Source organism: Reyranella soli (assembly GCF_007992495.1).
Lineage (GTDB): Bacteria > Pseudomonadota > Alphaproteobacteria > Reyranellales > Reyranellaceae > Reyranella > Reyranella soli.
This window is the reverse complement of record NZ_BKAJ01000115.1, coordinates 1-45,185: the sequence shown is the minus strand read 5'-3', so window position 1 is coordinate 45,185 and position 45,185 is coordinate 1. Positions and strand designations below refer to the sequence as shown.

At 64.7% G+C, this 45,185-nt stretch carries 45 protein-coding genes, 1 tRNA gene and 1 pseudogene; 18 read left to right on the top strand and 29 right to left on the bottom strand.

Annotated features, from left to right (window positions below; genetic code table 11):
* Window positions 1-82: 82 nt before the first annotated feature.
* Window positions 83-382, bottom strand: coding sequence for a hypothetical protein (locus tag RSO01_RS30725; protein WP_147154379.1), 300 nt, complete (start codon window positions 380-382; stop codon window positions 83-85).
* Between the two features lie 127 nt (window positions 383-509).
* Between RSO01_RS30725 and RSO01_RS30720 the strand changes: the two genes are divergently transcribed.
* Window positions 510-818, top strand: coding sequence for a helix-turn-helix transcriptional regulator (locus RSO01_RS30720; protein ID WP_246158935.1), 309 nt, complete (start codon window positions 510-512; stop codon window positions 816-818).
* Window positions 808-2,088, top strand: a complete 1,281-nt coding sequence (locus RSO01_RS30715; protein WP_147154378.1) for a type II toxin-antitoxin system HipA family toxin — start codon at window positions 808-810, stop codon at window positions 2,086-2,088. The genes RSO01_RS30720 and RSO01_RS30715 overlap by 11 nt, the downstream gene beginning before the upstream one ends.
* Here the strand turns inward: RSO01_RS30715 and RSO01_RS30710 are convergent.
* Together RSO01_RS30710 and RSO01_RS30705 are read right to left on the bottom strand one after the other, a co-directional pair.
* Complete coding sequence (locus RSO01_RS30710) at window positions 2,085-2,618, bottom strand: hypothetical protein (protein ID WP_147154377.1); 534 nt, start codon at window positions 2,616-2,618, stop codon at window positions 2,085-2,087. The two genes, RSO01_RS30715 and RSO01_RS30710, sit on opposite strands and share 4 nt — an antisense overlap.
* Window positions 2,619-2,990: 372 nt before the next feature.
* Window positions 2,991-3,392 (bottom strand): helix-turn-helix domain-containing protein, encoded by a 402-nt coding sequence (locus RSO01_RS30705; protein WP_147154376.1) that lies wholly within the window; start codon window positions 3,390-3,392, stop codon window positions 2,991-2,993.
* 171 nt (window positions 3,393-3,563) lie between these two features.
* Here RSO01_RS30705 and RSO01_RS30700 point away from each other — a divergent pair, with 171 nt between their 5' ends.
* From RSO01_RS30700 to RSO01_RS30685, 4 genes are read left to right on the top strand one after another with little or no spacing between them, the layout of a single operon-like run.
* A complete protein-coding gene (locus RSO01_RS30700; RefSeq protein ID WP_246158933.1) occupies window positions 3,564-4,331 on the top strand; it encodes a multiubiquitin domain-containing protein in 768 nt (255 codons plus the stop codon).
* Window positions 4,331-5,734 carry a ThiF family adenylyltransferase gene (locus RSO01_RS30695; protein ID WP_147154375.1) on the top strand — a complete coding sequence of 468 codons (1,404 nt, stop codon included), beginning with the start codon at window positions 4,331-4,333 and terminating at the stop codon, window positions 5,732-5,734. Before RSO01_RS30700 ends, RSO01_RS30695 begins: the two co-directional genes overlap by 1 nt.
* Window positions 5,731-6,126, top strand: a complete 396-nt coding sequence (locus RSO01_RS30690) for a ubiquitination-like system serine protease family protein (protein ID WP_147154374.1) — start codon at window positions 5,731-5,733, stop codon at window positions 6,124-6,126. The genes RSO01_RS30695 and RSO01_RS30690 overlap by 4 nt, the downstream gene beginning before the upstream one ends.
* Window positions 6,127-6,154: 28 nt before the next feature.
* Entirely contained in the window at window positions 6,155-6,364 is a 210-nt protein-coding gene (locus tag RSO01_RS30685) for a hypothetical protein (protein ID WP_147154373.1), read from the top strand.
* 7 nt (window positions 6,365-6,371) lie between these two features.
* Here RSO01_RS30685 and RSO01_RS30680 read toward each other — a convergent pair whose 3' ends face one another.
* From RSO01_RS30680 to RSO01_RS30675, 3 genes and pseudogenes are all read right to left on the bottom strand, one after another.
* Window positions 6,372-6,959, bottom strand: coding sequence for a hypothetical protein (locus RSO01_RS30680; RefSeq protein WP_170303486.1), 588 nt, complete (start codon window positions 6,957-6,959; stop codon window positions 6,372-6,374).
* Between the two features lie 178 nt (window positions 6,960-7,137).
* Window positions 7,138-7,455, bottom strand: a complete 318-nt coding sequence (locus RSO01_RS47665; protein ID WP_170303485.1) for a hypothetical protein — start codon at window positions 7,453-7,455, stop codon at window positions 7,138-7,140.
* A 419-nt stretch (window positions 7,456-7,874) separates the two neighbouring features.
* Window positions 7,875-8,463 (bottom strand): annotated as a pseudogene (locus RSO01_RS30675) (SOS response-associated peptidase family protein).
* Window positions 8,464-8,515: 52 nt separating this feature from the next.
* Here RSO01_RS30675 and RSO01_RS30670 point away from each other — a divergent pair.
* The 3 genes from RSO01_RS30670 (at window position 8,516) to RSO01_RS30665 (ending at window position 11,375) form a co-directional block, all read left to right on the top strand.
* The gene (locus tag RSO01_RS30670; RefSeq protein WP_147154383.1) at window positions 8,516-9,022 is read left to right on the top strand and encodes an SOS response-associated peptidase family protein; all 507 of its coding nucleotides are present in this window, start codon (window positions 8,516-8,518) and stop codon (window positions 9,020-9,022) included.
* A gap of 1,038 nt (window positions 9,023-10,060) precedes the next feature.
* Window positions 10,061-10,426, top strand: a complete 366-nt coding sequence (locus RSO01_RS47660) for a hypothetical protein (RefSeq protein WP_170303484.1) — start codon at window positions 10,061-10,063, stop codon at window positions 10,424-10,426.
* On the top strand, window positions 10,410-11,375 hold the full coding sequence (locus tag RSO01_RS30665; RefSeq protein ID WP_170303483.1) for a site-specific integrase: 966 nt from the start codon (window positions 10,410-10,412) through the stop codon (window positions 11,373-11,375). Before RSO01_RS47660 ends, RSO01_RS30665 begins: the two co-directional genes overlap by 17 nt.
* Window positions 11,376-11,501: 126 nt before the next feature.
* Here RSO01_RS30665 and RSO01_RS30660 read toward each other — a convergent pair.
* Window positions 11,502-11,578: transfer RNA gene (locus RSO01_RS30660), tRNA-Arg, on the bottom strand.
* Between the two features lie 218 nt (window positions 11,579-11,796).
* Between RSO01_RS30660 and RSO01_RS30655 the strand changes: the two genes are divergently transcribed.
* Window positions 11,797-12,255, top strand: a complete 459-nt coding sequence (locus RSO01_RS30655) for a DUF4864 domain-containing protein (protein ID WP_147154370.1) — start codon at window positions 11,797-11,799, stop codon at window positions 12,253-12,255.
* 9 nt (window positions 12,256-12,264) lie between these two features.
* Window positions 12,265-13,149 (top strand): DMT family transporter, encoded by an 885-nt coding sequence (locus tag RSO01_RS30650; RefSeq protein WP_147154369.1) that lies wholly within the window; start codon window positions 12,265-12,267, stop codon window positions 13,147-13,149.
* On the opposite strand, the gene RSO01_RS30645 is transcribed toward RSO01_RS30650, so the two are convergent.
* Window positions 13,141-14,595 carry an amidohydrolase family protein gene (locus RSO01_RS30645; protein ID WP_147154368.1) on the bottom strand — a complete coding sequence of 485 codons (1,455 nt, stop codon included), beginning with the start codon at window positions 14,593-14,595 and terminating at the stop codon, window positions 13,141-13,143. The two genes, RSO01_RS30650 and RSO01_RS30645, sit on opposite strands and share 9 nt — an antisense overlap.
* An 86-nt stretch (window positions 14,596-14,681) precedes the next feature.
* Here RSO01_RS30645 and RSO01_RS30640 point away from each other — a divergent pair, with 86 nt between their 5' ends.
* Entirely contained in the window at window positions 14,682-16,268 is a 1,587-nt protein-coding gene (locus RSO01_RS30640; RefSeq protein WP_147154367.1) for an ABC transporter substrate-binding protein, read from the top strand.
* A gap of 9 nt (window positions 16,269-16,277) precedes the next feature.
* On the opposite strand, the gene RSO01_RS30635 is transcribed toward RSO01_RS30640, so the two are convergent.
* Entirely contained in the window at window positions 16,278-17,120 is an 843-nt protein-coding gene (locus tag RSO01_RS30635; protein ID WP_147154366.1) for a GNAT family N-acetyltransferase, read from the bottom strand.
* A gap of 80 nt (window positions 17,121-17,200) precedes the next feature.
* On the opposite strand from RSO01_RS30635, the gene RSO01_RS30630 reads away from it, so the two are divergent.
* Window positions 17,201-18,514, top strand: coding sequence for a GDSL-type esterase/lipase family protein (locus tag RSO01_RS30630; RefSeq protein ID WP_147154365.1), 1,314 nt, complete (start codon window positions 17,201-17,203; stop codon window positions 18,512-18,514).
* Window positions 18,515-18,622: 108 nt separating this feature from the next.
* Here the strand turns inward: RSO01_RS30630 and RSO01_RS30625 are convergent, their stop codons facing one another.
* Together RSO01_RS30625 and RSO01_RS30620 are read right to left on the bottom strand one after the other, a co-directional pair.
* A complete protein-coding gene (locus tag RSO01_RS30625; RefSeq protein ID WP_147154364.1) occupies window positions 18,623-19,969 on the bottom strand; it encodes an LLM class flavin-dependent oxidoreductase in 1,347 nt (448 codons plus the stop codon).
* A gap of 76 nt (window positions 19,970-20,045) precedes the next feature.
* Window positions 20,046-20,822: an IclR family transcriptional regulator domain-containing protein gene (locus RSO01_RS30620; RefSeq protein WP_170303482.1), complete on the bottom strand. Its 777-nt coding sequence runs from the start codon at window positions 20,820-20,822 to the stop codon at window positions 20,046-20,048.
* Window positions 20,823-20,888: 66 nt separating this feature from the next.
* On the opposite strand from RSO01_RS30620, the gene RSO01_RS30615 reads away from it, so the two are divergent.
* Both RSO01_RS30615 and RSO01_RS30610 read left to right on the top strand, forming a co-directional pair.
* Window positions 20,889-22,523: an FAD-dependent oxidoreductase gene (locus tag RSO01_RS30615; RefSeq protein ID WP_147154362.1), complete on the top strand. Its 1,635-nt coding sequence runs from the start codon at window positions 20,889-20,891 to the stop codon at window positions 22,521-22,523.
* 23 nt (window positions 22,524-22,546) lie between these two features.
* Window positions 22,547-23,515 (top strand): tripartite tricarboxylate transporter substrate-binding protein, encoded by a 969-nt coding sequence (locus RSO01_RS30610; RefSeq protein WP_147154361.1) that lies wholly within the window; start codon window positions 22,547-22,549, stop codon window positions 23,513-23,515.
* Here the strand turns inward: RSO01_RS30610 and RSO01_RS30605 are convergent, their stop codons facing one another.
* Together RSO01_RS30605 and RSO01_RS47655 are read right to left on the bottom strand one after the other, a co-directional pair.
* Window positions 23,516-24,925: an amidase gene (locus RSO01_RS30605; RefSeq protein WP_170303481.1), complete on the bottom strand. Its 1,410-nt coding sequence runs from the start codon at window positions 24,923-24,925 to the stop codon at window positions 23,516-23,518.
* Window positions 24,922-25,104: a hypothetical protein gene (locus tag RSO01_RS47655; RefSeq protein ID WP_170303480.1), complete on the bottom strand. Its 183-nt coding sequence runs from the start codon at window positions 25,102-25,104 to the stop codon at window positions 24,922-24,924. The genes RSO01_RS30605 and RSO01_RS47655 overlap by 4 nt, the downstream gene beginning before the upstream one ends.
* A gap of 93 nt (window positions 25,105-25,197) precedes the next feature.
* Here RSO01_RS47655 and RSO01_RS30600 point away from each other — a divergent pair, with 93 nt between their 5' ends.
* Window positions 25,198-26,052, top strand: coding sequence for a sulfite exporter TauE/SafE family protein (locus RSO01_RS30600; protein WP_147154359.1), 855 nt, complete (start codon window positions 25,198-25,200; stop codon window positions 26,050-26,052).
* Between the two features lie 5 nt (window positions 26,053-26,057).
* Here RSO01_RS30600 and RSO01_RS30595 read toward each other — a convergent pair whose 3' ends face one another.
* The 15 genes from RSO01_RS30595 to phbB all read right to left on the bottom strand — a co-directional run bounded on the left by RSO01_RS30595 (window position 26,058) and on the right by phbB (window position 41,726).
* Window positions 26,058-27,254 carry a patatin-like phospholipase family protein gene (locus RSO01_RS30595; protein ID WP_147154358.1) on the bottom strand — a complete coding sequence of 399 codons (1,197 nt, stop codon included), beginning with the start codon at window positions 27,252-27,254 and terminating at the stop codon, window positions 26,058-26,060.
* Window positions 27,247-28,095 carry a 6-bladed beta-propeller gene (locus RSO01_RS30590; protein ID WP_170303479.1) on the bottom strand — a complete coding sequence of 283 codons (849 nt, stop codon included), beginning with the start codon at window positions 28,093-28,095 and terminating at the stop codon, window positions 27,247-27,249. The genes RSO01_RS30595 and RSO01_RS30590 overlap by 8 nt, the downstream gene beginning before the upstream one ends.
* A gap of 4 nt (window positions 28,096-28,099) precedes the next feature.
* Window positions 28,100-28,585 carry a YybH family protein gene (locus tag RSO01_RS30585; protein ID WP_170303478.1) on the bottom strand — a complete coding sequence of 162 codons (486 nt, stop codon included), beginning with the start codon at window positions 28,583-28,585 and terminating at the stop codon, window positions 28,100-28,102.
* A 42-nt stretch (window positions 28,586-28,627) separates the two neighbouring features.
* The gene (locus RSO01_RS30580) at window positions 28,628-29,470 is read right to left on the bottom strand and encodes an ABC transporter permease (protein ID WP_147154356.1); all 843 of its coding nucleotides are present in this window, start codon (window positions 29,468-29,470) and stop codon (window positions 28,628-28,630) included.
* Window positions 29,467-30,411: an ABC transporter permease gene (locus RSO01_RS30575; protein ID WP_147154355.1), complete on the bottom strand. Its 945-nt coding sequence runs from the start codon at window positions 30,409-30,411 to the stop codon at window positions 29,467-29,469. Before RSO01_RS30575 ends, RSO01_RS30580 begins: the two co-directional genes overlap by 4 nt.
* A 112-nt stretch (window positions 30,412-30,523) precedes the next feature.
* Window positions 30,524-32,053, bottom strand: coding sequence for an ABC transporter substrate-binding protein (locus tag RSO01_RS30570; protein WP_308933101.1), 1,530 nt, complete (start codon window positions 32,051-32,053; stop codon window positions 30,524-30,526).
* 32 nt (window positions 32,054-32,085) lie between these two features.
* Window positions 32,086-33,114, bottom strand: a complete 1,029-nt coding sequence (locus RSO01_RS30565) for a P1 family peptidase (RefSeq protein WP_147154354.1) — start codon at window positions 33,112-33,114, stop codon at window positions 32,086-32,088.
* Window positions 33,115-33,216: 102 nt separating this feature from the next.
* Window positions 33,217-34,404: a class I SAM-dependent rRNA methyltransferase gene (locus RSO01_RS30560; RefSeq protein WP_218037511.1), complete on the bottom strand. Its 1,188-nt coding sequence runs from the start codon at window positions 34,402-34,404 to the stop codon at window positions 33,217-33,219.
* A 4-nt stretch (window positions 34,405-34,408) separates the two neighbouring features.
* A complete protein-coding gene (gene ggt, locus RSO01_RS30555) occupies window positions 34,409-36,049 on the bottom strand; it encodes a gamma-glutamyltransferase (protein WP_170303477.1) in 1,641 nt (546 codons plus the stop codon).
* Between the two features lie 534 nt (window positions 36,050-36,583).
* Window positions 36,584-37,408 (bottom strand): methyltransferase domain-containing protein, encoded by an 825-nt coding sequence (locus RSO01_RS30550; RefSeq protein WP_218037510.1) that lies wholly within the window; start codon window positions 37,406-37,408, stop codon window positions 36,584-36,586.
* Between the two features lies 1 nt (window position 37,409).
* Window positions 37,410-37,808 carry a carboxymuconolactone decarboxylase family protein gene (locus RSO01_RS30545; protein ID WP_147154351.1) on the bottom strand — a complete coding sequence of 133 codons (399 nt, stop codon included), beginning with the start codon at window positions 37,806-37,808 and terminating at the stop codon, window positions 37,410-37,412.
* Window positions 37,809-37,969: 161 nt separating this feature from the next.
* Window positions 37,970-38,797: a pantoate--beta-alanine ligase gene (panC, locus tag RSO01_RS30540; protein ID WP_147154350.1), complete on the bottom strand. Its 828-nt coding sequence runs from the start codon at window positions 38,795-38,797 to the stop codon at window positions 37,970-37,972.
* 238 nt (window positions 38,798-39,035) lie between these two features.
* The gene (locus RSO01_RS30535; RefSeq protein ID WP_147154349.1) at window positions 39,036-39,755 is read right to left on the bottom strand and encodes a hypothetical protein; all 720 of its coding nucleotides are present in this window, start codon (window positions 39,753-39,755) and stop codon (window positions 39,036-39,038) included.
* A 341-nt stretch (window positions 39,756-40,096) separates the two neighbouring features.
* Window positions 40,097-40,951: a hypothetical protein gene (locus RSO01_RS30530; protein WP_147154348.1), complete on the bottom strand. Its 855-nt coding sequence runs from the start codon at window positions 40,949-40,951 to the stop codon at window positions 40,097-40,099.
* A 49-nt stretch (window positions 40,952-41,000) separates the two neighbouring features.
* Window positions 41,001-41,726, bottom strand: coding sequence for an acetoacetyl-CoA reductase (gene phbB, locus RSO01_RS30525; protein WP_147154347.1), 726 nt, complete (start codon window positions 41,724-41,726; stop codon window positions 41,001-41,003).
* 112 nt (window positions 41,727-41,838) lie between these two features.
* On the opposite strand from phbB, the gene RSO01_RS30520 reads away from it, so the two are divergent.
* A complete protein-coding gene (locus tag RSO01_RS30520) occupies window positions 41,839-43,044 on the top strand; it encodes an MFS transporter (protein ID WP_170303476.1) in 1,206 nt (401 codons plus the stop codon).
* 45 nt (window positions 43,045-43,089) lie between these two features.
* Here the strand turns inward: RSO01_RS30520 and RSO01_RS30515 are convergent, their stop codons facing one another.
* Window positions 43,090-43,788 (bottom strand): hypothetical protein, encoded by a 699-nt coding sequence (locus RSO01_RS30515; protein ID WP_147154345.1) that lies wholly within the window; start codon window positions 43,786-43,788, stop codon window positions 43,090-43,092.
* A gap of 183 nt (window positions 43,789-43,971) precedes the next feature.
* On the opposite strand from RSO01_RS30515, the gene RSO01_RS30510 reads away from it, so the two are divergent.
* Window positions 43,972-44,982, top strand: a complete 1,011-nt coding sequence (locus RSO01_RS30510) for a hypothetical protein (RefSeq protein ID WP_147154344.1) — start codon at window positions 43,972-43,974, stop codon at window positions 44,980-44,982.
* Window positions 44,983-45,185: the final 203 nt, after the last annotated feature.

The window sequence follows — 45,185 nt, the reverse complement described above, 5'->3', positions numbered from 1 at the left end:
GGCGTTATCTCACAACCGAGTAAGCTCCGAATCCGCTGATGGCTGAGGTCGAAGCAGCTTTTACGGTCCGCCGGTAGTGTTTTTACGAGGCGTGCTGACGCTCACGCGCGGCAATGCTCGTGGGGTGCGTGTAGAAGAGTTTCGCCATCTTTTCGAGGTCGATTCCCGCACGGATTTTTCGCTCGCAGTAGCCTTGGCGCATTACGTCCCCAGCCTGCAGACGATTCGGATGAAACGTGCGGCCGACATAGTCCCACTTCGCGGGATCTGCGTATTTCTCAAGCTCTCCCGGCCGCACATAGACTTGGTAGCGCTGAAGGTCCGGTGGCATGAATTCGGGCTTTACCCGATAGAGATCGAGAATGGTAAGGTGCATGGGCATGCTTATATCATATTTTGTCGATCTTTAGATATGTGGATCAATATGTTATCCAATCATGTAATCGAACGCTGACATTTCCGATTGTCAACGATCGTTTACATATGGTAACGTAAGCGAACGACGACATTTGGAAATCGCCATGCTCATACGTACCCCAGCCGATCTCGGCGCCGTCATTCGCGACAGACGCAGGCAGCTCAAGCTCGACCAGGCTGCTTTTGCCAAACGTATCGGCGTAAGCCGCCAATGGGTCATTGAGTTCGAGCGCGGCCACCCGCGGGCCGAACTCGGCCTTGTGCTTCGCGCGCTCGGCGCCTTGAACATCCGCGTCGACGTCGGCGTCGACGTCGAACTGACCACCCGCCGTCGGGCGCACGGCGCTGTCGACATCAACGCCATCGTCGACAAGGCCAAGAGGCTCGGCCATGACCAGTGAGCTGTTTGCGCTTCTTGGCGGGAAGGAGGTCGGCCGCGTCCAGAGAGATGGCCACGGCAGGCTATCGTTTTCCTACAGCGATGAATGGCGCGCAGATCCCGATGCCTATCCTTTGTCGCTGTCGATGCCTGTCGCCGCCAAGGAGCATCGCCGTTCCGCCATCGAGGCCTTTCTCTGGGGACTCCTGCCCGACAACGAGCGCGTTCTCGATCGCTGGGCCGCCAAGTTTCAAGTTTCAGCACGCAATGTCTTCGCTCTTCTCTCGCATGTGGGCGAAGACTGTGCCGGCGCCGTCCAGTTCGTGACGCCTGAGCGCCTCGACGCCATCCGCACTGGCGCCGAAGACAAGATCGAATGGCTTGAGGAAGCCGACCTTGCCGAACGCCTCAAGACGCTGCGCACGGATCACGCGGCGTGGCGGCTGCCAAGCGATACCGGCCAGTTCAGCCTCGCCGGTGCGCAGCCGAAGACCGCCTTGCTCCTCGAAGGCAAGCGCTGGGGAATCCCATCGGGGCGCCTTCCGACCACGCATATTCTCAAACCGCCAACCGGCCACTTCGATGGCCATGCGGAGAACGAGCATATCTGCCTCATGTTGGCGCGGAGCCTCGGCCTCCCGGCTGTGCAGTCGCAAGTTATGCGCTTCGGCGACGAAATCGCCATCGTCATTGAGCGCTATGACCGACTACGTCTGGGCAACGACATCGTCCGCATCCATCAGGAGGATATTTGTCAGGCGCTCGGCATAATGCCGACGAAGAAATACCAAAACGAGGGCGGGCCTAGTCCAGACACCATCGTCGAGTTGCTTCGCACTTATTCCACTGATCGCGACGCCGACGTTACGACCTTCGTCGCTGCTCTCGGCTTCAACTGGCTCATCGGCGGCACCGACGCTCACGCCAAGAACTACTCGGTGCTGCTGAGCGGTCCGCAGGTTCGCCTTGCGCCGCTTTACGATGTCGCTAGCATTTTGCCTTACGACAAATTCGACAAGCACAAGGTCAAGCTAGCCATGAAGATCGGTGGGGAATACAAGCTCGGTCAGATCGGCATGCGGCAATGGCAAAAGCTCGCAAGTGAACTGCGTCTCGACGCTGACGAATTCCTCGCCAAATTGGCCGCCATGGCCAAACAGCTTCCCGACGAAATAAGTACCGCGAAGGCGCTTGTCCGACAACAAGGCCTCGATGCGCCAATTATTGATCGCCTCTCTGAGGAGCTGATTGAGAGAAGCCGAGGAGGCCACGCGTTGCTCGGTGGCGCTTAGCTTCCGATGACAATGCGGCGGCGCAGTGTCGCCCTTGCATGAATGAGAACAAAGATGTTGTAGGGCGTCGCGAATCCCTCGCCGACGAATTCTTGAATCGACCCATTCAGGTCGGTCAGCGCGCAAGTATCCGGCCTCGCCATTCGTCTCCCGCCCAAAGGCACAAAGCGCATCATTTCGTCAACCGAGGTAAGCTCGAGCGGCAGCTTGAGATCGCCGAACTGCGCCTTGAACAGGGGCGAGAACTCAGTGCGCCTCACCGGCGCCACGTAGCCGATGTCGGGTCGAAACGTGCAGGGATTTAGAATGATGGCCGCGCATGCCTTGTCGCTGCGGCGCACATACTCGCGGATGCCAGCGTAGACAGACGCCCCGAACTTTTTGGCCGTGCGCATCGGCACCTTGATACTGAATTCGCTGTCCATCGCCATGCGCGCGAAGCCGTCGTCCTGGAATAGCACGATCGTCGCGAAGGTGTTCGCTTCGCGCTCGAAGAGCGCCGCGACTTCGGGGCAAGGCACTTCTGGCAATCTTGCACCCAGCGATAGAGGCCCTTTTGATGCGGGATTTGGTTGTGGCCGGTCTCGTGTAGCTTGAGGAAGGTTTGCTTCTCGCCACTCACCGTCGGATCGACATGCACAGTATTCGCGTGCACATCCAGCACGCCCAGGACCTTCTCCATGGCGCGCCGTAGGAGCTGCCCCGCCTGATGTCCCGCTTCCCGCAGGTAACGCAGCATCGAGCGCTCGTCGAAAGCGCTTACCGGTGCCAGCTTGAGCTCGGCCGCACTCAGCAGGTCATCAACTGGCGTCGGGAATCTGCCACGTGCTCCCGCACGGTCTAACAGCTTCGTCGCTGCTGCGAGGACCGTGCGGTACTGTTCATCGTCGAGCGAACTGTCGTCAGCCTTCACCGTCTTCCGCTTTCCGTGACCGCCGGAACTTCAGATATTCCAGCAGCTCCTTTTCTTCGGCTTCGGTGAGATTCAGCGCAGCGAACGTCGCCGCCCGCCCATGCACCGTGCCTGCGTCCTGCCGGGGTTTGATGTACCCCGCCATCTGCATCAACTGCTCGTAGCTGGTGCGATACACCTCGGCCAACGCGTGCAAGATGTTCGGCGACGGTTGGAGAATCTTTCCCGTCTCGATCTGGCTGAGATAAGCGTTCGACACCAGCTTGTCGGTCAGCTCCTCGACCCGGCGAAGGGACAACCTTCTGTCGGCCCTGACGGCAGCTAGGTGCTGCCCAAGTCCGCTTCGACTTTGCTCGATCTCTTTTTCTGCCTGCTCCGTTTCTGCGCCCATTGGATTTCTCCTATTGATTGATTCTAAACGATAATATGGCATCACCTGCTAGGTATTTCAAGCGCGCAAAGTATCTGCTTGACAAACTTAGCGCGCTAAGTAATACTTCATCTGAAGGTTGGGAGAGCCTTCCTGACCGGTCAACCCAAGCAGCAGAAAGTGTAGGTTGTGATGCACAACGAGAATGCCAAGTCCGGCCATCCGGCCGGTCCCGTGGAGAAGCTCCTCGAAGAGGTCGAAGAGATCATCGAGGAGGTCGTAGACCTCGAAGAGTGCGCCCGGGCGGGCCGTAAGCCGCCGCGCGCTCACCGTTACCGCTTCAAAGTCAACGACAAGCCCTACGAGTGGAAGGAGCCGACCATTCTCGGCCGGCAGATCCTCGAGGTGGCGGGTCTGGTGCCGCCCACGGACTACACCCTCCGCCAGAAGATGGCCCACGGCGAGCCCCGCCGCATCGGCCTCGAAGACCGCGTCGACCTCCGCGAGCCGGGGATCGAGAAGTTCCGCGCCATCAAGCGCGGCCAGCAGGAAGGTGAGGTTCAGGATCGGCGCGGTGCGCCGGTCCTCGACCAGGATCGCCTCTTCCTCGAAACCTACGGCCGGCGCTGGGAGATCATCGTCGACGGCTCCATCTGGGTCCTGTTTCACGACTTCCCGTTGCCGCCAGGCTACAGCCAGACGCACGTCCTCCTCGCCATCCGGCTCGAGAGCGGCTACCCGATGACCGCTCTCGACATGATGTACGTTTACCCCGCGATCACGCGGGCGGACGGCAAGCCGATCCCGCAGGTCGAGGTCATGCAGGCCATCGACGGCAAGCAGTTCCAGCGCTGGTCGCGCCATCGTACTGCGGCCAATCCCTGGGTGCCCGGCGAAGACAGCCTCGAAACCCACATCTACCTCGTCGAGGACTTCTTCCGCGCCGAGTTCACCCGCTAATGGACAACGTCTCCCTGACCCTCACCGAAGATCATCACGCCGCTCTCTACGCCCATCTTTTTCCGGGCGACGGGCTCGAAGCCGTCGCTTTCGTCGCCTGCGGACGGTCCGCGGGCGGCGACCGGCATCGGCTCGTCGCGCGTCAGATTTTCCCCGTGCCCCATGATCGGTGCCGACGGGAGGCGAACGGCGTCTGGTGGAACGCCGACGACATCGTGCCCCTCATCGAGCAGGCCGACTTCGAAGGCCTCAGTCTCGTCAAGGTTCACAGCCATCCGCAGGGCTATCAGCGCTTCTCGTCGATCGACGACACCAGCGACGCCGAATTGCTGCCCACCATCCGCTCCTGGGTCGAGGCCAAGGTGCCGCATGGCAGCGCCGTCATGCTGCCCGACGGACGCATGTTCGGACGCTATCTGTGGCGCGGTGACGAAATGCCGGCGCTTTCGCTCATCAATGTCGTTGGCCCGACGTTACGCTTTTGGTGGGCAGAGGATTCCGAGCCTGAAGAAGCGCCGCTTTCGTTCGGTGAAGCACAGGATCAGGCCTTTGGCGAAGGCACCACGCGCCAGATGCGGCGGCTCCGCATCGCCGTCATCGGCGGTTCCGGAACAGGCAGCCCTACCATCGAGCAGCTCATGCGCCTCGGTGCCGGCCACCTCGTCATCGCCGACGACCAGGGCATCGAAGAGCGCAACCTGAACCGCATCACCTACGCCACGAAGGACGATGCCGACAACGAACGCCTGAAGGTAGAGGCCGCCGCGGCTGACATCGAGCGCAAGGGGCTCGGCACCGTCGTGGAACCGATCCCCAAGGCCATCCAGACGCCCGAAGCCATCCGCGCCGTGTCTCAGTGCGACATCGTCTTCGGCTGCGTCGACTCGATCACCGGCCGCTTCATTACCAACCTTCTCGCAAGCCACTACCTGCTCGCCTATTTCGACACCGGCATCCTGCTCGACGCGCAGCAGGAGGGCCCGGACCGCGGCAGGATCAAGAATATTCTCGGCACCGTGCACTACCTCGTGCCGGGCCGCTCAAGCCTGCTCACGCGGGACCAGTTCACCTTGCAGGACGTGGCGGCTGAAGGCCTGCACCAGAATGATCCGGCTGCGGCGCGGCAACAGGTCGAAGACAAGTACATCAAGGGCATGCAGGTGCGCCGGCCAGCCGTCGTGAGCGTCAATATGTTTGCGTCATCGCTCGCCGTGAATGATTTCCTGGCGCGCCTTCATCCTTACCGGCACATCCCGAACAAGGACGTAGGATCGATCGAGTTCAGCCTGGCCGAGCTCCGCCTCACGGCCGACGAGGAAATGGAACGGTGCAAGGTCATGGGACGCCACCTCGGCTACGGCGATCGCCGCCCGCTTCTCGGTTTGCCGGAGTGCGGCGAATGATCGGCGCTGTCCGAAAGGCATGGCGCTGGTGCCGTGATGCCGCCCACGGCCTGGCTCGCCGCGTTGGCGACTGGCGCGACGCCGTCCGGCCTCGGCTCTATCGCCTTTCGTTGGTGGAAGGCGCGATGCCCGACCGGCTGCGTCTACGCACCCTGTACATCCTTACCGAAGACCGCCAGCCGTGGGTCGCCTCGATGATTTGTCCCTGCGGCTGTGGCCAAACCCTCGAGATGAACTTGCTGACCGACGAGCGCCCCTGCTGGCGCTATTCGGTCGATGCGAAAGGCCACCCATCTCTTGAGCCATCCGTATGGCGCAAGATCGGGTGTCGCTCGCACTTCTTCTTGCGTCATGGCCGGATCGAGTGGGCGCCCGATACCGGCAGGGCTTAACAGGCGTCCGTCGCGAAGGAGAATTGTTGTGGCAAAGCACTACCCCAAAGGCCTCGACGGCCGCATGCGCGATGGCGACGGCCAGATCAGGCAGAAGCGCAACGACACGCTCGTGCGTACGTTGCGTGACGAGTACGGCGATAGCTTCGCGCCTGGCTATCGCTCGGATACGAAGCTCAAGACGGTGCTCAAGGACGCAGGCGTCAACACCCTCGATCAGTACCGGAAGAAAGACTGACGCTTTTCTAGGTCGTCTTAAAGCGCTTCAGATCGCTCTCCCAAACACGCGGCACGCTGGGATTGCCGGTGCAGCGGAGGTTGAAGAGGGCGACCCAAGCCGCTTGGACTTCGGGAAGACGCTCGACGGTCTCGCAGACGAGCGCATCGTCAATGGCTTCCGAATTGCCGTGAACAAACTCGTTTCTCTTCGCCTGAACCTTGAGGAGGTGACCGTAGACCAGCCCGTGCCCGAGGTCGGCCAAGTCTTTCTCGAGCGTGGTGTCGAACGTCAATTTATATAGCCGGTCCATGCGACTGCCGATCGTCGCGTATCGGCGCAAAAGATCGGCCCGGATCAACGGCGGCAGAGCGCCGAGCGCCGCATCGAAGAATCGGTCCATGTGATGCTCGAACAGTGTCCAGAACAGGATAACGATGAGCATCCGCTGAGATGGCCGCGTTCCGGCAGCAAGCCCCTGATCCAATTCCAGAACAGGCCGATCCCACTCGCGCTTCATGAGGGCGAGCAGTGAATGCGTCGTCCAACTGAGCGCGCCCGGCAACACAATCCGTGGATACCGGCGCTCCTCGCCGTTGATAACACGGACGACCATTTCCGCACCGTCCGCGTAGTCGCGTCCGCACTTCGGGCACTTCGCTCCCGGGATAAGCGTGTGACAGCGGTCGCAGTGGACCAGCCCCGACCAGGGGCCAACCCAGGATTTTCCTTGTTCAGGATCGTCAGCCCACATTACCCCGCCTTTGTTCGTGTTGGGCTTTCCCAATCGAATGCTAGACCTTTTCCAGCCCGGCCCACGTCGACGTTGGCGCGTCCGAAGTGACTGCTGCGAAGGTCTTCCGCGCTGTCGTTGTCGGTGACCACACCGTGTAACCGATTGCCTGCGCGCTTTCTTTTGCCGCCTGGAGCACCCCGTCGCGAGAATAGTCGCCTTCTATGTAGTATTCGGCAGGGGGCAAATGGTAGGTCGCGTCAGACGATGAAATTGTCCGCTGAAAGCCTCGACTTTCCATTTGTTCGTGAAGCTTTTCGTAGTCAGCCCCATCATGGGGCGCGTAGTGCAGCTCTACCCTCGTCATGAATCTAGCCATTACCGCTCTCATGCCTCGCCTGTAGCGGCCTGATTGCCGCCCACCAAATAGGTAGTACCGAACAGGGTTTCTTCAATGTAGGGTTCGCCTGGCTTTGAACTAGCTGGGAGCACCTCTCGGAAGCTGCCCTTCGTCCGGAAGCCGGAGGCAAGGGCATCTTTGGCTTTGGCAACGATCCCCCGAAGGCCTAGAGAGTCGCTTGTCCCTTGGGCTGAGGCCCGGATGCGGCCTTTCTGCACTCCTTCTCTGTCCTAAAATGCTTAGTGCTGCCGGCGCCAACATTCAGCTCTCTCGCACAAATCGAATTGTAGTTTGCTGCCTACAGCACACCACTTTCCAAATCACTGACTTACGCGGCCGGTCAGCTGCACCCGAAACAGCGCTGAGCGCTAAAGCCGATGAGCAAATGGCGAACTATCTCAGCCCACCTGCTTCACTTCTAGGGTCCCGCCGGGGAGCAGCTTCAACAACGATTGAGCGCCTGCTGACGGGTCAAGCCAATCTGCCCAATGAGCACGCTCGAGGATCGCGATTTGTCGATCATGGTAGGGCGCGACGTCAGGGCCCGGCGGCATGGTCAACATGGTGAAGGCCTCGCCGACATCGGCGGTGCTCCGCCATATGCCGGCGATGCAGAACCAGGACTCCCCGCTTCGTGAACAGCCACTTGTCCTTGCGCTTCTTCTTCGGGTCCTTCGGATCGGTAAACTCGTAGAAGCCGTCGGCGATGATCAGGCAGCGACCGGACGCGAACTCACGGTTCTCCGAGCGAAAGTTGTAGACCGGTCGGCGGTTCTGACCAGGCCAACTCAACCGGCGCTGAACAAGCTCGCCCGCTTCACGATCGCCTTCGACAGTTCGGACGATCGGCGCGATGTCCGTAATCTTGATGTCGTCGAGCGGCTCGATGTTTGGCGTGCCCTCAGGAAAGCGAATCTTGATTTTGATGTTGGAGAAGTCGTCGGCGATCGTCCCGGCGCCAACGTGAAGGCGATAGTCGTTGCACATTTTCGTCTCCAACCCGTTGCGCTCAACCATTGTTCCTATTATGTTCTCATCAATGAAGGCGACCACGTTCGACACGGACGCCCCACCCGACGAATGCCGCATCATCGTAAGGTACGGCGACGAAGGCGTGGAGATGGTTGAGCTGCCTTGGGGCCTCCGTCCAAAGGAGCCGGGCAACCTGCCGTTCATGCTTGCGCGCGCCGAGGGCCGAAAGCTTCCCAGCCATCGCTGTCTCGTTCCTGCGTCGGAATTCCTCATCAGCCGTCATGGCAAACGCTACCGGTTTTCCCTCGCGGACGGTGACTGGTTCTACTTCGCCGGGATCTGGCGGCCCGCTTCAGGGGGTTGGCCTGAGGCCTATGCGATCTTGACCATTGAGGCGAACGCCGATGTGGCGCCGTACCAGGACCGGCAGATGGCTGTGTTGAGACGTCGACAGCGGATGGATTGGTTGGATCTCTCGCGCCCAGAACACGAGCTTCTTCAGCCATTGCCGGTTGGGGCGTTCCGAATTGAGCGCACGATCACGCGTGAGGCGCAGAGAGTACTGGCGCTCTAGATGCCGACGCATTGGCGAGTTGAGCAATGAGTGGCCACGGTGGCAGAGTTTGGCCAAGGCTTCGAACGCAGAGGATCAGTTTGCGCACTGATAGGCCAACCAGGGACGTGATCGAAGGGGATGCCCAGCTCCTAGGGCGCGCACCGACGCGTCCAAGGCCGTCGTTTGCCAAGGAGCCCGCCCGCTTTCGACGCGGTGCGTTGTGCTGACGGCTCGTGGCCTGACGAGGCTGCACATGCCGAAGCCAACCGAGAGCCCGCTGCTTTGCGCCTCAATCTGCTTCCCCCCTGCTTCCCCGGCCTTCGCATCAGAGGCGGGGAAGCAGAAAACGACCCCGAAGGACCGTTCTGACTCGCTGATTTGTCTGAAGAAAGTTGGAGCGGGCGAAGGGATTCGAACCCTCGACCCCGACCTTAGCAATTTCTGCGGCGCGGTGGCATTAGCCCGGTAATGACCGTTTCCTTGGAACCCGTGTGACGCGTGATCTGACCGAATTCTATCCCGCGGTATCCGTCTCTACCGCGTTCGTCGATTTCCCCTTCCCGTACGTTTCCTCCGAGCGCAAGTCGTGAGGCGAACGAGTATGAGCGACCGATCCCGTAATTCTTAAGTGTGCTGCGCGGGTAGTCGCCATTGGTCGATTGGGGAAACCGTGGCTGCATCTGCTTACATCGATCCAGAAGCCGATCCGTTGCGGCCTCTCACGGCGGCCGACATCGAGTCGGCTTTCCGCAAGCCCGCTGGTTGGTTCGGCCGCGACCGTGTCCGCAAGCGCCTCTACGCGCAGGGGTTCCCGCATCCTTTTGAACGTGGCCTCTGGTCTGCCAAGGCGGTGGCCGATTGGCTAGCGACCGCTGGTAGCAATCCCACTGGCGCCATGCCACGGCCACTGCGCAAAGCAAGCGAGCAACAAACTGATCCACGTCCTCGGCCGACGCGCCGCCAGCGCAGCAACGGCTATGCTCCTGTAGTGATGCGGTCGCATTGACCACGTGCTTGCAAATCGTGCAGGCTCCTCAACCAGGAGAAAAGGGCACGATGGGCAAGATCGACGCACCCTATCTGGTGACATACACCAACAAGGACGGCACGCTCCGGCACTGCTTCGCGCCGCGCCACGAGGACCGACAGGAGGGTTGGGCGACGGTGCGCCTGCACGACGGCCGGGGCAAGCCGATCCGCGATCCGATCGTTGCGGCCAGTGCGTGCCGAGCCGTGGCAGCCATCTACACGGCATGGCGACGGGGCGAAGCTGGGATGGGACCGCACTTGATCGACAAGCTTGGCAGACCGGTCACGCAGACACCTGTCCAGGCCGGGAAAACTGCTCGTGGACCAGAAACGTCAGAGAGCGCCCGAAACATACCGCCCCGGCCAAATCGGCGCCATGGTGGCCGACTATAAGGATCACGACGTCTACACCTCGCTGTCGGATAAGACGCAGCTCGAGTACCGGGTCTATCTCGACAAGTTCGTGGAGAAGTTCGGTGACACCTATTGGCGCAAGCTGGCGCCCGGAACACTACGGTCCTGGCTGCGCGAGCACGGCGAGGCCAACGGCTGGGCCGGCGCGCATTCGATGTACCGGACGATCCGCGCTTTCTTTGGCCGCGTCAGGCTCTGCTACGACAGGGTCGACCATCCCGGCTTCGTGCCACCGAAAGAGAATCCTGCGGCCGAGCTCGACCTTGGCCTGCCGAAGCCCAACCTGATCCTCTGGCCTCGCGCGGCGATCGACGCCTTCGTGACATTGGCCGACAATGCTGGTCACAAATCGATCGGCGACGCCGTTGTCATGATGGGCTGGCTGGGCGTGCGAAAGCAGGATTGGCTGTCGTGGCCAGCAGACGTCTTCGATCGCGACCTACTTGCCTTCCGCCAAGAGAAGACTAACAACCCGCTCGTTCTACCATGGCGGACGGTGCCAGCGCTGGTGATGCGCGTCGAGGCAGCACGGGCCCGGCGGCGGGACGATGGCGTCACTGCGCGGACGTTCTTCCACGATGGCGCTGGCCGACCCTGGAAGGATGCCGATGCATTCCGCGACGTGTTCAATGAACTGCGCGATCGGCTGACCAAGCAGCATCCGTACTTCGAGACCCGGTACTATGTTGGCGCCGATCCCGAGGATCCACTGCGCCTGCCGACGAAGAAGCTCACCATGCGGACGATGCGCCACACATGCATCACGCTGAACCATGACGCCGGGGTGCCGCGAGAACTGATCCGGGCGATCACCGGCCACGAACTCGACACGATCGACCAAGTGCTGAAATGCTATGCAGCCGTGACAGCCGACCAAGCGGCTGCGGCGCTCAACATCAGGCTGGCATACGAAGGGCAGTCCGGCTGATTTGTCTTACGTCTCACGACGTAAGACTCGGACGTAAGACAAACACCCCTGTTCCGTTCCCCCTGTGGAATATCGACCAAGGTCACTAAAACGCTGGCCAGCCTGAAACGGATGATCTCGGATAAATGGCGCGCCCGAAGAGATTCGAACTCCTAACCTTCTGATCCGTAGTCAGATGCTCTATCCAGTTGAGCTACGGGCGCGTAGCCGGACGGCCTCGTCGAGGGGGCCGGCGAAGAGGGGCGCACCCTAGTGAAAGCGGCCTGCGGATGCAAGCCGCGTGACAGCCATGCGACGCTGCCGCCGGGGCCCGGCCAAACGGGCCGCAAACCCTTCTCGCGACACGGAAATCGCCGGTCTTGGACCTCTTCCGAGCTTTCCAGTAGCATGCCCGGCCTCTGAATTTTCGGGATGCACGGCGATGTTCGCCCCCAGGCCGGCGACGGCCTTTTCCCTTCTCGCCCCAGTTGGGCTGGTCGTCGGGCTGGTCCTCGGCCTCGCCGCGCCGGCGTTCGCGCAGGACCTGTCAGCGGCCGACCGGTCGGCCATCCGCGACGTCATCCAGTCCCAGGTCGACGCCTTCCGCCGCGACGACGGCGAGGGCGCGTTCGGCTACGCCTCGCCCTCGATCCGCGGCATGTTCGGCACGTCCGACGTGTTCATGGACATGGTTCGGCAGGGCTACCAGCCGGTCTATCGCCCGCGCGTGTTCGACTTCCGCGAGATCGTGACCCTGCACGGCCAAGTCACGCAGAAGGTCCATGTCGTCGGGCCCGACGGCCGGCCGGTGACCGCCTTCTATCCGATGGTGCAGCTGCCCGACGGCACGTGGCGCATCAACGGCTGCTACCTGCAGGCGCCGGAAGAACACCAGGCCTGATCCCAAGCCGTGCACCGCGTTTCGCCCAAGGTGCTGGCGCTGCTGGCCCTGCTCACCCTCGTTTGGGGCACCAACTGGCCCCTGTTCAGGATCGCGCTCGAAGAGCTGCCGGTGCTGACCTTTCGCGCCATCACGATGATCGTCGGCGTCGCCATGCTGACGGCGATCCTGCTGGCGCGCGGCGAAAGCTTCGCCGTGCCCAAGGGCAAGTGGCCTGCCCTGATCGCGGCCTCGGCGACCAACATCCTCATCTGGAACATCACGACGGCGCTCGCCGTTCTCTACATCCCGTCGGGCCATGCCTCGGTGCTGGCCTACACCATGCCGCTCTGGGTGGCATTGATCGGGTTCGTCGTCTTCAAGCAGCGCCTGACCGGACGCCTGCTCGCCGCCATCGTGATCGGCGCGCTGGCCGTGCTGGCGCTGATGCTGCCCAACTTCGCGAGCTACGAGCGCGCGCCGGCCGGCCTGTTCTGGGGCCTGTTCGCGGGTTTCTGCTGGGCCATCGGCACCTTCATCGTCAAGCGCACGGCGTGGTCCGGCATGGGCCTGTCGCTCACCTTCTGGCAGGTCGTCATCAGCCTGCCGCCGATCCTGCTGGGCGCGCTGCTGATCGACGGCCTTCCCGACCATTGGCCGTCGGCGAAGGCGCTCGCCGCCACGATCTACACCGGCGCCATCCCCATGGCGCTGGGCACCGCGACCTGGTTCGCCCTGGTGAAGCTTCTGCCCGCGCAGGTCGCTGCGCTTTCCTCCATCGCCATCCCGATCGTCGCCATCGTGAGCGGCGTGCTGCTGCTGCATGAGCCGCTGTCGCCGCTGCAGATGGTGGCCATCGCCTCGAGCGTCATTGCTCTGTGGCTGGCGTTGATGCCGGGACGCGGCTCAGCCTGACGACAGAGGCAGCGACAGCGGCGCGATCTGCTCGGCCGGGCGGCCGGCATAGTCGTGCTTCTCCGAGTCCTTCAGCATGCGCATCTGCGCCTCGGCCAGGCGCTCCATGGCGCCGGCCGGATCGAGATGGACCGGCGCGCCGTCCTTCAGCACGACCTCGCCGTTGACCAGCACCGTGCGCACGGCGCGGTCGGCGGCGTGGAATACGAACGAGCGCAACGGATCGCGCGCCGGCTGCATCAGGGGATACGCCAGATCGACCAGCACGATATCGGCCAGCGCACCCGGCGCCAGGACGCCGATATCGTCGCGGCCCAGCGCCTTGGCGCCGCCGATGGTCGCCGCCTCGAAGGCGCCGCCGGTGTCGAGGCTCGCGATGTCCTCGCTCATCAGCCGGCCGGCGACGATGGCAAGCCGCATCTCCTCGATGAGGTTGTGCGGCGCGCAGTCGGTGCCGAGCCCAACCGTGACGCCGCGGGCGCGATAGCGGCCAACATGGTCCATGGCGAGGCCATAGCGCGCGAACGGCTGCGGGCAATGCGCGACCGCGGCGCCAGCATCGGCGATCAGGTCGAGGTCCTTGCGCGTGTGCCAGGCGATCTGCGGATGCTCGTCGAGCAGGATGCAATGCGCCAGGACGGTGCCGGGCTTCAGCAACGCCTGCGCCGCCGCCCATTGCACCGGCGTGACGCCATGGCGGCGAATCATCTCGCGCACCTCGACCACCGACTGCCCGATATGGGTCGAGAACGGACGGCCGGTCTCGTCGGCGAGCCGGCGCCCGGCGGCGAACAGTTCGGGCGTCACGGTGTCGATCTGCGCGGGAAACACCATGGCGTCGAGCCGACCTGAATTGTGCGCTTCGGCCTCGGCCATCACCGTCTTGGCCTTGTCGAACGCGGCGATGCCGCCGGCCTCGTCCCACTTCCAAGTCACGGTCTGCGGCGCCGACATTCCCCAGCGCGCCGAGGCGAAGGTCGGCGCCGCGTAGAAGCGCATGCCGCTCCTCACCATGGTCTCCAGCCAGCCATCGAACGGCACGGTGACGTCGCAGGCCGTGGTCGTGCCGGCGCGCAGCATCTCGGCATAGGCCATCTCGGCCGCCGCCGCCCGCCCTTCCTCGCCGAGCCGGAAGGCCTGCAGGCGCTCGATCAGGCCGGTCATCTGCTGCTCGGGCACGCCATGGTCCTCGCGCACGCCGCGATAGCCCGGCTCGGTGCTGGGATGGCTATGGATGTTGACCAGGCCGGGCAGCGCCAGCAGCCCGGCGCCGTCCAGCACAGGTTCGTTGGCCTGCGGCGGTCGGGCACCGGCGGGCGTGATCTCGGCGATGCGCCCATCCTTCAGGAAGAGGTCTACGTCGCGGCGGTAGACATGCCGGTCGGCCGCGCCGTCGCGCACCACCGCCCACGAGACATTTCGGATCGAGCTCGGCCGTGAAGTCATGCATCACCCCCTCGAGGCACGTCTGTTGCATAGCCTATGCCACGAAAGCCGGGGGGATTGGGGACCGAAAAAGCAGGAGGCGGCACATGAGGATCCGACACAACGGGATCGTGAAATGGGTGGCGCACGCCGCCCTGGCGGCGGGCATCGCCTTGATGCCGGGCATGGCATCGGCGCAGACCCTGAAGGTGGTCATGCACTCCGACGTCAAGATCATCGATCCGTACTGGACCACTGCCTACATCGTGCGCAACTACGGTTACATGGTCTACGACACGCTTCTGGCGGTCGACGACAAGCTGCAGGTCAAGCCGCAGATGCTGGAAGGCTGGAAGGTGAGCGACGACAAACTCACCTACACCTTCACCCTTCGCGACGGCCTCCTGTTCCACGACGGCAAGCCGGTGACGGCCGAGGACTGCGTGGCCTCGCTCAACCGCTGGGCGCCCAAGGACGCGATGGGCCAGAAACTGATGTCCTTCGCCAAGGAGCTGAAGGCGGTCGACGACAAGACCTTCGTCCTGGTGCTGAAGGAACCTTACGGCCTGGTGCTGGAGACACTGGGCAAGCCCTCCTCGTTGGTGCCGTTCATCATGCCCAAGCGCGTCGCCGAGACGCCTGGCAACGTGCAGATCAGCGATACCACCGGCTCGGGTCCCTTCGTCTTCCGCAAGGACCTGTGGCGGCCGGGCGAGCGCACGATCTACGACAAGTTCAAGGACTACAAGCCGCGGCCGGAGCCGGCGTCGGGCCTGAGCGGCGGCAAGGTCGTGCATGTCGATCGTGTCGAATGGATCAACATCACCGACCCGCAGACCACCATCAACGCGCTGCTGAGCGGCGAGATCGACATGATCGACCAACCGGTGATCGAGCTGCTGTCGCTGCTCGAGGGCGACAAGAACGTCCACGTCGTCGACCTCAATCCGCTGGGCGCGCAGATCGACTTCCGCTTCAACACCCTGCACAAGCCGTTCGACAACCCGAAGATCCGTCAGGCCGTGTTCTATGCCCTGAACCAGAAGGACTTCCTGGTGGCGGGCTACACCAACCCGAAGTTCTTCAAGGAGTGCAAGGCGCTGTTCATCTGCGGCACGCCGCTGGCCACCGACAAGGGCTTCGAGGACAAGCTCACGTCGAACTTCGCCAAGTCCAAGGAGATCCTGAAGGCGGAAGGCTATGACGGCACGCCGATCGTGCTGCTCTACGCCACCGACACCAACACCGGCCGGCTGACGCCGATCCTCAAGGCGCTGCTGGAGCGCGGCGGCTTCACCGTCGACATGCAGGCGATGGACTGGAACACCGTGGTCGCGCGGCGCACGCGCAAGGAGCCGCCGGCGCAGGGCGGCTGGCACGGCTTCCTCACGACCTGGGTGTCGGCCGACTTGCTCGATCCGGTGATGAGCGCCTTCCTCGGCGCCAACTGCGAGAAGGCCGCGATCGGCTGGCCGTGCGACGCCAAGCTCGAGGAACTGCGCGACGCCTTCGCCCGGACGACCGATCCCGAGAAGCGCAAGGAGCTGGCGACGGCGGTGCAGGTGCGCATGTCGGAGTATCCGACGCACGTGCAGCTCGGCCAGTTCAACGTACCCTCGGCGATCCGCAGCACCGTCAGGGACCACCTGGAGGCGCCCGCGCCAGTGTTCTGGAACATGAAGAAGAAGCAGTAGGCGCGAGGGTCAGCCCAGCTCGAAGCTCGCCACGCCGTAGAGGCCCGCCGCGTCGATCGCCGGATCCGGCCCGGTGTACATGCGTGCGGTCTCGAACGAGGGTTTCAGCCCCAGCCCCTCGGCCCACGACACGGCCGCCTTGTTGACGCCCGCGATGTCGACGGCCACCGCCGTCGCACCGAGCGTCGCGGCCGCCGCGGAAAAGAGCGCGGAGGCGATGTCCGGCGTCTCGGCATGGAGCGGCCCGATGCGCGCTCCGGCCTGGCAGTTGCGCATGACGCCGAACCCGGCCACGGCGCCGTCGCGCAGCGCCACCATCGCGACACGTTCGGGCTGCGAGATCCACGAGGCGAGGAAGGAATCGCGCGCCTCTGGGAAGAAGCGTCTGTCATAGGCGGCGAGCCTGTCGAAGCCGATGCTGCGGGCATCGACCAGGCTCACCCCTGTCGGCGGCGCGGCCTGCACCGGCGCGCCTTCGTAACGGACGTTGTTCCAGGCGAGCCGGAAGCCCGACTTGCGGTAGTTGCCCTGCTGCGCCGGCACGCCGTCGAGCCCGACATTGCGACCGACAAGCCGGTCCATGCCGGCGTGCCAGGTCTGGATACCGTAACCTTTGCCGCGCGCCGCCGGCCGCGCGATGTAGAAGCCGAGAAAGCCGAAACCCCGGCCGTACTGCACGACCGAGATGCAGGTGACCGGCTCGCCATCGAGCCGGCCGATCAGGAAGGCGCCGGGATCGGTGGCGTGGAAGGCGTAGGCGTCGGTCTTGCCCGGATTCCATCCTTCGTCGGCGGCCCATCGGGCCATGCGCTGCACGTCGTCGACGCTGGCGACGGTGATCTCGAAAGCCATGCGGCGAAGCTAGCCTTCTTGCCAATCGATCGCCATCGCCATCAGACTGGCCGCAACCACAAGGAGATACGGAGGAAGCGATGAGACGGCTGATCGTGCTGTTGACGATGCTGTATGCGCCCCTGTTGTCGGCGGGCGAGGCCAACGCCGAATGGGCGGCGAGTTGGACCGCTTCGGCGCATGGTCCCTACCCCGTCGGCAATCCGACGGCGCAACCGGAGCTCAAGTTTGCCTTACCCTCCCCTGAAAAGGGCGCGAGCGACCAGACATTCCGCCTGATCGTGAAGCCCGATGCCTGGGGGCCACAGGCGCGGATCAGGCTGTCGAACGCCTTCGGCACCAAGCCGGTGACGTTCGACGGTGCCTATGTCGGGCTGCAGGAGAGCGGCGCGGCGATCATCAAGGGCACCAACCAGCCGGTCCTGTTCGGCGGCCAGAAGAGCGTGACGGTACCACCCGGCAAGAGCGTGGTGAGCGATGCGGTCGCGTTGCCGTTCGTCACCACGCCGCCGAGCCCGATGCTGAAAGGGCTGAAGCTCGCCGTCAGCTTCCATGTCGTGGGCGACAGCGGCCCGATGACCTGGCACGCCAAGGCGCTGCAGACGTCGTACCTGTCGCCGCCCGGCTCGGGCGCCCACAGCCAGGAGGTGAGCGAAAGCGCCTTCCCCTATTCTACGACCTCCTGGTACTTCCTCGACGAGGTCGACATGAACCTGCCCGCCAAGGCCCAGGTCATCGTCGCCTTCGGCGATTCCATCACCGACGGGACGGGCACCACCATCAACGGCGACGACCGCTGGCCCGACGTGCTGTCGCGCCGCCTGCATGCCGCCCATGGCGACGCCTTCGTCGTCGTCAACCAGGGCATCGGCGGCAACCGCGTCGTCGGGCCCGACGACTACGCGACCAAGCCGATCGGCGGCGGTCCCGGCGCGCTGACGCGGCTGGACCGCGACATCGTGAGCCTGCCCGGCGTCACGACGGTGATCTGGCTCGAAGGCATCAACGACTTCGGCGCTGCCGATGCCACCGCCGAAGCCGTCATCGAGGGCTACAACAAAGGTGTCGCCGAGCTGCGCCAGAAGCTGCCGGGCGTGAAGATCTTCGCCGCGACGCTCACGCCGGCGCTGAACAGCACGCCGACCCACGGTCGCGCCGAAGTCGACGCCAAGCGCAAGGCGCTGAACGAATTCCTGCGGACCGCCAAGCTCTTCGACGGCGTCATCGACTTCGACAAGGCGACCCTCGATCCCGCAACCGGCGAGGTGAAGGTCGAGTTCCAGCCGAACTCCTCGACCGGCGGCCCCGGGGACAAGCTGCATCCCAACCGCGCCGGCTATGCCGCCATGGCCAACGCGATCGACCTCGGGATGATTACGGGCAAGGCGAAGTGAGTCTTGCCGGGCCGCGGGCCTCCAGGCCCGCTCATGATCTTCCGGACCGCGAGCCTCCGGCTCGCTCCTGATTCATGAGCGGGCCTGGAGGCCCGCGGTCCGGCAAGATTATTCCGCGGCCTTCGCCGCCGCCGAGAAGAACCGGTTCTCCGGCCGCGGCAGGCCGAGATTCTCGCGCAGGGTCTTGCCCTCGTATTCGGTGCGGAAGATGCCGCGGCGCTGCAGCTCGGGCACGACGAGATTGACGAAATCGTCGAGCCCGCCCGGCAGGTAGGGGAACATGACGTTGAAGCCGTCGGAGCCGCCGGTGGTCAGCCACTCCTCCATCTGGTCGGCGATCATCTGCGGCGTGCCCATCATGGCGAGCCCGCCATAGCCGCCCAGCCGGCCCGCGATCTGGCGCACCGTCAGGTTCTCGCGCTTGGCGAGCGCAATCACCCGCTCGCGGCCGCTCTTGCTCTGGTTGGTCTCGGGGATCTCCGGCAACGGTCCGTCGGGATCGAACTTGCGCGCATCCTGACCGACCGCGATCGACAGCGCGGCGATGCCGCTCTCATAGCTCACCAGGCTGTCGAGCCTGGCGCGCTTCTCCTTCGCCTCGTCGAGCGAGGAGCCGATGATGGTGAAGGCGCCGGGCAGGATCTTTATGTGATCGGGATTGCGGCCGACCTTGGCGGCACGGCCCTTCACGTCGGCATAGAAGGCGCGGCCGGCCTCGATGGGGCCGCCGGCGGCGAACACCATCTCGGCGGTCTCGGCGGCGAGCTGGCGGCCGTCATCGGACGCGCCAGCCTGCACCATCACCGGCCAGCCCTGGACCGGCCGGGCGATGTTCAAGGGCCCGCGCACCTTCAGGTACTTGCCCTTGTGGTTCAGCACATGCAGCTTGGCGGGATCGAAGTAGATGCCGGACTCGACGTCGCGCAGGAAGGCGTCATCGGCCCATGAATCCCAGAGACCGGTGACGACGTCGAAGAACTCGCGGGCGCGGGCGTAGCGCTCGGCATGTTCCATCTGCTCGTCCATGCCGAAGTTCAGCGCGGCGTCGGGATTGGAGGTCGTGACCAGGTTCCAGCCGGCGCGGCCCTCGGAGATGTGATCGAGCGAGGCGAAGCGCCGCGCGATGGTGTAGGCGGGCTCGAAGGTGGTCGAAGCCGTCGCGATCAGGCCGAGGTGCTGGGTGTGCTGGGCGAGCGCCGGCAACAAGGTCAGCGGATCGAACGAGGTCACCGTGGCGCTGCGCTTCAGCGCCTCCATGGGCATATTCAGCACGGCCAGGTGATCGGCCATGAAGAAGGCGTCGAACTTGCCGCGCTCCAGGGTCTGCGCGTACTGGATCAGCGCCTTGAGATTGAAGTTGGCGTCCGGCGTGCCGCCGGGATAGCGCCAGGCGGCGGTGTGGATGCTGACCGGGCGCATGAAGGCGCCGAGCCGCAGTTGGCGTTTGGAGCTCATGGTTGGATATCTTGCCCCTGCCGGCGCCGACGGCAAGGTGCGCCGGACGACAAGAACTAATTCAACGGATTAGGTCTTACGGCAGGACCTCGGCCACGCGCCGCGCCATTGCCTTCAGCCTGGGCAGCATGCGCTGCACACGCTGGCGCGCCTGCGCCCGGACGGCATTGGTGTTGGTGTTGAGCGAAGCCACCATGGTTCCGCCGCGGTTACCGAGGGGCACGGCGATGCCCACCAGCCCCTCCTCCAGCTCCTCCCAGCTCACGGCATGGCCGTCGCTGCGGGCCTGGCGCACCAGCTTCACGAGCTCTCGCTCGCCGACCACGGTCGCCGGCGTCCGCTTGTCGCGACGGGTGCCCCGCAATCGGGCCGACACCTCGCTGTCGGCCAGGGCCGACATCAGCACCCGGCCCGAGGCCGACGCGTAGGCCGGCAGGCGCATGCCCATCGAGACGACGAAGGCCACCCGGTTGCCCGGCTGCTCGGAACGGGCGACGAACACCACGTCGTTGCCGTCCAGAACCGAGACCGACACCGCCTCGCCGATTTCGGCCGACAGCTCGGCGAGATAGGGCTGGAGGGTGACGTCCAGCGCCGACGCCGCGAGATAGGAGTAGCCGAGCCTCAGCACCTTGCCGGTGAGCTCGAACTGCTTGCCGTCGATGCGGGCATAGCCCAATCCGGCCAGGGTCAGCAGCAGGCGGCGCACGACGGCGCGATCGAGCCCGGTGCGCTGGGCGGCATCGGCGACCGACAGGCTTTTATGGCCCGCCCCGAAGGCTTCAATGACGCTGAGCCCGCGGGCGAAGCCGGTGACGAAGATCCGGCTGTGCGGAATGGGTCGGCTTGACAAGGCCTCTGCTCCTGTGTGCGCTAGATGCTCATTTGAGCGCAGAGCGCACAAAAGGGAAAGGGGCAATTGGCGAACCGACGGATACGCAGCGAGCTCGTGGTCGTGGGTGGTGGCCTGGGTGGAGTCGCCGCCACCTTGGCTGCCGCACGGCTCGGCAGGAACGTCGTCCTGGTCGAAGAGCTCGACTGGCTGGGCGGCCAGCTCACGGCGCAGGGCGTGCCGTTCGACGAGCATCCCTGGGTCGAGGACGGCATCGGCTCGCGGAGCTACCTCGAGCTGCGCCAGCGCATCCGCGACTACTATTTCCATCACTATCCCCTCACCGCCGAAGCGCGCCAGCGCCGGCCGTTCAATCCCGGCATGGGCAATGTCGGCACGCTCTGCCACGAGCCGCGCGTGGCGGTCCGCGTCATCGACGACCTGCTGGCGCCGTTCGAAAGCGGTGGCCGGGTCCGCGTACTGAGGCGCCATGCCCTGCTGCAGGCCCATGTCGACCGCGACCGGATCACCGGGCTCTCCTTCCGCGACCTCGAAACGGGCGACACGGTCGAGATCGAGGCGGCACTGGTGATCGACGCCACCGAGACCGGCGATCTTCTGGAGGCCGCCAACGTCGAACACGTGATCGGCGCGGAATCGAAAGACGAGACCGGCGAGCTGCATGCCCTGGACAAGGCCGATCCTCTCGATCAGCAGGCGATCACCTGGTGCTTCGCCATGGACCATCTGCCGGGCGAGGACCACACGATCGACCGGCCGGTGCGCTATGCCGAGTTCCGCGATCTCAAGCTCGACTTCTGGCCCAACCGGCAACTCGACTGGACGGTGAGCAACCACGTCACCCACCAACCGCTGAAACGCGCCCTGTTCGCCGGCGACAGCGATGCCGAATACCTGTTCGACCTGTGGCATGCGCGGCGCATCGCCTGGCGGCGCAACTTCGCCGACGGCGCCTATTGCAGCGACATCACGTTGGCCAACTGGCCGCAGATGGATTGCTGGCTGCGGCCCGTGCTCGGCGTTTCACCCGAGCAGCGCGATGCCGCGCTGGAAGACGCCCGCCAGCTCAGCCTGTCGTTCCTCTACTGGATGCAGACCGAGGCGCCGCGCCACGACGATGGCCAGGGCTATCCCGGCCTGCGCTTGCGTGGCGACGTGCTGGGCACGGCGGACGGCCTTGCCAAGCAGGCCTACTACCGCGAGGGCCGGCGCATCCGTGCCGAATTCACCGTGCTCGAGCAGCATGTCGGCGTCGCTGCCCGTCCCGGCCGCGATAGTGCGGAGTCGTTCTTCGATAGCGTCGGCATCGGCGCCTATCGCATTGACCTCCATCCCAGCACCTCGCGGATGCGCGACACGGTCGATATCGACAGCTTCCCGTTCGAGATCCCGCTGGGCGCGCTGCTGCCGGTGCGCGTCGATAATCTCCTGCCGGCGGCTAAGAACCTCGGCACGACGCGCGTCACGTCCGGCGCCTATCGCGTCCATCCCGTCGAATGGAGCATCGGCGAGGCGGCGGGGGCGCTGGCGGCCTTCGCCCACAAGCGCGCCGTGCCGCCACGCGCGGTGCGGGCCGACAAGACGCTGCTCGCCGACCTGCAGGTGCTGCTCGGCGACTGCGGCGTGCCGATCCGCTGGCCGCGCTACGGCGCGCTGACTCCGCTGACGCGTCGCGGTTACCGGCCGCCGCCATCGATCTGAAAACAAGACAAAGGGAGGAAACGATGAGAAGGGTATCGCGCCGGATGGCGCTCGCGGGCGCGTTGACCGCCCTGGCGGCGACGGCGCAGGCGCAGCGCTCGACCGGTCCGATCAGCCTTTATGTCGGGTTTGCCGCCGGCGGCCCCGCCGACACGTTGGCGCGCATCATGGCCGAGCAGCTCGGCGCGCGGCTCGGCCGATCGGTGGTGGTGCAGAACAAGCCGGGCGCCGGCGGCACCGTCGCGGCAGCCCAGGTCGCCAAGGCCGATGCCGACGGCACGTCGCTGCTGCTGGTGAGCAGCGGACATGCCGGCGCCTCCGCGCTCTATCTCAACCTGCCGTTCGACGGCCAGAAGGATTTCGCCGCCGTCATCGCGCTGGCGCAGACGCCCATCGTGATCCTGGTGAAGGCCGATTCGCCCTATCGCACCATGGCCGATCTTCTGGCCGCGGCGCGCGCTGCGCCGGGCAAGCTGAACTTCGGCACCGGCGGTGGCGGCGCGACGCTGACGGCGATGGCCGCCGTGCTGTTGCAGCGCGAGCTCGACTTCAAGGCCGAGGCCATCAACTTCCGCGGCTCCGGGCCGGCCAACCTGGCGCTGATGGCAGGCCAGATCGACTTCCAGTTCGACACCGTGTCCGGCGCCATCGGCCTCTTGAGCGGCGGCACATTGCGCGCCCTCGCAGTGACCTCGCCGCAGCGATCGGCGGTGCTGCCCGACGTGCCGACCATCGCCGAAACGGTGAAGCCGGGCTTCGACGTCACCGGCTGGTTCGGCATCCTGGGACCTGCAGGGCTCGGCGCCGCGACCGTCGACGAGCTCAATCGCACGTTCAACGCCATCCTGGCCGACAAGGGCACGCGCGAGCGCCTGGCCGGGCTCGGCCTCGACCCGATCGGCGGCACGCCAAAACAGTTCGCCGACCTGCTGGCATCGGAAACCGCCCGCTGGGGCGGCATCATCCGCGATCTCGGCCTGAAGCCGGACTGATCAAACGATCGGCGGGTGCTTCTTGTCCGTCCCTGCCGAATGCTCCCAGGCGCGCGCGACCTGGAACAGCGTCGCCTCCTCGAAGTAGCGGCCGACGAACTGCACCGACAGCGGCATATCGTCGACCGACAGGCCCGCCAGCATGGCAAGCGCGGGATGGCCGGTGACGTTGAACGGCGTGCGCGCCTGGCGCGGATAGGTGCGGTCGACGTCGGCCGGCCGGTCGATGCGGCAAGGCGGATCCATCGAGCTGGCGCACAGCAGCACGTCGACCTGGCGGAAGGCCGCCTCGACCTCGGCGATCATTTCCAGCCGTCGGCGCTGCGCCTGCACGTAGTCGCCGGCGTTCATGAAGGCGCCCGCCATCAGGCGGCGGCGCGAGAGCTGGCCGTAGTCGCCCGGCCGCTCCTTGAGCCACGGGCCGTGGATCGCCCACGCCTCGCTTTGCAGGATGACACGGTTGACCGCGCCGAACTCGGTCAGCGTCGGCAGACGGATGTCGCGCACTTCGGCGCCTTCCATCTGCAAGGCGCGCGCGACGTGGTTCAGCGCCGCCGTGACCTCGGCCTCGGCCGGCGTGTCGACCTCGTGGAAGTGGCGCACGAAGCCGATGCGCAGGTCGCGCACACCGCGATCGAGGTTGGCCGCGTAGTGGCCGTTGACCGAGGCGGCGCTGCCCGGATCGAGCGGGTCGTGGCCGGCGATCGCCTGCAGCATCAGGGCATTGTCGGCCACGGTGCGCGTCATCGGACCGATATGGTCGAGCGTGAAGGAGAGCGGAAAGACGCCTCGGCGCGACACCAGCCCGTAGGTCGGCTTCAGGCCGACAATGCCGCAGCAGCTCGCGGGATTGCGCACGCTGCCGCCGGTATCGGTGCCCAGCGCCATCGGGAACAGGCCCGCCGCCACGCCGGAGCCCGAGCCCGACGACGAGCCGCCGGGATGATGATCGGTGTTCCAGGGATTGCGCGCCGGCGGCCAGGGCAGGTCGAAGCTCGGCCCACCGATGGCGAACTCGTGCGTCGAGAGCTTGCCCATGACGATGGCGCCCGCCCCGCGCAGTTTCTGCACGCAGACGGCATCGGCCTTGGCGATGTTGTCCTCGAGGATCTTGGAATGACAGGTCGTGGGCAGGCCCGCGACGTTGATGATGTCCTTGATGCCGACCGGCACGCCGTGCAGCGGCCCGCGCAGGCGGCCGGCGACCGCCTCGGCCTCGGCAGCCTTCGCCGCCGCCATCGCCGCTTCGGCATCGAGCCGGATGAAGGCATTGAGCTTGGGGTCGAGCGCGGCGATGCGCTCGAGCAGCGCCTTCATGAGGTCGACCGGCGACAGCTCCTTGTCAGCAATGGCCTGGGCGGCTTCGGTGACACTCAGCCAATGCAGCTCACCTACGGGGCCATCTCTCATAGGCCCCTCCCTGCCTTCATCGGCGGCCAGGGTTCTGCAGCCGGGTCGGTCGGCTGCTTGATCTTGCTCATGACGTCGGCCGCCTGCTTGGCCGCTGCGGCGACGTCGTCGGGGAATTCGGCTAGCGCCTTGGCGAGACCCGCGCGCCGCGCCAGCAGCTCGATCGTTGGCTTGTCCATCGACTCCACCCTCTCCGTTCAGGCAAGTTTCCATCGTGGTCGGCCCGGAGTCCATCGACGTCGTTGCCGACCAGCGAAAGGAGCTTTCGAGAGGTGCCTGCACTCGACACCACCACGATCGTCCTCGCCGGAATCACGTTGTTTGCGGCCTTCGTCAACGGCGCCCTCGGTTACGGGTTCTCCTCGCTCACCGTGCCGGTCGCCCTCGTCTTCTACGCCGGGCGCATCCTCAATCCCGCCGTGGTCGTGGTCGAGGTGTTCATCAATTGCTATGTCCTGTTCATCAATCGCGACAGCGTTGCGGCCGTATGGCGAAGGGTGCTTCCCATCCTCATCGGGCTGCTGCCCGGCATTGCCGTCGGCGCCTACCTTCTGGCCGTGCTTGATCCCGACTGGGCCAAGTTCCTCACTTACACCGTCATTCTCCCCCTCATCCTGGTCCAGGCAGCGGGGCGGCGCAGGCCGATCCGGTCGGAACGCCTGTTCGGCCTGCCCTTCGGCATGGGGCTGGGAGTGCTCTATTCCGTCACCACGATCTCAGGCCCGCCGCTCGCGATCCTGTTCAACAACCAAGGCCTGGTCAAAAACGAGTTCCGCGCCGGCCTGGCCCTGATCCGCGTCGCCGAATCGAGCCTGACCGCCATCGTCTACTTCTATCTCGGTCTGTTCGTCGCCGAGAGCACGAGCCTCCTGGTGGCGATCGTGCCCAGCGTGCTCATCGGCATACCACTGGGCGCTTATGCCATCCGCCACCTCGATGCCGAGACGTTCCGCCGGATCTGCATGAGCTTCGATGCCTGGGTCGTCGGCTTCGGCCTGTCGCGGGTGCTGGTCGACCTCAAGCTCATGCCAAGCCCATGGGCCTACAGCGTGATGGCCATGACCATCCTGATCGACATCTATCTGCTGTTCATCTTCTTCCGGAGGCGAAGAGCACCTTCGCTCTAGTTACGTTACTTGGCGGATTGCTGGACGAGAATCGGCGGCCGCTTATGCCATTCGCGGCCAGCCCTGGCCTGGTCGTAGCCGTACTGGAAGAGCGCCTGCATGTAGGCCTGCTCGAACTCGCCCTTCTTCTCCAGCGTGAAATCGGCGCCTATGAAAGCAAGGTTGTAGTCGACGCCGTCGCGCTGGCTGATGAAGAAGGTGCGCATGACGTCGTTGTGGCCGCTTGCCGCCAGCATGGTGTTGATGGCGCGACCGGCGATATTGATGGTCCGCCGCTCGGCCATGGAATAATCGGGATCGAGCCGCGCGTTGCGGATGATGTAGGCGACGCGCTTGCGCTTCAGGAGGCGGCCGGCTTCGAGCGACGGCGGATAGAGGAAGAGCTGGGCGATGGTACCGCCGTCGACATGCATCTCCTGGTATTTCTTGCCGTCGAGCTCGACGTCGATCATCACCGGCTCGAACAGGCCCGGGATCGCCGCCGAGGCGCGCAGGATCTGGTGGAACAGCTTCAGGGCCTCGGGCTTGCCGCTGGCCGCCAACGCACCGATGTTCCAGATCACCGGCCGCTGGGCGTCGAGGTCGGTGGTGCCGATCAGCAGCAGGCGACCTTCGTTGTATTCGCGGGCGATGGCGGCGAACATCTTCTCGTCGGCGTACTTGGCAATAACGTCGCCAAGTGGCGTGGTGTCGGCCATCGCGTCGTTGAACAGGGCGGCACTCAACCCGCGCGCACGGAAGATCCGGTCGGGAGTGAGCGTCGTGTAGACCTCGCGCAGGATCGGATCGTACTGCGGTCCCAGGAAGGCGAAGGGCGCGATCAGGGCGCCGGTGCTGACGCCCGTGACCATCCTGAATTCCGGCCGCGTGCCGGTCTCGCTCCAGCCGTTCAGCAGGCCGGCGCCGAACGCGCCGTTGTCGCCGCCGCCGGAGACCGCGAGATAGTAGGCCGTCGGCAGATTGGCGAGCGTCGGAGTCTTGCCCTCGGCGCGCAGGTTCGCCATCTCGCGCTCGACGGAACGCATGCCCTCCTGGATCATCGGCGAGACGTCGCCGTCGGCGAAGAACCGCGCATTGGCGATGCCGAGCGGCTGGGCGCGCACGGTGTCGGCGCGCGGCACCGACGGCAGTCGATCGGGGTGCGAACAGGCGGCGACCAGCGCCAAAGCCACAGCGGTCAGGAGGGCAAGAAGCCTAGGCATCGAGGCGCTCCAACTTGGTGATTTCCTGCGGCGGCAGCTCGGCGAGATAGAGATTGCCCTCGGTGTCGCCCGAGATGCCGTGCGCGCCGTTGATGGCGCCGCGGCACCGGCCGATCAGCTTGCCGTCGGACGTGAGCAGGCTGATGCGCGGGATCTGGTCGGTGACGAACACCAGGTCGCGGTCGTCCACCCAGATCTGCATGGGATGATAGAAGTCGCCCCACTCGGCGAGGAACCTGCCGTCGCGGTCGAACACCTGCACGCGGTTGTTCTCGCGGTCGCCGACCAGGACCTTGCCGAAGCGGTCGACCCAGATGGCGTGCGGCGTGGTGAAGACGCCAGGCCCCGCGCCCGGTCCGCCCCAGGTCGCGATCAGCGTGCCGTCGGCGGCGAAGCGATGGACGCTGGAATTGCCGTAGCCGTCGGCGACATAGATCTCGCCGTCAGCCGCCTGCGCCGCCGCCGTCGGGTGGTTGAACGGCGCGTCGAGCGACGGCCAGTGCCGCCGGCCCAGCGCCTGCAGAAGCTTGCCGTTGCCGTCGAAGCGCAGGACCTGATGGGCGTCGCGGTCAGCCACCAGGATCGAACCGCCGGCCGCGGCATTGATGTAGTGCGGCTCGGCCAATGCGCCTTCGCCCCAGCTGCCCCTGAGACGACCGTCGCGCTCGAACACCAGGACCGGCCGGTCGGTGCCGCGCTGGGCGACATGGACGCGGCCCTCGCCGTCGACCATCAGGTCGGAGATGAAGCCGAAGCTCTCGCCCGCCGGCAGCTTCGCCCACTTGCGATGGATGGCGTAGCGCCGGTCGCCCAGGATGACGGTGTAGCGTTCGTCCGACATGGTTCTATTGCGGTGCGCCCGTTCCCTTGCTGGCGTTGTACATGTAGCAGCGGATCTTCCAGCCGCCTCCCGTGCGCCGGAAGATGACGAGGTCGTTGAACGACTCGGTGGCCTCCGCGCCTGTCGCAAGCGTCCTGATGCGGCCCTTGCTGGTCGCGCGTAGCCAGGCCATGTCGCCCGTCACCTCGGTCTCCTTGATCTCGAAGCCAAGATCGAGCTTCAGGGTCGCGAACACCTGCCGGTAGGCGGCGCGCAGCGCGTCCGTGCCGGTTGCGGCCGGCAGGTCGTCGCGGATGAACACGCCGTCGGCGGTGTAGAGCGCCACCAGCGCATCGGCCGTGCCCCAGCGCAGGCCGGCGGCATAACGCTGCATGATGGCGAGGAGCTGGGCAGAATCGTCCGACGGCTGGGCCCGGGCTCCGCTGCCGATCATGGCGACAGCGGCGCCGGCCAACAGGGCTCGCCGCGCAGTACGGCTAGGATCGGACACTAGATTCTCCCCTCCAGTGACCTCGGCATTGTAGCCCATTCATCAACCCACGCGCAGCAAGCGAAGCCGTGGGTCCAAAAGATCACGCAGGCCGTCGCCCAGCATGTTGAGGCCGAGCACGGCCAGCGCAATGGCGAGGCCTGGCCAGACAGCGAGCTCGGGCGCCTGGAAGATGTAGGTCTGGGCGTCGCGCAGCATGCGGCCCCACGACGGCACCGGCGGCTGCGCGCCCAGGCCGAGGTAGGAGAGGCCGGCTTCGGCCAGGATGGCGACGGCGAACTGGATGGTCGCCTGCACGATCAGGACGCTGGCGATGTTGGGCAGGACATGGCGCAGGGTGATGCCGACCGGCCCCTGACCCATGGCTGTTGCTGCGCGGACAAAATCGCGGCTCCACATGGCGAGCGCGGCGCCGCGGGTGACGCGGGCGAACACCGGGATGTTGAAGATGGCGATGGCCAGGATCGCATTCTGCGCGCTGGCGCCCAGCACCGAGGTGATCAGGATGGCGATCAGCACCGCGGGGAAGGCAAAGATCAGGTCGGAGGTGCGCGACAGCGCCTCATCGACCCAGCCGCCGCGCGCCGCGGCCCAGGCGCCGAGCGCGACACCAAGCGTGAGGCCGATGGCGACGGCAATCAGGCCGACCGTGATCGAGGTCTGCGCCCCCACCATGATGCGCGAAAGCACATCGCGGCCGAGATGGTCGGTGCCCAAAAGGTAGCTCGGCGACGACGGCGTCAGCTTGATGCGCATGTTGAGCGCATCGATGGGATGAGGCGTCCAGAGCAGCGAGACCAGGGCGGTGCCGACGAACAGCAGCAGCAGGACGGCACCCACCTGGAAGCCGACATGGCGCGAGGCGCGGGCGAAGAAGGTGTTCATGCCCGAATCCGCGGACGGGGGTCGAGCAAGGCGTAGGCGAGATCGACCAGCAGGTTGACCGTCAGCACCAGGATCGTGAACAGGATGACCACGTTCTTGATCACGATCAGGTCGCGGTTGTTGATCGAATCGTAGACCAGCTGGCCGACGCCGGGCAGGCGGAACACGCTTTCGATGATGACGGCGCCCGCCACCAGGAAGCCGGCGATCAGGCCGGCCACGGTCGTCACCGGGATCAGCGCATTGCGCAGCGCGTGATGGAACAGGACCCGGCGCTCGGTCGCCCCCTTGGCACGGGCGGTGCGGACATAGTCCTCGCGCAAGGTGTCGAGCATGGCCGAGCGCGTGACGCGCGTCAGGATCGCGATCTCTCCCAGAGACAGAGACAAAGCCGGCAGGATCAGCGCGTGCACCGATTTCAACGGCTCCTGCCAGCCCGGGAAGCCGCCGGCGGGGAACCATTGCCAGGTCACGGCGAAGGCCAGCACCAGCACGATGCCGAACCAGAAGTTCGGCACGGAGATGCCGATCTGCGTGAAGCCCATGACGCCCCAGTCGCCCGGCCGGCGATGCTTCCAGGCCGCGAACACACCGAGCGGGATGGCGACCAGCGCCGCCCAGCCGAGCGCCAGGGCGCTAAGCGGCAAGGTGACGACCAGGCGATCACCGATGAGCTTGGAGACCGAGGTGCCGTAGGCGTGGCTGTTGCCGAGGTTGAAGGTCAGCAGCCCGCCGATCCATTGCAGGTAGCGCGTGAGCAGCGGCTGGTCGAAGCCGTACTTGGCGCGTAGCGCCGCCAAGGTGTCGGGCCGCGCATCGGTGCCCAGCATGACCAGCGCCGGATCGCCGGGCAGGACTTCGACCACGGCGAACACCACGATGGTGGCGAGCACGAGAGTCACCAGCGCGGCGGCGAGGCGGCGGGAGAGGAATTCAAGCATCAGCAAGCCAGACGAAAGGTCCCTCGGCCTTCGGCCTCGGGATGACAGGGTGCTTCGTGATTAGCACCCGCTGTCACCCCGAGCGAAGCGAGGGGCCTTTGACACCGCAAGCCTATTTCCAATAAACGCCCGTCAGATCGACCTGCGGCGTCGGCGAGTTCTCCCACAGGCCGACCAGATCCTTCTTCCACACACCGATCTTGGCGAGCTGGAACAGGAAGCCGTTGACCGCGTCGCGCGAGACGATGCGCTGCGCCTCCTTCAGGAGCTCGTCGCGCTTGGTGAAGTCGGTGGCCGCCAGCACCTCGCGCCATTTGGCCTTGAACTCGGGCGAATCGTAGCCCCAGTAGTAGCCGTCGCGGGCATAGCGATCGAGGTCGTTGGCCTCGGTGTGGGCGACGATGGTGAGATCGTAGTTGCGCTCCTTGAAGACCTCGGACAGCCACTGCGGCCACTGCAGGCTGGAGATCGCGATCTTGATGCCGATCTTGCCCAGCTGGTTGGCCATCACCTCGCCGGCGCGCTGGGCGTAGCCCACCGGCGGCAGCTTGAGAGTCGCCTCGAAGCCGTTGGGATAGCCCGCTTCGGCCAGCAGCGCCTTGGCCTTGGCGATGTCGAAAGGATAGGTCTTGGTGAGGTCGACATAGGCCTTGTTGTGCGGCGCGAAGTGGCTGCCGATCGGCACGCCGTAGCCCGATTCCGCCGAGATCAACTCCTCGCGATTGATGGCATGCGCTATCGCCTGGCGCACTTTCAGGTCGTTGAAGGGCTTCTTGCCGTTGTTGGTCGCCAGGATCACCTCGCCCTCGGTGGTGCCGATCACCACGGCGAAGCGCGGATCCTTCTTCAGGCGCTCGACCAGCTCGGGCGCCTGGAAGCCCGGGAAGGCGTCGATGTCGCCGGCCAGCAGCGCGTTCACCTGCGCCGAGGGATCCTTGACGATCTTGAAGATCACGGTGTTGAGCTTGATCGAGCCCGGGTCGCGATAGGTCGGCGACTTCTCGAGCGTGATCGAATCGCCCTCCTTGCGCTCCTTGAACACGAACGGCCCAGTGCCGACCGGGCTCTTGTCGTTGGTCGGCGCGGTCTTGGGCGTCATGATCGCGGCATCGCCCAGGGACAGGCTGTAGAGCAGGAACGAGTTGGGCGACTTCAGCGTCACCTTCACTGTCGCCGGATCGACGATCTCGACCTTGTCGATGTCGGTGTAGAGCGACTTGGCGGGATTGGTCGAATCGGCCGCAAAAAGACGGTCGAGCGAGAACTTCACCATCGAAGCGTCGAACGGCTCGCCGTTGTGGAATGTCACGCCCGGGCGCAGCTTGAAGAGGTATTCCTTGCCGTCCTCGGAGATGCTCCAGCTCTCGGCCAGGCCCGGGCCGATGGCGCCGTTGCGATCGATGCGGCCGAGCGATTCGTAGATGCTGGGCGTCGTGACCTCGCGGATGGCGGCAGCGGCGTTCTTGGTCGGGTCGAGCACGGGCGGCTCGAGCGATATGCCGATCACCAGGCGGTCCTTGGCCGGGCCTTGCGCCCTTGCCTCAGAGATGAGGGCATCGGCGCCAAGCACCGACAAGGTCGCGAGTGCGCCCATCAGCGTACCAGCAGCGCCGAACAGATGACGGCGGGAAAGTGAGTCCACGGAAGTCCCTCCTCTGAAGCCAGACAAGTCTATCAGCGGCCGAACACGTCCCGCCAGCCACGCGCAGCACCCAGGGTCGCGGCCTCATAGACGCCGCGCGCCACGGCGCGAGCCAGGCAATCCGCAGCCAGCGTGCCGAGTTCGGCCAAGGTCAGATGATCGACAAACAGGTCGTGGCTGCCGGTCGCCACGACAAAGACCGTGTCGCCATCCTGCGGCGTATGCACCGGCCGGATCGAGCGCGCGAGCCCGTCCTGCGCCATCACCGCCAGACGATGGGCCGAGGCCTTGTCGAGGCGGGCGTTGGTGGCGACGACGGCGATGGTGGTGTTGGCGCGCGGATCGCTGCGCGCGGCGTCGGCGGGATCGTGGCTGAGATCGGCGCGGTCGTGGCTCACGGCGAGCGACAGGCCGTGCGATGGCGGCGGCAAGCCGCCGAATTCCTTGTTCTGCTCCAGCGCCCAGGCCCAGAATTGCGGCATGTCGCCCATGGTCGTGTAGCCGCGCGCGTTCACGGCCACCAGCGCGCCGACCTGGAGACCCGTCGTCGGATCGACCGCCGAGGCGCTGCCCAGCCCGCCCTTGAGGTTGCCGGCCTTGGCACCGAGACCGGCGCCTGTATTTCCCAGGGCGAAGTCGCGGGTGGCCTTGCCGGTCGCGCTATAGGCCATTTCGCGATAGGGCGGCCAGTCCCACTGCTTGTCGCCGCCGTTCAGCAGGTCGAACAGGATGGCGGTCGGCACGATCGGCACGACCACGTCGGCGATGGGCACGCCGCGGCCGTGCTCGCGCAGCCAACGCATGACGCCGTCGGTCGACGACAGGCCGAAGGCCGAGCCGCCCGAGAGACAGATCGCGTCGATCGCATCGACGCGGCACGACGGATCGAGCAGGTCGGTCTCGCGCGTGCCGGGCGCGCCACCACGCACATCGACCGAGGCCACCGACGGCCGCTCGCACAGCACGACGCTGACACCCGAGCGCAGGCGCTGGTCCTCCTCGTTGCCAACCAGGATACCGTCGACGTCGGTGATGAGGTTTCTGGAACCGGGACGCAGCATCACTTGTCACCCCGAGCGAAGCGAGGGGCCTTTAGGGCCACAGGAAAGGTCCCTCGCTGCGCTCGGGATGACAGTAGTCGCGTATCGGGCATCAGCGACATGTCAATCCAATTGCAGCGTCAGCGCCTTGAGATATGCCGTCTCGGGCAGGCCGGGATGGACCGGATGATCGAGCGCCGCGCCCGAGCTGCGCAGGATGCGGCCGGTGCGGCTGGCGTCACGCAGGCCGCGGCGAACCTGCTCGGCGAACAACGGCGGATCGACCAGATGCGAGCAGGAGGCGACGAAGAAGAAGCCGCCCTTGTTGACGAGCGGTGCGGCCAGCCGAACCAGCTTGCGATAGCCCTGCGTACCGGTCTTGAGGTCCTTGCGGCTTTTCACGAAGGCCGGCGGATCGCAGATCACGACGTCGAACTTCTTGCCGCCAAGCTTCTCCAGCGCGTCGAAGACCTCGCTCTTCTCGAACGACACGACCTTGTCGACGCCGTTCAGCGCAGCTGCGGCCTTCGCCGCATCGAGCGCGGGCTGGGAACGGTCGATGCACACCACCGACTTCGCGCCGCGTGCCGCCGCCAGCACGCCGAAGCCGCCGGAGTAGCTATAGACGTCGAGCACGCTCGCATCCTTCGCCAGGTCGGCCATGAAGCGACGATTGTCCCGCTGATCGTAGAACCAGCCGGTCTTCTGTCCGCCCGACAGGTCGGCCACGAACTTGGCGTTGTTCTCGACCAGCTCGACCGGCTGCTCGGCATCGCCCTTCACGACCGTCGTGCTGCGCTTCAGCCCTTCGAGCTCGCGCACCGGCGAATCGTTCTTGAGCACGATCGTCTTGGGCGACAGTTCGGCCTCCAGCGCCTCGAGCAGCACCGGCGTCAGCAGCTCCATGCCGGCGGTGTTCACCTGCACGACCAACGCATCGCCGAATCGATCGACGATCACGCCGGGCAGGCCATCGGCCTCGGCATGGATCAGCCGGTAGTACGGAACGCCGATCAAGCGGTCGCGCAACGCCGTCGCCTGGGCAAGCCGCCGGCCGAGGAAGAGGGCGTCGACCGTGGCCTCGGGATTGGTCGAGAGCAGCCGGGCCGCGATCAGCGAATGTGGGTTGAAGGTGACCAGGCCCAGCGCCTCGCCGCCCGGCGCGCGCAGGGTGGCGAGCGAGCCCGTCGGGATCGCCTTGGCGTCGGCGTCCATCAGAATCTCGTTGGAGAATACCCATGGGTGTCCGGCGCGCACGCGGCGATCCTCGCCGGCCCGCAGGATGACGCTGGGCAACTTCTTCTGTGCCAAAGACCTACTCTCCTAGGGCGACGCCGTCGCGGCGGGGATCAGCCCCGCCCTGCCAGCCGTCGCCGGTGCGGCGGACACCACTCAGGCCGCCGTCGTGCCGGCGGACTTGTACTTCATCGCCCAGCCCGCGCAAGGCGTCAGCCTGGGCCGCGATCGGGGTGCCGGCCTCGAGCTCGGTGGCGCCGTTCATGTTGATCAGGCGCGGCTGGGCGATGGCGTCCTGCATGGACATGTTCCAGTCCAAAAGGCCGATCACCGCCTGCAGCGTGTCGCCGATGATGCGCGCGCCGCCGGCCGAGCCCAGGGCGGCGAAAAGCTTGCGGTCGCGGTCGAGGATGATGGTGGGCGACATCGACGAGCGCGGCCGCTTGCCAGGCTCGACCCGGTTGGCCACCGGCCTGCCGTCGACCTCGGGCACGGCCGAGAAGTCGGTGAGCTCGTTGTTCAGCAAAAAGCCCCTCACCATGATGTGCGAGCCGAACGGCGCCTCGATGGTGGTGGTGAAGCTGACCGCATTGCCCCAGCGATCGACGATGGTGATGTGGCTGGTGCCGCGCTCGACATAGCCCGGCGGCACGCCGGGACCGACGACACCCATGCTGCGGTCGGGCGACATCAGCTTGCGGCGCTCGGCGAGATAGGCCGGCGACAGCAGCCCGGCCACGGGCACCTGGACGAACGCCGGATCGCCGACGTAACGATCGCGGTCGGCGAAGGCCAGCCGGCTCGCCTCGGCGATGAGATGCAGGGAGCGCAGGTCGTCGGGCTTGTCGCGCCACAACTCGAACGGCTCCAGCAGGCCCAGCACCTGCAGGATGGCGATGCCGCCCGACGACGGCGGCGGCATGCCGCAGACGATCCACACGCGATAGGGGCCGCACACCGGCTCGCGCTTGATCGGCTTGTAGTCGGCGAGGTCGGCCAGCGACAGCGTGCCCGGCCGCACATGCTTGTGCACCCGTTCGACCATCTCGCGCGCGATGTCGCCTTCGTAGAAAGCGCGCGCGCCCTGCTCGGCGATCAGTTGCATGGTGTCGGCCAGCGCCGGATTGACGATCCGCTCGCCCTGCTTCTTGGGCGAGCCGTCGGCGTTGAAATAGACCGCACGGATGTCGGGATCGGTGGTCGGCATGCGCTGCAGCCAGCCCGCCAGCCGCAGCGGTGTCGCGAAGCCCTCGCGCGCCTTGTCGATCGCCGGCTGGAACAGCGCGGCCCATGGCAGCTTGCCGTGCTCCTTGTGCGCCAGCTCGAGCATGGCGACCGCACCGGGCACGCCGACCGAGATGCCGGAGACGACGGCCGCCAGCATGCCGATCGGCTTGCCGTCCGCCCCCAGGAACATTTTAGGCGAGGCGCCCGCGGGCGCCGTCTCGCGGCCGTCATAGACGGTGATCGCCGAGGTGGCGCCGTCGTAGTGCAGCAGGAAGCCGCCGCCGCCGATGCCCGAGGCCTGCGGCTCCACGACGCCCAAAACCATCTGAACGGCGATCGCGGCATCGACCGCCGAGCCGCCGCGGCGCAGCACGTCCAGCCCCGCCTCGACCGCCATGGGATTGGCCGCCGCCACCATCGCCTGCGGCGCCGCGTGGCCTGCCGGGGCGAACCCCAGCAGCGCCAGCGCAACGACGGGCCACGCGCTTCCCAATCGAATGGAGCGGCGAACGTGATCGCGTTCGCCACGTCTCTTCAGAAATCGCCGCAAACCGTTGACGGCTCTGCTCGTTCGGACACTGGCGGCGGCCGGACGATGTCCGCTAAAAAGGGACAGCAACGACATGCGCGTTCCTCGGCGCGGCGATTTGAATTTGCGGCATTTCCGGTATTTCCGACAAGGGTCGTAGTGGTGCCTCGGAAGTCCACCCGCTAGCGATAGGGCTTGCCGGCGAATTTAGATAGTTAAGATAGTTTAGATGTTGGTTTTCGCCCGGAGCGCAGCCGCCGGGAGGCGAGTACCGACTATCGCTGAAGAGTAATTCGTAGCTGTCACCCCGAGCGAAGCGAGGGGCCTTTGAAGCCGAAGTAAAGGTCCCTCGCTGCGCTCGGGATGACATCGAGTCTGCGTCAGGCAACTGTGATTCCCGGTACGAGCGCACGGATCGGCGCCAGCAGTGCTGGCAAGTCCGTCGGTTCTGCGCCTGTTCGCCCAAACCCCTGTGCCGAGCTACCAGGCGCCTCGGGATCATGCGCGGCGCGCCACGATGAACAGCCGACGGAAGGGAAACAGCGTGATGCCGTCGGCGCGCGTCGGATAAGCCTCGGCCAGGAGCTTGGCGTAGGTCTCGTAGAAGGCGGCGCCCTCTTCCTTGCTCAAGGCCTCCATGTACGGTCGCAGCCCGGTGCCCGCGGTGTACTGCGCCACGGGATCCTTGCCGGTCAGGACCTGCTGGTAGATCGTTTCCCAGACTTCGAGATCGGAGCAGAGCGGCTTCAGCACGTCGTAGTAGCGCGCGGGCTCCCACACCGAGCGGATGCCGCCCACCTTGGCGAGCTTGTCGCGCCACGGGCTCATCTCGGCCGCCTTCTTCATCAGCGCGTGCGACGGCGCCTCGTGGTTGCGCGGCATCTGGATGGCGAGCTGGCCGCCCGACGGCAGCAACTCCAGCAACCCGGGGAAATAGTCGATGTGGTTCTCGACCCACTGATAGGCGGCGTTGCTGTAGAGGATGGCCGGCGGCACGTCCGGCTTGAACCGAGTCAGATCTCCTTTGGCAAAGCTGACGCGTGGATCGGTGGTCTGGCTGCGCGCCTTGGCAAGCATCTCCTCCGACGAATCGACGCCGATGACCGGCGGCCCGGGAAACCGCTCGGCCAGGATGCGCGAAATGTTGCCCGCGCCGCAGCCGAGGTCGTAGATCGCGTGTCCGGGACGCGCGGCATTGGCGGGATCGAGCCGGCCCATCAGGTCAAGCGCGGGCCGCAGGCGGGCGTCGACGAATTTCAGATAGAGGTTGGCGTCCCATATCGGAGCCTTGAGGGTCGGGGCCTTCTCGGTCGGCGCGGTCACGTCACATCTCCTCGAAAGCGGCATCGACAGGCACACGATAGGCCATGGCGATCTTGTTACCCTTCTGCGCCGCCAGCACGACGGCCATGAATTCCTCGTGCATCTCGTCGGTCATGCCCTTGGCGCGCGCCATGGTGCCGTGCGAGGCGATGCAATAGTCGCACTGATTGGCGATGCTGACCGCGAGATAAACTAATTCCTTGGTGAGCGGATCGAGCTTGCCCGGCGCGAAGGCCGCCTTCATTTCCTCTGCAAAGCGCTCCATCACGGCGGGGTGCTTCGCCAATGCCTTCCAGACATTGTTGATCTGAGCAGGATCGACCGTGCGGCGCTTGGCGATGTCCTCCACCACGGCTTTCGCGCGCGGGCTCATGTCCTTGTACTCGGTCAGCTTTGGCATGGAACACTCCTATCGAGGAGATAACTTAGGTTATCTCATATGTCAATACCAAGGTAATTATTGCGTCCCATAAAGGGCATCGGAGCGCATCAACCCCACAATGGATTGTAGCTTGGTCCGCAGCGATGCGGACGAGTGCAGTCACTGCCTGCATCGCACCGTCAGTCGACGGCCATGTTGTCGAGCAGCCGCACCGAGCCCAGGCGGGCGACGGCGAGGACCCGACGCGCGCGGCCTTCGACCGGCGCGTCGAGCGTTTCGGCATCACGCAGCCCGAGATAGTCAACGGCATCGAAGCCGGCCTGCAGCAACCTTGCGTTGCCTTCCTCGACATGCATCAAGCCGCGAGCGATTTCGCCTAAAACCTTGTTCAGCCGGCGCGCAACGGCGAGCTGCTCCGGCGTCAGATAGGCATTGCGCGACGACAGGGCGAGACCGTGATCGTCGCGCACCGTCGGCACCGGCAGGATGCGGCAGGGAATGTCGAGATCGCGGGCCATGCGCCGCATCACCAGCAGTTGCTGGTAGTCCTTCTCGCCAAAGGCCGCGATGTCGGGCGCGACCTGTATCAGGAGCTTCGCCACCACGGTCGCGACGCCGGCAAAATGTCCAGGCCGGAACGTCGCCTCGAGATCGGCGACGATCGTGCCCGAGGGAACGACCATCGTGGCGAATCCGTCGGGATAGATCTCCCCGACGGTCGGCAGGTAGGCGAGGTCGGCACCGACTTCCCCGAGCCTTTCGAGGTCGAGCGCTTCCTGGCGAGGATACTTGCTGAGGTCCTCGTTGGGACCGAACTGGGTCGGGTTGACGAAGATGCTGACCACGACATGGTCCGCACCCGCCTTGCGGGTTGCCTCCACCAGGGAGAGATGGCCCGCATGCAGGGCGCCCATGGTCGGTACCAGGCCGACGGTCTTGCCGGCAGCACGCCAACCGGCAACGACCTTGCGCATATCCGCGACACGCCGCGAAGTCTGGAGGCTCATTACGCACGCTGACCCTTGAAGACTTGCTCCGCTCGGTCGTAGGCCGCCGAGGCGCTGATGCCGATCGTCAGCATGCTTATCACCTCGGGCATGCGGCGCGCCAGCTGCTGAATCCGTGTGCTGGCCTGTCGATGCCCGCACAACCTACATAAGCTGCTGAGAAGATGTGAGAGTGGGACCCACTGAGACGGCGGCATGCTCGCTCCCCTTGTGATTCGTCAGATCCCGTCATCTCCGATCAGTCAGACAATCCCCGCGCAGCGTAGATCTCTTGAAAATGACGTCTCAAATCGGTTGGTATTTCGACGATGCCACACCGAATGTCCCGGCCCAGATGGGCGAGTGGCAGCCATCGTAGTTCAGGTGCGAGCGATGGGAGCAAATGACCGCAGAACTCATTGAGTTCTGCGACATGATCGTGCGGTTCCTGCTGATCCTGCCTACGGTTGAAGGCGTCTATCCGCGCCAGGAGCTCGCCTTCTTTCAAGAGCCCGCTATACTCGTCCCAGTTGGCAATCTTCCAATACTCTATGTATTGCAGGCCCTCCTCATATTTGATTGTGCGCCACAAGAACTCCGTCTCGCCGATCATGCGAAGTAACCCATCCGCTTCCGGTGGACGATTATCGGTAAGCCAAAACTTCGTCGCCGAGAGCATCGCCTGCTCTGCGCGAGCGGCATCCGCTATCTCTTCATGGCGAGGATCCTGTCTCGGCAGATCATGTCGTCGCGCCAGGCGCTTGAGAATTGTCCTGCACGACCGGGCATCGAGGGAAGTATGCTGCGAACAAAAATAGGTGGCTTGACCTAGCGTGGCTTCGTCGCTCGCAAAGGCGGCGAATGCGGCTAGGCATTTGACGTTGGCCGTGAACCTCGCCAGTACCGCCGGCAACACGGGCGACAGGGCGTCAAGGTAGTCAACCAGATCGAGCTTCTTGTAGTAAGCACTTCCCGTCATATTCTGGTGCACTCCACAGCGGCTGGTCGAAATCTACCAGCGATTTCGAGGAAGTCGGTCGGGGTCATCTTGTAAACTTCATCGACCGCCCGTCGGCGTTCACTTCGCTCGACGTCGGTCTTCACCCCCTGCAGCTCGGTGAGGTGGCGCTCGATCTTGCTGTCGAGCGTCGCGCGCTTGGCCGTCCGTTCTGCGTAATGACAAGGGTTCGGCCACCGTTGTTGGCAGGCAACAACGTGTCCATCAATCCGGCTCTGTAGAGAGAGTACAGCGGCGTTACATCGACAAAAAGGTAGGAAGTCATCTTCGCTCCCAGTCTGTCAGACTCGTCGTTCGAGAACTCAGCGATCGTCAACGTAGCTGTCGCGGGCCCCGTCGTGTTCAGGCTGATAGACGACGTAAATCTCCGGGTATTTCTCCCTTAGATGTCGCGAGACAGTGCGCCGTCCGCCAGCGACATCGTCGGCCAACTTCTTTGCGACCATCGATGACAGGAAGGAGTCGAGACCGCGAAACAGAACATACTGTCGTGGAGCGAGAACGCGATCGTAGTAGTCTCTTCCATAGACCTTCTGCAGCATGCCATGAAAGCTCAGCATTCCTTTGCCCCAGGCGTCGAGGCCGGCGCAAAAGCGATCATCCGCCAGGTACTCGGCTATCTGTTCCTCTGAGCGTTCCATCCAATAATCAAGGTAATCGTCTTCGTCGGCGCTCCTCACGGTAAAGGAGGCCTCGCGCAGGGGATGGTCCACGGCAAAGTCGTTCGTCTTGCGGCTGACTCTTTCGCGGTAGGCAGCGAGAGATTCACGCGTGACATTTGGAAAGAGGTCTGGATAGAGAGCGGCCCGCTGGTCCGGACGCTTGTCGTCCGACACATGACGCGGATCAGTGGCAGGCAAGCATTGGCAATAAAACGCAATCCTGATGCAATCGACAGCTTCGTTGTCAGCCAATGCTGGAAGAGGTTCGGTTCGATGCTGCACAAAATACCGGGCCGCGTAGCCCAGCGGAGCAGTGGGGGCCCAGATGTAACGAGCGATACACGCCAGAAAGAGGTCCTGTTTCGACAACTCAAGCAGCGTTGCGCGATCGATACCGCACACCGCAAGAATGTAGTCGACGAAGTCGAGCACAGGCGAGAGAGGCAGCGCACCGCGCCGCGCGGCGACCCTTTGGACGTAGCTCGGCTCAGGCATTGACGGCTCCAGGGCTGAGGCGAAGGGCTCTCAGCCCCGGTACGCTCGATCAATACATATGCTGGCCGCCGTTGATCGACAGCGTCGAGCCGGTGATGAAGCCGGCATCGTCGGCGATCAGGAACATCACGCCGCGCGCGATCTCGTCGGCCTTGCCGAGGCGGCCGACCGGGATCTTGGCGACGATCTTCTCCAGCACGTTTGCCGGCACGGCCGCGACCATGTCGGTCTCGGTGTAGCCCGGCGCGATCGCATTGACGGTGATGCCCTTGGAAGCGCCTTCCTGGGCCAGCGCCTTGGTGAAGCCGTGGATGCCCGACTTGGCGGCGGCGTAGTTGACCTGGCCGTACTGGCCGCCCTGGCCGTTGATCGAGCCGATATTGACGATGCGGCCGAAGCCGCGCGTGTTCATGCCTTCCCACACCGCCTTCGACATGTTGAAGCAGGAGCCGAGGTTGGTGTCGATGACCTGGTCCCACATGTCGCGCGTGAGTCGGCGCATGGTCGAATCGCGGGTGATGCCGGCATTGTTCACCAGGACCTCGGCCGGCCCGAGATCCTTTTCGATCTGGGCGACGCCCGCCTGGCAGGCGGCGAAGTCGCAAGCATCGAACTTGTAGACGGCGATGCCGGTTTCGGCCTTGAACTTCTGGGCGGCGGCGTCGTTGCCGGCGTAGGTGGCGGCCACCTTGTAGCCCTTGTCCTTCAGCATGCGCGACACGGCGGCGCCGATGCCGCGGGTTCCGCCTGTCACGATCGCTACACGTTCGGCCATGGAGTCCTCCCTTACGTTACCGCGGACCCACTCTAGCGCGTTCTACGACAGAGGGAATTGCCGGGCGTTGCCGGATAACGACGCGGACGCAGCCGGTCATAGAACGGCAACCATGAAGCCCTTCACTGCCCTGCTCGGCGCCGCCGCCGGGACCCATGCCGCCGACCAACTGGCGCTCGCCACCCTGCCGCTCACGGCAACGCTCGTGCTGGGCGCCGGACCGGACATCCTCGGCCTGCTGGTCGCGGCGCAATCTGCAGCCTGGCTGCTGGTCACCCTGCCGGCCGGCGCCTGGGCCGATCGCATGTCGCGGCGCACACTGCTGATCATCGGACTGGCGCTGGGGCTCGCGGCCTCGGTCGTCGCCGTGATCGCCGCCGCCGCCGGCATCACCGGCCTGCTGGGCATCGCTGCCTTCATCGGCGCCTCGGGCACCGTGGTCTACATGCTGACCTCGATGTCGCTGCTGCCGAGCCTGGTGCCGGCGGCCGACCTGCCGCGTTCCAACGCCCGCCTCGAGTTGGCGCGCGCCATCGTCAGCCTGGCGGCGCCGTTCGTCGCCGGCCTGCTGGCCCAGCACCTGTCGCCGACCTGGGGCTATGCGCTCGCCGCTCTCGGCGCCGCGGTGGCCCTCGCCTGCATCATCGCGCTGCCCAAGGCGGCCGCGCCGACTGGCGACCAGCGGCCGTCGATGGCCGCCGCCATCCAGGCCGGCGCGCGCTTCGTCGTGCGCCACGAGCTGCTGCGCGGCATCAGCCTGTGCGCGATCTTCTGGAACTTCGCCTTCTTCGCCCTGCTCGCCGTCTGGGCGCCGCTGGCGCTCAACCTGCTCAAGCTCGATCCGGCCAGCATGGGCCTCGCCCAGTCGGCCTACGGCGCGGGCCTGATCCTGGGCGCCCTGGTCGCACCGATCTCGTCCAAGCGCCTGCCGCCGCTCGCCACCCTTATCTTTGGCCCGGCCGTGTCGGTGATCGCCGCCGCCCTGTTCCTGATGGCGCCATCAGGCAATGGCTTCGCCTTCGCGGCAGCGGGCCACTTCCTGGTCGGCTTCGGCCCGATGCTGTGGCTGATCTGCCAGACCACGGTGCGCCAGCTCGTGACGCCGGCGCCGATGCTGGGCCGGGTCAACGCCACGGTGCAGACGGCGATCTACGGCGTGCGGCCTCTGGGCGCGCTGGCCGGCGGCATGGTCGCCGCCCACGCGGGGCTGCAGGCGGCGCTGCTGCTGATCGCGGTGTCGTTCGTGCTCTCGACACTGGTGATCGTGCTGTCGCCGCTGGCGCGGCTGCGGGCGCTACCGCAGCCGGTGGCGGCGTAGCCTGGCGCAGCCGATGCTCGCGTCGGAGTACCGCTGGCGGACTGATCACCAGAAATCGGCATAGGCGGTGTAGTGAAAAAAGTAGGTATTGACCGCGCTGCTGGCTGTGGCTCCGAGAAAGCCCGTCGGACCCGCTTGTTCCACGATCATGCCCGAGGCATTGTCGGTCCATGTTGGGCCGTTGTTCCGGATGCTCATCACAGCGCCGGTGTTGCCCACGCGGTCCCAGAACTTGAGCGTCGGCGTGGTACGCATCTCGGTGTCGAAGGTGACACCAATTCCCCCACCGGGGTTGTTTGACTGAAAACTACCCCACATGCCTCCGAGCGCCGGCAGCGCGCTCACGTTGGTGCCGGGTGTGATTCCATTCGGATAGGTCGAGCGGTAGTAGCGCTTGGAGCGCTGAAGCTCCGCTGCCACGTTCGGCAGTTCCGGAATCGGTGGAGAGCTGTTCAGCCCAATTGAAAGGCCCGGTGTCACGCGTACCTCGGCAGCAATGACCTGGACGTACTTGGAGTTCGATGAGAAATTGTTGCCGAAGTCGATCTTCACTTCATACCCGTTCACCGCACCGGCATTAGCGTTGAAGGTATAAGCAACAGTGGTCCATGCACCATTGGCGCACGGCTGCAGATTCGTCGCGGCCAGGTCGGCGGTGGGACTGGTCCAGGTGTCTGCAGTGCCGACATAACGTGTCGCCAATGTCGGCGTGATCGAAGCGCCGGTGTTGTTGAACACCGCCATCTGGAAGGTAACAGTCTTGCCCCCGAGCTGGGCAGCATCGAAGCTCTCGATGGCCCAATCATCAAGCCACGCACTATTCCCGTCCCAGGCTATCGATTTCCCCTGATCTGTGTTGAATGTGCCATTAACAATGGCATCTACACGCCCGATGAAGCGCCTAACAAAATGCGGTAAGGGAACGCAATGGAAGGTTGCCCGACCAAAGTTTTGTTTGAGGAGTACGATCCGTCTACTGGGTATGTCTTGGCGTTTCGTGAGCTCAGCCCCCCTGAAATTCTTGAGGTAGGAAGGCTCATTTCGAAGGATTTGCTGGGCGACGAAGTCATCACACTCGACCAAGGGCAGGCGGCTAGAATTGGCGCGCTAGTCAACTTTATCTCTCAGTCGAAGGATGCTTCATTTCAGATTCAGACAATTGCACTACCTAAGGACCTGCCATATTTGAATCATGCAAACAGGGAATTGGCTTTGATGCGGGCAGGCAAGAAGCCATTGTCGGTCTTTTCGGGCTGGGAAATATCCGAGATAGAGAGAGATATATATTCCAGGTTGTTTGATCCCTTGGTCAATGAGGGGATATTTGTAAGACAGGAATATCAGTTTTCCGGCGGTGGGCGGTTGGTAGAGGGATCTCGCTTTGAGAAGAATTTTGCCCTCCTCTATGCATTGAAGCAGGAGAGCTGGCGAATTCCCGCATATCGGATGTTGCGCAATTCAGCTGCGCGCTCAGGGGGTTGGAGCAACGACTACGAACGCCTTTTCGGAACGTTGTTAGGTTACAATGATGAAGAGAATGACGCGTGGTTGAGGCGGCGGACCCTGAATGGTCTCAGATGGGGTTACGCGACCCTATACGTGTGCATCCCGATCCATCTGAGATTTCTAGCTATTGATAAGCTTCTCGCAGGCCTCTTCTCGGAGGGCAGAAGTTCAATTGATATCTACATTTCTGAAGAAGGCATCGAGCCTGTCCTCAATCGCCTGGAAAATCTGGATCAAAGAAACGTACTCTTGGCCCGCGTTCACATGTCTTACCGCTATTTGAGTTCCTTTTATGCCTTGTCGCAGAATTTGGGAGATCAGTTTGGACCGTTCAAAGTAGATGAAAATAACGTCTCCGAAGTCGCGTCGATCTTGGAGGGGCCTCCCGAAATCTTGGACACGATAGTCGGTGACGTTGCCGCCGGCATTTAATCCAGGTTGGACTAGTGCGGTCCTGGCAGGACGATCACGGCGTTTCTTAGATCAGCTGCTGAAGTATTTTTGAACGTACCGGTCGGCTGAGGAGGCATCGCTCAACATAAGCGACGCCGTTGCACTAAGTGTGCGTTGACATCCATTCGTTCTTCGACCCCTGGGGTCGGTGTATTTTTAAGCCGGTGACCGGGGTCTCACGG

Excerpts from the sequence above, each read along its gene's own strand:
- RSO01_RS30725 (WP_147154379.1), bottom strand. The coding sequence starts at position 382 with ATGCCCATGCACCTTACCATTCTCGATCTCTATCGGGTAAAGCCCGAA.
- RSO01_RS30715 (WP_147154378.1), top strand. The coding sequence starts at position 808 with ATGACCAGTGAGCTGTTTGCGCTTCTTGGCGGGAAGGAGGTCGGCCGC.
- RSO01_RS30705 (WP_147154376.1), bottom strand. The coding sequence starts at position 3,392 with ATGGGCGCAGAAACGGAGCAGGCAGAAAAAGAGATCGAGCAAAGTCGA.
- RSO01_RS30700 (WP_246158933.1), top strand. The coding sequence starts at position 3,564 with ATGCACAACGAGAATGCCAAGTCCGGCCATCCGGCCGGTCCCGTGGAG.
- RSO01_RS30695 (WP_147154375.1), top strand. The coding sequence starts at position 4,331 with ATGGACAACGTCTCCCTGACCCTCACCGAAGATCATCACGCCGCTCTC.
- RSO01_RS30690 (WP_147154374.1), top strand. The coding sequence starts at position 5,731 with ATGATCGGCGCTGTCCGAAAGGCATGGCGCTGGTGCCGTGATGCCGCC.
- RSO01_RS30680 (WP_170303486.1), bottom strand. The coding sequence starts at position 6,959 with ATGGTCGTCCGTGTTATCAACGGCGAGGAGCGCCGGTATCCACGGATT.
- RSO01_RS47665 (WP_170303485.1), bottom strand. The coding sequence starts at position 7,455 with ATGGCTAGATTCATGACGAGGGTAGAGCTGCACTACGCGCCCCATGAT.
- RSO01_RS30670 (WP_147154383.1), top strand. The coding sequence starts at position 8,516 with ATGAAGGCGACCACGTTCGACACGGACGCCCCACCCGACGAATGCCGC.
- RSO01_RS47660 (WP_170303484.1), top strand. The coding sequence starts at position 10,061 with ATGGGCAAGATCGACGCACCCTATCTGGTGACATACACCAACAAGGAC.
- RSO01_RS30665 (WP_170303483.1), top strand. The coding sequence starts at position 10,410 with ATGGTGGCCGACTATAAGGATCACGACGTCTACACCTCGCTGTCGGAT.
- RSO01_RS30655 (WP_147154370.1), top strand. The coding sequence starts at position 11,797 with ATGTTCGCCCCCAGGCCGGCGACGGCCTTTTCCCTTCTCGCCCCAGTT.
- RSO01_RS30645 (WP_147154368.1), bottom strand. The coding sequence starts at position 14,595 with ATGACTTCACGGCCGAGCTCGATCCGAAATGTCTCGTGGGCGGTGGTG.
- RSO01_RS30640 (WP_147154367.1), top strand. The coding sequence starts at position 14,682 with ATGAGGATCCGACACAACGGGATCGTGAAATGGGTGGCGCACGCCGCC.
- RSO01_RS30635 (WP_147154366.1), bottom strand. The coding sequence starts at position 17,120 with ATGGCTTTCGAGATCACCGTCGCCAGCGTCGACGACGTGCAGCGCATG.
- RSO01_RS30630 (WP_147154365.1), top strand. The coding sequence starts at position 17,201 with ATGAGACGGCTGATCGTGCTGTTGACGATGCTGTATGCGCCCCTGTTG.
- RSO01_RS30625 (WP_147154364.1), bottom strand. The coding sequence starts at position 19,969 with ATGAGCTCCAAACGCCAACTGCGGCTCGGCGCCTTCATGCGCCCGGTC.
- RSO01_RS30610 (WP_147154361.1), top strand. The coding sequence starts at position 22,547 with ATGAGAAGGGTATCGCGCCGGATGGCGCTCGCGGGCGCGTTGACCGCC.
- RSO01_RS30605 (WP_170303481.1), bottom strand. The coding sequence starts at position 24,925 with ATGAGAGATGGCCCCGTAGGTGAGCTGCATTGGCTGAGTGTCACCGAA.
- RSO01_RS47655 (WP_170303480.1), bottom strand. The coding sequence starts at position 25,104 with ATGGACAAGCCAACGATCGAGCTGCTGGCGCGGCGCGCGGGTCTCGCC.
- RSO01_RS30595 (WP_147154358.1), bottom strand. The coding sequence starts at position 27,254 with ATGCCTAGGCTTCTTGCCCTCCTGACCGCTGTGGCTTTGGCGCTGGTC.
- RSO01_RS30590 (WP_170303479.1), bottom strand. The coding sequence starts at position 28,095 with ATGTCGGACGAACGCTACACCGTCATCCTGGGCGACCGGCGCTACGCC.
- RSO01_RS30580 (WP_147154356.1), bottom strand. The coding sequence starts at position 29,470 with ATGAACACCTTCTTCGCCCGCGCCTCGCGCCATGTCGGCTTCCAGGTG.
- RSO01_RS30575 (WP_147154355.1), bottom strand. The coding sequence starts at position 30,411 with ATGCTTGAATTCCTCTCCCGCCGCCTCGCCGCCGCGCTGGTGACTCTC.
- RSO01_RS30565 (WP_147154354.1), bottom strand. The coding sequence starts at position 33,114 with ATGCTGCGTCCCGGTTCCAGAAACCTCATCACCGACGTCGACGGTATC.
- RSO01_RS30545 (WP_147154351.1), bottom strand. The coding sequence starts at position 37,808 with ATGCCAAAGCTGACCGAGTACAAGGACATGAGCCCGCGCGCGAAAGCC.
- panC (WP_147154350.1), bottom strand. The coding sequence starts at position 38,797 with ATGAGCCTCCAGACTTCGCGGCGTGTCGCGGATATGCGCAAGGTCGTT.
- RSO01_RS30535 (WP_147154349.1), bottom strand. The coding sequence starts at position 39,755 with ATGACGGGAAGTGCTTACTACAAGAAGCTCGATCTGGTTGACTACCTT.
- RSO01_RS30530 (WP_147154348.1), bottom strand. The coding sequence starts at position 40,951 with ATGCCTGAGCCGAGCTACGTCCAAAGGGTCGCCGCGCGGCGCGGTGCG.
- phbB (WP_147154347.1), bottom strand. The coding sequence starts at position 41,726 with ATGGCCGAACGTGTAGCGATCGTGACAGGCGGAACCCGCGGCATCGGC.
- RSO01_RS30520 (WP_170303476.1), top strand. The coding sequence starts at position 41,839 with ATGAAGCCCTTCACTGCCCTGCTCGGCGCCGCCGCCGGGACCCATGCC.
- RSO01_RS30515 (WP_147154345.1), bottom strand. The coding sequence starts at position 43,788 with ATGGCGGTGTTCAACAACACCGGCGCTTCGATCACGCCGACATTGGCG.
- RSO01_RS30510 (WP_147154344.1), top strand. The coding sequence starts at position 43,972 with ATGGAAGGTTGCCCGACCAAAGTTTTGTTTGAGGAGTACGATCCGTCT.